The following is a 57,671-nucleotide window of genomic DNA, read 5'->3' on the forward strand; positions in this document are numbered from 1 at the left end:
TTTTCAGCTCATTCAATCTTGATTTTTTGCAAACCTGTTTTCTTTGAGTATAACACTTCAAAAACTTCGGCATACTGCGTTCCTATTTGTGTGCCCCTGGTTCTTGCCAAACTTCTGATAAAATCTTCTGATGCATAATAACGGCCCTTCTGAGAATTATATTTATCTAAAGCTTCAATTTTTTTTGCCATATGTTTTTCATCTAGTTTTATATAACATTGCGTAGCAAAATTAAAATTATTCCAGGGTATCTCATATGCAAGAATACTTGTCTTTTTAAAAGCCCTTAATCCTTCATAAGCAATAGTGCTGTGATCCTGGTGTAAATCATGAAGACAAGGCATGAATACAAGATCGGGGTTTATGGTTTTACTAAGTTGTACCAGATCTTCAAGTATCTCCTGTCGTTTATAAGCAAAGTGTCTGACCTTATATTTGTATATCAGTAAATTTGAAGGTTTAATACCTAAAACTTTTGTTGCTTCTTTCACTTCCGATTCCAGGATATTCCTGGGAAATATATCAGGAACCGATTCTTCAGATAGAGAAAAAGCGGCATAAAAAACATTTGATTTTCCTTCAAGCAACTTTGCAATGGAGCCACCGCAGCCAAATTCGCCATCGTCGGTATGCGGTGCAAGGATCAATATATTTTTAAAATTTAAATCCATTTTATCAGAATTTTTATTCCAATTATTTTATTTTTTTAAAACAGCAGCCAAAGTTAACCAGATAATTTTAATGTCAGTTAGAAATGAATGTTCATTAACATATTTAAGCTGCAATTTTTTTTTCCCGGGCCATATCAGTTCCATGTATGCTTTATCAGGGTCTTCGGCGCCTTCAAGGATTTTTCCTTCATCACTGTTCCATACCGAAGCCCAATCTGTAATTCCGGGTTTAACGCTCAATATCTTTTTTTCTTCTTCGGTAAATAAATCCGTAAAAGTTTTCACATCAGGACGAGGTCCTACAATACTCATGTTGCCTATAAATACATTTATAAATTGTGGGATTTCGTCGAGTTTTGTTTTTCTTAAAAAACGCCCGATACCTGTTATCCGTGAATCGGAAAGCGTGGTTGACGATGCCCCTATTTTATCGGCATTTACAACCATTGTTCTGAATTTATACATGCGAAATTCTTTACCATATTGACCAACTCTTTTGGCAGGATATAATACAGGACCCCTGTCATTAAAAAAAATACACAATGCAATAACAATATAGAAAGGCGAAAAAAGCAGAAGAACGATTATGCTTATTGATATATCGAAAAGTCTTTTCATTAATGTTTATATACCTTATTCAATTTTTTATTTTTCCTTAGTCGTTTTCTTATACATATTTATCATTGCCTGAACATTCTTACTCCAGTCATATGATTTGATCACGTGTTTTCTTCCGCTTTCCCCCATATCAATCCGAAGTTTTTCGCTGCTGATAAGCAATTCCAAAGCATTTACAATTTCATCAATATCTTTTACAGGAACAATCATGCCTGTTTTATTTTTTTCAACAACTTCAGGTAAACCACCGGTATCAGTAACTACAACAGGAAGCTCGCAAGCAGAAGCCTCTAATACAGATACACCAAAGCTTTCCCTTATTGATGAAACCACAAAGACATCAATATTGTTATAATATTTTACAATATCACAATGATCAACATAACCGGTAAAAATAACATCAGGCTTAATGCCCAGTTCTTTCACTAAATTTTTATATTCCTGTTCGCAACTACCACTACCCACTATTAAAAGCTTTAATGAAAGCCCTTTGTTTTTTTCTTTAAGCTTAGCAAAAGCTTTGATCAGGTAATCGATTCCATATACTTTTTCTAATGTTTTAATAGTCCCTATTACAATATCATTTTCATTAAATAATATTTTTTTAACGTTCTTAAAAAACTTTTCGGTATCAACACCAAAAGGAATAACATTTATTTTTTTTGAAGTATATTTTTTTGTTTCCTGTGCCAGGGCATTACTGGTAGCCATGATATGATCGGACTTTGACAAATTATATTTTAAAACTTTTTTAGCAAAAAAAGAACTACCCGGAAATTCAAAAACATCGCTGCCCCAGACAGAAATCACATAAGGATGAAAATTACATAATGCCCCAATAAGCCCATAACTGGAAGCATAGTAAGAATGAAGAATATCCGGTTTTTCAAAAGAAATAATTTTTTTAATCCGGTTAACAGCTGTTATATATTTCAGTTTATGAATTTTATTATCAATATAATTCAGATGATCTTTAAACCCAATTGTAAAACTTTTAAAGTTCGGTAAATTATCATAAAATGCAGAGTTCGATTTATGCAAACCAATCAATACGACTTCTATACCTGATTGGCAAAGTGAAGCAATCCATCTTTTAGTGTGGATACTGTTGGGATTGGCAAGAATAGCTACTTTCATTTTATTTTTTTGTTTTAATTTTTAACACAAAAATAAGAATTAACAAATAAGCCGACAGTTCAATAAACGGTAACTGGTTGTAATAAAAATCAAACCATCCTAAAGCCAGTGCAGAAGCAGAGAAAGCATAAAGAACAATGATCCAAAAGTTTTTTGAAATAGATGCTATAAAAAAAATAAAATATAAAATAATACTAAGTATAAAAGTATAAATAATCCCAATAACATATCCCCCATTAATCAATATTGTTCCAAAAAAAGTTTTAACATTTACATCAACCAATTCTTTCTTGTCAATAAATACGTGATAAGGACTTATAACACCCTCAAGACTTCCGCCACTAATAAAATGATATAAATTCATAAAAGGCATTATTAATGCTTTGGGATTCTGACCAACAGGCAACTGTTTATTCATATGCTCGCCAAATCCAAGGATACCGGCAAAAACATAACCCATAAAATGTTTTGCAAGTAAATAAATTTTAAAAAAGAAAGTTGCATCTTTCCTATCCTGCATAGCGAAAACATAAGTCAATCCGAATAACAGCAACACCGTTATTACAAATATCACGATATGTAATACTTTGATTTTTATTTTCTTTTTATCAAACCAGCGAAATAAAAGTCCACCGATAACAGGAATGTATAGCCATGTTTTTACCTGGTATAACAATGATAGAATAATGAAGAACAAAATAGTTATGAAGATCAGGTAATCTTTTCTTTTTGCAATCCCTATGAATATTATCAGGAACAGGATGGAAATTCCCATTAAATGCCCGGCAATTCCTGAACCTGCATATTCATAAATAAATTCATTGGTACCTATTGCATCGGTATCATCATATTTTAAAAAGGTAGAAATAAAAGAATATATCAAATAAGCAATAACAAACCAGGCAGCAATCAACAGTATTCTTTTAATTTTTTTTGATATTCCTACTGATTCATAAGAAACTTTATTCGTAATTTTTTCAATAATTTTTATGGGAATAATTTTTCCCCATAAAAAACTTCCTGACCAAAAAACTAATATTCCTGCAATAAATAATAACAACAAACTGCTGTTTACAGGCTTATAACCAAGTATGCCACCAAATGCCAATGTAATGGTAACGATGATCAAAAGCGGGTAGCTTAAAATAGTTACAGGTGAAAAATAATTTGCAAATATTTTCCTGTCGAAATTTGTTATTAAAACTATTTCGGCAAAAAGAATTAAATATAAAACCAAATTCAGCATTGCTACAATAATGTTTTTTCAGTACCCTGGCTTCGCCCTTTGACAAATAATAAAAAACTATAAAAGAAAGCAATAAATATAACTCCTGCAATGGTATTAAGCACGGCTTCAAACATAAAATTAATAATAATGATACCGATAAAAATCAAAATTAAAAATCGTTTACGGGTATAGTTTCTTCTAAGGAAAAAAGGATAAAATAACCATGTCATAAAAATTAAAAAGCCGATGACCCCAACAGCAATAAATGTTTCCAGGTATTGATTGTGAGTATTGTATTTATTTTCAACCAAAGAATGAAGTTCATATTTTTTATACTTACTCATTAAATTATCCGAAACATCGCCTGAACCTACTCCAAAAAGAAAATGCTCATTAATAATCTCTACCGATAGCATCCATATAGGAATACGGTCAACTCCGAACCGGTCAATGATGAACTGATATTCTTTTTTCTGAATCGCATCAACCAATTCGCCCTGGTTTTTAACTAATGAACTCACATAGTAAAAGCGTGAATTCTGTTTATATCCAATAATACCCAATATTATCAAAGCTACAACAACTATAGCGCCTATGAATTTTTTTTTATTCATAATTGCATAAACAATAAAATATATTACTGAAAATAAAATCAGTGTCCCATATGCTGCCTTCGACTTTAAAAGATAAATCATAATAATGAGGAAAGTTGTTGCTGTTGCATAAATAATGTTGCTCGTCCGTTGATTTTTTATAATCACTAACGAGTTGTTTACAAAATATACCATTATAAAAACACAAAGTATCAGGTACATTGAAAAATATGAAGGATGCTTAAATAACGATAAATTTGAATATGTGAAATAAGACGGGGCATCGGTATTAGTGTCGGCATAAACACCGGGAATATGGCTATTGAACATCCATTCGCTGTTTTCAAATGAAACGGAATTTAAAAAAGCATTTCCCAAACAATAAAATCCGGCAAATATATTTGCAATTACAAAAGCTAAAAGAACAAAATTAAAATACCTTTTATAAAAATTCCGTAATAAATAAATGATTGGCGGAAACAATATCAACGATAGTTTTAACTGTATATCGAAAAGTGCTGATGGAATATTTTCTGAATAAAAAACTCCGACAACAAAAACCAAATACAACAGTAGGTTGATAATTACTGCAAAATTGAATTTAAAAGTGATTCTTTTTTTTTCGTAGAAAAAGATAAGTACCAATGCGCTGACCAGCCACAGCATTATTGCATACGAAATCATTATCACTGCAAAAGGAATCAATGATATCAACAAACATGTAAGGAAAACATGAATTTTTGAAATATCCCATTTATCAGCAGCCAAAATCATTATACCGGTTTACTCGAAAAATCAAAGTTAATATATTTATCAAAAATGGCTTTGTCTACACCATTTAATTTTAATGAATCCGAAAGCAAACAAGAAAGAAATATGCGTATGGTTTTAAAAGAAAACTTATATCTGAATTTTAACAAATAAACAATATATAAAATGTACGAATGTCGCCACAATTGCCACTTCCATGAAGGCATAAAACTTTTCATATTTATAAACCGACTTAAATAATTTATAAATATTTTGCCGATGATTAGTTCAGATGTTTTTGAAATTGAAGAGTTAACTTTATGATATATCAGTGAATTTAACACACATGCTGCATTTATTTTATTCTTTTTCAGTCGCATTGAAAATTCAAAATCTTCTTCACCAAAAAAGAAATTTTCTGTCAGTTTACCTATTTTTTCAATAACTGATGTGCGCATTATTATTGAGCATCCGGTAATAAAGCTTATTTTAACGAAATTTTTATCCGGCAATTCGGTGTAATGTTTATCATCGAAAAAATATTTACGTGTTCCGTAATTGCTTAGCTTTCCACCACAATTCCAAATTATTTCCTGTTTATTAAAATATCGTATTTGCGGAGTTGCTACCGAATAATTTATGTTATTATTAAAGAATGTTATTAACTCACTCATGAAGTTTGGAGTAACAACAGTGTCATTATTCAAAAGCAGGATATAATCTGTTTTATTGTTTATCGCCGCCTGTATCCCAATATTATTTCCTTTAGCAAAACCATAATTCAAAGGACATTCAATAATCTGAATTTTTTTATATAACGTATCGGTAAGCCATTTTTTTATTTTCCCGACCGAGCCATCGGTTGAAGCATTATCTACAAGTATGATTTCAAAATTCTGATAATTGCTATTTGAAAGGCTCGACAGGCAGTCAATCGTATCTTTAAAACCATTCCAGTTCAATATTACTATTGCAACTTTTGGATTATTCACGATATTTGAATCACGCTTATTCACTAATTTTTCTAAGTTTAAAAACAGATGCAGTCAACATTGCAAAAAGTATTATTTCACTTATCAGCATTGAAGCTGACGCTCCCATATCGGCAAAAAAGTAAATTAAAAAGAAAAGGTTTACAATGCTTATAACACCAGTAATAGCAACATAAACCATGAATTTCTTTTTATATCCCATATTTACCAGGCCTAAAATTCCAAGAAAATAATTCATCCCTCCAAACAGGATAACAAAGCTCATAATCTGCATATCAGGAATGGAAGGAATAAATTTATCTCCAAGAAAAACGGTAACAACAGGTCGTGCAAACACAAGGAATAGCAGAGAAATCAGCACTAATATTACAAAATAATATTTTCCGAGTTTTATTAAAAAGTTTGCATTTTTGTTATTGCTTTCATTAAAGAACTTTTTACTCATGAACGGGAATAATGCATCGGATACCGGAGTTATTATGGACTGCATACCTTTAATCACTTTTTCGGCAGATGAATAATATCCCACAATTGTATAGTTTGAGAATAATCCTAAAAGTAGAACATTTGCATTCCGGTATAAATTCATGCTGAATGTTGAAACAAAAATCGGCCATGATTCTTTCATCTGAATTTTTATTTCAGAAATTTTTGGAAAAACAACATTCAGATTAAATGTTTTGTATGCAATTATAAAACTTAAGATTCCTGCTATCAAATACCCATATGTGTTGAATAACGGCACTATCAGGTAATCCGATTCATTACGTACAAAAACAAAAATCAAAAGTGTGAAAGTTAATTTTGAAATAAAATTTACAATTGTGATAAACTTCATTTTCTCCATTCCCTGGAAAAGCCACACTGGAACCAAAGCATCGCCAATAACAATTCCAAATGTGTAAATAAACAAAATATAATTGCTTCGAAACTGTTCAAACGAAACAATAAGGATCAATAATACCAATGCACACAAAAGGGAGATCATAAGTTTTACACTTATAACAGCGGAAAATATTTCCGAAACTTTTTGTTTATTATTTTGATTTATTGAAATCTGCTGCGTTGCAGAAAAAGCAAATCCAAAGCTTGTAAAAATTATAAAATATTGAATAACTACATTGGCAAACGAAACCAGTCCGAATGTTGAAGGACCTAAAACCCTTGTCAGATAAGGCACTGTGATAAGTGGAAACAAAAATGAAATTCCATTCAAAACCGATAATGAAACAAAATTTGAAAAAATTTGCTTTTTATCTTTATGAATTAATATTGATCTTGCTTTTTTCAGCATAACTTAACAATCATCACAAAAATAGTGATTAAGAATGAGCTTTTGGTTTTTATTTCAATAAGATATTAAGGGAGTAATTAACAGGAATCAACCCAAAGAAATCACATAATAATTTGTCGTAACAAAATAATTCCTGAAATATGGAATAGAGGTCAGTATCGACGATTGTTTCCTGACTTTAAGTTTGAATTTCACTTCATAATTTGGATTAATGAAATATAAAATCTTCTTATCAATTTTATAATTCGACTGTTTCAAAATTCTTTCAAATCGTTCAATTGTAATCCCAGTATCATGCACTTCCAAAAGGTTTTCAATTTTTCCCTGACCTTCGCCAAACATTTTTAAAATTGAACGATAAATACCTTTTGGTAAAATGTGAAAATACGGTAGTTTTGATAAAACTTTACTTTCACAAATCTGCTGATGTCCGCCAAACGGGCTTTGCCAAGAAGGAAATCCCATGAATATCTTTCCACCGGGTTTTAAAAATTTTTTTATAAAATCCATAAAGCGCTCCTGCCCATGAATATGTTCAAGAACATCGCGAGAAAAAATCAAATCGAAAGTTCCGATACTTTCAATATCATAAATATCAGCTGTAATGAATTTTATGTTTTCTTTATTCGGATGATTTTCATAAAATTTATTTGCATTCTCGATTTTTCCTCCTGCTAAATCAATTCCCACAATTCTTACACAACCCAAATCCAGAAATGGTTTCAGGTTACCACCCTCACCGCAGCCAATTTCAAGAACAGAAGTTTTTTCGTTTACATCAAAAACATCTTTTATAAAAGGCAGCACATGCCGGCTAACAGTATATTCCTGTTCTTTAAAATATTGTTCCCTGTTTGTATGTCGTTCCTGCATTTAAATTATTTTTAATAATTGCTCACCTGCTTCTTTCATGGATTTACCCAACGAAATAAATCCATGATTTTTCATGCAAAGGAAATCATGATTATCTAAAATATCAAGTACACTATTTACAAGTTCAATTGTTCCGTATGATTCCTCCTTTGCTGTTTCAGGAATACCAAGCGTTTTAACATTATCTAAAATTTCTTTTGAATGACCGTGAAAAATCGCATTCACTTCCGGTCTTGCTTTATAAATTGAATAATGCAACATGCTTTCCGACGAAGGATAACGCTTTCCTTCGGCATACACTATTCTATCTTCCATATCGCAATCCGTAACCTTTACAAAGCAATCATTCTTCAATTCATTTTTAAAACCAATACAGGTTCCGGTAATTATAAAATCATTTTCACCACTTTTTATCCTGAAGCTCAAATTTCCATATGAACCACCGGGGTATGGCGGTGCTAATTTTTTTTCATGAAAAATTTTACACCAATAGCTGAGCTCTTCAAGATGTGAATCCATAGGAGGTTCAGCATCTTTAAGAATTGTTTTAAATTTTATCCCGCTATATTCTTCTGCCATTATTCTAAAAGCGTTTTTATATCTTTCACAGTAGGTTTTACAATTCCTTTTTCAGTAATTATTCCTGTAATATATTTTGCAGGTGTAACGTCAAATGCAGGATTAAATGCTTTTGAATTTGGCGAACACACAAGCACTTCATGGAGTTTCCCTGTTTTATCAATTCCCGTTTGCCACAAAACTTCATTTTCATTTCGTTCTTCAATAATTATTTCCGAACCCGATTTACATTTCAAATCAAATGTAGAAGTCGGAGCCGCAACATAAACTGGAACTCCAAATTCTTTTGCTATTATTGCTTTTTCGAAAGTTCCTATTTTATTAGCCACATCACCATTGCGTGCAATCCTGTCTGCTCCCACAATTACCATATCAACTTTTTTCTGCGACATCAAAAATGCTCCGGCATTATCAGGCACAATAACATGAGGAACATTTTCATTATTCAGCTCCCATGCTGTAAGTCGCGCACCCTGACTGCGTGGGCGGGTTTCATCAACGTAAACAAAAATGTTTTTTCCTTCACGATGAGCTGTGTAAATGGGCGACAACGCTGTACCATAATCAACAAAAGCAAGCCATCCGGCATTGCAATGTGAAAGAATATTAAAATTATTTTTTATGATTTCATTCCCGTATTCACCAATTTTCCTGCTTGCATAAATATCCTGCTCGGCAATGAATTCGGCAGCAATAACGGCTCTTGCAGGCGAATGTTTTGCAGCAGCATAAACCAGTTCGGTAGCATAAAATAAATTTCTTGCAGTTGGACGCGTACCCTCAATTTCGTTTTTAGCAATTAAAATCTCTTCTTCGTAATTATTATTATCAGCGAGCAGAGCAGCCTGTGCCATTGCATAACCTGCAGCAGCACCAATAGCACCGGCACCACGTACAATCATTGTTTTAATTGCGTGACAGGTTGTTTTATAATCTTTCGATTCAAATATTTTAAACTCAAAAGGAAGAAGATTCTGTTCTATCATAAACACTGTTGAACCTTCGAGCCAAATGGTTTTGTATTCTTTACCGTTAACTTTCATTTCAAATTAATTACAACAAAAGTAATTTTAAAAATGCAGTTATACAAAAAGTAATATAATAATAAGGTATAAGGTAGAAAGGTATAGGGAAGTTAGAACTTAAAATTTGTATTTAAGATTTTGGATTGTAAATTAAATACAATACAGATAAAGCCCATATTACAAGTTACAAATATTAATAAAATAACCAATTTCCAACATCGAATTACCAATGATCAGCTTGGATATTGGAAATTGAGCGTTGATTATTTGAAATTTATTCTTTATCGTTAAAAAAGCCGGCTAACCAGGCCGGCAAAAAAGGTATGACGAATGTCATATGTTAGGAAAGTAAGCTTTTTAAAATATCGGAAACAACTTTATTATCGGCTTTTCCGGCAAGTTCTTTACTAGCAAGCCCCATAACTTTTCCCATATCTTTTATAGATGAAGCGCCGGTTGTTTCAATAATTTTTTTAATAATATTTTTAATTTCTTCTTCACCCATTTGCGCTGGCAGATATTGCTGTATGATATCAGCCTGAAAAATTTCAGGTTCAGCAAGATCCGATCTGTTTTGGGTTTTATAAATTTCAGCAGCTTCTCTGCGTTGCTTAACCAGCTTCTGTAATAATTTTATTTCGCTGTCGTCGGTAACCGGTTCACCGGAAGATTGTGCAAGCAACAACGCTGCTTTAATGCTTCTTAATGCTTCCAGTTTTTCTTTTTCTTTGGCAAGCATTGCCGATTTAATATCAGCATTGATGCGGTCAACTAAACTCATAATTTAATTTCTATAAATTAATCAACGTTATCGTGAAGAAAACTATTATTCTGCCGGAGTTCCACTTTTTTATCTTCACCTTCTGAAAGTGTGAATTTTGAAATATGTGATTCGCTAGAAGGAATAACATTCGATAACACTACATTTCTTCTCACGTATGCCGGTTCTTTTTCGAGTTCAGAAACACCTTGCTGTGTTTTAATTTTCATGCTGAGCTCTTTAAGTTTTTTTATTCTTTCCTGTGTATGAAGCGGAACATTTTCTTTTTCAGCAACAGGTTCCTGTACCGGTTCAACTTTATTCTCAAAAGCCGGTTCTTCTGTTTTAACCAGTATTATCGGCTCGTTCAAAGCATTAGGCTGAAGTTGAATATCCGGTTCATCATCAGCTGCTTGTTTTGTGTTTTCAAATAGAGTGAATTCATTAGTGATTTCAACCTGTTTTGATTCATTGATAATTTTTATTTCTTCAACCTTCTCAACATTTTTTGTTGTTAGTTTGATATCAAAAATATCAACGTCTTCTTTTTCGGTAACAGGATTATTTTTTTCTTCCTTCTCTGTTTTAATTTCTTCTTCAAGGGAAACAACATTACGTACAGGTTGCTTTGCCGGGATGTAATCAAATGTTTCTGTTGAATTGAAACCTGTAGCAATAAGAGTAACACCTATCATGTTGTCTAATGATTCGTCAACGCCATTACCCCAAATGATCTCAGCTGTTGAACCTGATTCACGCTGGATGTATTCAGTGATTTCAGAAACTTCATCCATGGTAATCTCAGCCTTACCTGAAGCGATATACAACAAAATGTTGCTTGCACCTTTAATCTGGTTATCGTTCAGTAATGGTGAAGATAAAGCCATTTCAACAGCTTCGAGAGCGCGGTTTTCACCTTCAGCAAATCCCGAACCCATTATAGCAACACCACTGTTTTTCATTACAGTCTTCACATCTTCAAAATCAACATTGATGTAACCGGGAACAGTGATTATTTCAGCAATACCTTTTGCTGCATTGGTAAGAATGTTATCCGCTTTTCCGAATGCTTCGGACAAACGCTGGTTTCCGTATAGTTCGCGTAATTTATCATTGCATATTACAAGCAGTGTATCTACATTTTTCCGAAGTTCTTTAATACCTTCTTCTGCCTGCAATTTTCTTTTTCTTCCTTCAAAAGAAAATGGAATGGTAACAATTGCAACAGTAAGTATTCCCATTTCTTTAGCAGTAGCAGCAATTACAGGAGCTGCTCCCGTACCTGTTCCGCCCCCCATACCTGCAGTAATAAAAAGCATTTTGGTATTCGTATCCAGCATACTTTTAATCTGGTCAATATTTTCTATGGCCGCATTTTTCCCGACAGCAGGAATAGAACCCGCTCCCCTTCCTTCAGTAAGACTCGCTCCTATCTGAACTTTAACAGGTATAGGACTAATTTCAAGAGCCTGGGAGTCGGTGTTGCATACAATAAAATCAACACCTTCAATGCCCTGTTTGAACATATGGTTTACAGCATTGCTGCCGCCACCGCCTACACCAATCACTTTTATGATTGATGATTTATTTTTTGGAAGGTCGAATTGTATCATTTCGGTCATAGATGTTTTTTCGGATGGTTAAAATTAGATATAAGATGCTATCGAAATTTTTTTTTGTTCAGATTTTATTAACATGAATTTTACAAAAAATGTTAATATTTTTTATTTGTTAATTTGTTCCACCGTCTTCAAAAAATTCTTTACCCTTTGCAAAAATTTTATCAAAGAATCCGCCTTTGGTTTTTTTAGAATGTGTCTGGACTTTTGTTTTTTCTTTCGCATTCCCTTTATTTTCCCTGGGTACCTTACTTTCCATTTTTTCGAGTCGTTCAAATCCTTTTATCACCAAGCCAACACCTGTTGCAAACATAGGACTTGCAATATCTTCGGAAACACTTTTTGCCAGGTGTTCATTTGGGTATCCGATACGTGTATCCATGCCGGTAATAAATTCAGTAAGCTGTGCCACATGTTTTAACTGAGCACCACCACCGGTAAGTACAATTCCTGCAATGAGTTTTTTCTCGTAACCGGAATTTTTTATTTCATAATAGATATGTTCAATGATCTCTTCCATTCTTGCCTGTATAATACTGGCAAGGTTTCTCAGCGAGATCTCTTTCGGGTCGCGTCCTCTTAATCCGGGAATGGAAACAATTTCTTCTTCCTTATTTTCACTTGCCAATGCTGAACCGAATTTTATTTTCAATGCTTCAGCCTGGCTGCGAATAATAGTGCATCCTTCTTTAATGTCTTCGGTAACAACATTTCCACCAAAAGGAATTACGGCAGTATGACGAATGATTCCATCCTGGAAAATAGCGATGTCTGTTGTACCCCCGCCAATATCAACTAAAACAACCCCGGCTTCTTTTTCGTCTTCGCTCAGCACGGCATCAGATGAAGCAAGCGGTTCAAGAATAAGTTCGGCAACTTCAAGTCCTGCTTTGCTTACACACTTATGAATATTTTTTGCTGCGGCAACTTGTCCGGTGATAATATGAAAATTCGCTTCAAGGCAAATGCCCGACATACCTATAGGATCTTTAATTCCCGGTTCTTTGTCAACGATATATTCCTGCGGAATAACATGAATGATTTCTTCGCCGGGCTGCATCACCAGCTTATACATATTTTCAACCAACACATCAATATCCTGCTGGCTGATTTCATCTTCAAGACTATTGCGCATAATGTTTCCACGATGCTGAATACTTTTTATATGCTGACCTGCAATTCCCACGTTCACCACCCTTATATTCACACCTGATTTTTGTTCCGCTTCTTCAATAGCAGCACGAATAGAATGAACTGTTTTTTCAATATTGGCAACCATACCACGTGTAACTCCAATCGATTCTGATTTCCCAATTCCCAGAATTTCAATTTTACCGAATTCGTTTCTTCTTCCAACGATTGCAGCAATCTTGGTAGTACCAATGTCTAATCCTACAATAATTTCTGATTCCATATTTTATGAATTAAGTTTTTGAACAAACCACCTGATTTTTATATTTTAAATTTATTTTTTTGTATTTACTCCACCCTATCTTATTCAAGCCTTTCTTATAAAAAACCAAAAGATTATTAAATTTTTCTTCCATATTATCTATGTTTCCAAAAATAACAACTGCATCGCCTATCTTGGTAAACAATTCCATTTCTCCTTTTGTATTCACGTATATCTCTTCTATCATGGCTTTCCAGAATTCATCCTTATCAATAAACTGTGCTATTCTGAAAACCTTATAAGCAGCCGTTTTCATAATATTCGAATCGGCACTCAGCGAATCATTAACATCTAATTTTATTTTAGGAGCATAATAATTATCAATATTTCCATTTGCTACAAGCAAGCGGGCAGAATATTTTTCACTACCGGGCATCAGGAAACCCTTATCATCAATGTAATAACTTTGATTGAATTTATTTATCACTTTTACTAACGGACGTCTTTGCTTTATTTTAATTTCAATATCACCCTCGATATTTGTACTTACATCTGCCTTTTCAACATAAGGTATTTCATTCAATGCACTTTCAATATCATTGGAATTTATTTCCGCAAGGCTATTATCTTTTAGCTTATAACCCTTGCCGGAAAGGTAATCCCAAATATCACTTTCTGTAATAAAATAATCATCGCTATCGTATTTTATCAGTACACTTTGGTTTTTACATATCACCGCATCCTGCTGTTTCTGTATAAAAGCAATAAGTACACCTACACCTGCAATTAAAATAACCCACATCAATATGATGATGATTCTTTTCATTAAAATTCTCTTTGAATTTTTAAAATATTTTTTAAACTTTTTTCAATAGGCAATACCAGTTGATCAATATCCCCTGCGCCAATAGTAACAAGCACTTCGAGCTTCCTTTTTACCAGTTCTTCGATTAGGTCATCCCTGGTGCATAATGATTTATTCTTAATTTTAATTTTCTCCAAAAGCATTTCTGAAGTAACTCCTTTGATAGGAAGTTCCCTTGCAGGATAAATGTCGAGCAATATACATTCATCAAGCATAGCAAGGCTTTCAGCAAACCCATCGGCAAAATCGCGTGTACGTGAAAACAAGTGAGGCTGGAAAACTCCTGTGATTTTTTTTGAAGGATATAATTCTCTTACTGCATTTAAACAGGCTTTTATTTCTTCGGGATGATGAGCATAATCATCAATAAAAACGAGTTCTTTTTCATTGATCCGGTAATCGAACCGGCGCATTACTCCCGAATAACTTTCCAATGCTTTTTTAATAACATTCACCTGAACGCCCATTTGATAAGCCACTGCAGCTGCTGCCACTGCATTTTCCACATTATGCATTCCGGGTACTCCGGCTTTAATTTCTGTTTTTTTATTTTCGGGAAAATTCAATGTAAAATAAAATGCGCCATCAGAAACTTTTATATCCGAAGCCATATATTCGCATTTCACTTTTGCAGAATAGCTCTGATATTTTATTTTATCATCAGTAAGCTTTAAACTTTTTTTAAGAAATAATTTTCCTTCATTTCTTATTTGTTTTGCAAAAAGTGTGAACGATTCAACCACATAATTTTTATCACCATAAATATCCAGGTGGTCGGCATCCATAGCCGAAATTACTGCAATATCAGGATGTAACTGAAGGAAGCTTCTGTCGTATTCATCCGCTTCGACAACGGCAATGGAATTTTTCCCTGATAAAATCAAATTTGATTTATAATTTTTTGCAATGCCCCCGATAAAAGCCATCACATCTTTTTTTGCACATTTCAGGATGTGCGCGATCATTGACGTAATGGTAGTTTTACCATGTGTACCTGCAACAGCTATAGTAAATGAATCATTAACAACCCCGGCTAATACTTCGGCTCTCTTTTTTAAACTGAATTTATTTTCTTTCAGATAAATAAATTCTTTGTGATCTTTTGGAACCGCAGGAGTATAAACTACAAGGTCAACATTTTCGGGTATTGCATTAATGTTTTCATCGAAATGAACATTAATTCCTTCTTTAATTAATTCACTTGTTAATGGTGTTGGTGTTTTATCATAACCGCTTACATTTGCTCCAAGCGATTTAAAATAACGCGCCAGGGCGCTCATACCAATGCCACCAATGCCAAGGAAATAAATATTTTTTATTTTATTAATTTCTTTCATTTAAAAATTTTTCCTGTTAATTTAATAACTTCTTTTGCAATTGTTATTGCAGCATCAGGCAAAGCAAGTCGTTTTATATTACAACTTAAATTTTTCATTTCTTCTTCGTTACCAAACATTTCGTTTATTACTTCGCTCAGTATTTGCCTGCATTCCGAATCTTTCACAAGCCTTGCTGCATTTTCTTTTACAAGCGCCATTGCATTTTTTGTCTGATGATCTTCGGCTACATTCGGCGAAGGAACAAGAATTGCCGGTTTACCAACACAACATAATTCCGAAACCGAAATTGCACCAGCCCGCGAAACTACTAAATCAGCTGCGGCATAAGCCAAATCCATCCTGTTAATGAAATCATAAACGGCAATTCCATTACCCGTATAATTTTTTACTTCAGCTTTTGCTGTTTCATAATAAGCTTTTCCTGTCTGCCATATCAATTGAATATTTTTTTCTTTCAATAAAGACAAAGACTTGCATATACTTTCGTTGATAGTCCTTGCTCCCAAGCTTCCGCCTACAGCAAAAATGATTTTATGATTTTCTTTTAAACCGAAAAATTTTAATGCTTCCTGTTTTTTATTTTCAATATCTATCACATCTTTTCTGACAGGATTACCGGTCAAAACAATTTTTTCAACCGGAAAATATTTTTTCATTTCAGGAAAAGCAACACAAATTTTATTTACTTTTTTTGACAGATTGATATTTGATTTTCCCGGGAAAGAATTTTGCTCCTGTATGAGTGTAGGGATTTTATTATAATTTGCAGCTTTTACAACTGCCCAGCTGGCATAGCCTCCAACACCAACCACCACATCGGGTTTAAAATTCTTAATGATGCTGCGCGATCTTATCAAACTGGAAATTATTTTAAACGGCACCAAAAAATTTTTATACGTCAATCTTCTTTGAATTCCGCTAATCCATAACCCTTCAATCTTATATCCGGCAGCCGGAACTTTTTCCATTTCCATCCTGCCTTTGGCGCCTACAAAAAGAATTTCCGAATCGGGTAAAATTTCTTTTATAGCATTTGCAATAGCAATTGCAGGGAAAATATGTCCCCCGGTACCTCCGCCACTTATGATCACTCTTATACTACTGCTCTTCATTTTTTTCCTGAATATTTTCTTCTGTGTTTTCTTTACCTGATTTTTTTTCTTTATCTGATTCTTTACTTACACTAAGAATTATCCCTATTGCAATACCGGTAAACCAAATGGATGTTCCTCCCATACTAACCATTGGAAGGGGCTGACCGGTAACCGGAAATAAATTCACCGCTACGGCCATATTTATGAATGCCTGGAATACCAAGCTAAAGCAGCAACCAAATGCCAGGAACGCACCAAATGTTCCCGGTGCGGTTGATGCAATTTTTACTCCCCTGAATAGTAAAATCAAATACATTAATATTACAACGATGGCTCCTATCAATCCATATTCTTCAACAATAATAGCATAAATAAAATCGGAATAAGGATGTGGCAGAAAATTACGTTGTGTACTGTTACCGGGAAATTTCCCTACTATCCCACCTGTTGCTATTGCTATTTTTCCCTGTTCTACCTGGTAATTTTCATCTTTATCAGGATTCTGAAAATTTTCAATCCTGTTCTTCCATGTCCCCAGCCTGCCCTGACTCTGTGAATTCATAAGGATGATAACAAATAAACTAAATAGAACTACAGCGATTCCAAACAAGGCAAAAATATATTTCATATTGATGCGCCCAATGAACATCATTGTCATACATGTTGCAAATAGTACAGCAGCTGTTGAAAAATTTGCAGGAAGTATCAACCCGCAAACAATTAAAATCGGCGCCATAATTGGAACAAAAGCCGATTTGAAATCTTTTATCTGCTCTTGTTTTTTTGATAATAAACGTGCTACATAAATTATGAGCGCAAGTTTTGCAAAATCGGAACTTTGAAAAGTAAGATTGATCACAGGCAATGTTAACCAACGACTGGCCTCATTTACATTGGTTCCTGTAAAAAGAGTAAACAATAACAAAGGAACGGCAATAAACATGGCAAGCTGTGAAATCCTTGAATAATAAGTGTATTTCACCAGGTGAGCAACATACATCAGCCCAAGACCGAATAACAGAATAATAAAATGTTTTATTAGATAATATTCTGTATTACCATGTTGATAGCGGTATGCAAGCGTTCCCGTAGAACTGTATACCGACAGCAATGAAAAAATAGTCAGTATAAAAATTACTAACCATACAATTTTATCACCCCTGATATTGTTAAGTATTTTTATCATTATTTTTTATTAAAAATCACGAACTGCTTCCTTGAATTTTTTTCCACGCTCTTCATAATTTTCGAAGAGGTCGAAACTGGCACATGCCGGTGATAACAAAACCACATCACCCTGTTTTCCGAAATGATATGCTGTTCTTACCGCATCAATTGCAGTATAGGTTTCCGCAATATTTTCAACGATCCCTTTAAAATTTTTTATGATTTTTTTATTGTCAAGACCAAGACAAACAATTGCCTTCACTTTACTCTTCACCATATCATTAAGTAAAGAATAATCGTTGCCTTTGTCTTTTCCGCCAACAATCCAAATCACAGGCTTGGTCATGCTTTCCAAAGCATACCATGCCGAATTCACATTCGTGGCTTTTGAATCGTTTATAAATTCAATACCATGAATATTGGCGACAAACTCCAGTCGGTGCTCAACACCTTGAAAATCGGAGAGGCTTTCTTTTATAACATCTTTTCTGATGTCAAGAATCCGCGCAGCGATTCCTGAAGCCAGCGAATTGTAAAGGTTGTGTTTACCTTGTAGTGCTAATTCTTGAAAGAGCATTCTAAATTGGGTTTGGTTTATATTTATTTTATATTCATTTTCATTAACAAATCCGCCTGTTTCAAGCTTGTGTTGAATAGAGAACGGAATTAATTTTTGTTTTAATTTTCTTTTATTGATTTCACTTTTTATCACTTCATCATCATCACAGTAAATAAAATAATCTTCTTCTTTTTGATTTCTTGTAATTCTGAATTTCGAATCTGCATACTTCTGAAAATCGTTATCGTAGCGGTCCAGGTGATCGGGTGTAATGTTTAACAACACCGCTATATCTGCACGAAACTCATACATTCCGTCAAGCTGAAAACTGCTTAATTCCAACACAAAATATTCATGATCGCTTTCAGCAAGTTGCCCGGCAAAACTTTTTCCAACATTACCTGCAAGACAAACATCCCATCCTGCTTTATTCAGAATATGATGTATAAGCGTTGAAGTTGTGGTTTTTCCGTTACTTCCGGTGATACATATTTTTTTTGAAGTACTGAATCTTGAAGCAAATTCTATTTCCGATATGACCGGAATATTTTTTGCTTTAATTTTTTTCAGCTCTTCTGTATCATCAGGAATACCGGGACTTTTAATCACTTCATCCGCTTTAAGCAAACGATTCAGCGTATGCTTTTCTTCTTCCCATTCAACACCAGCATTTGAAAGAACGTTTTTATATTTTTCTTTTATTTTACCTTTATCCGAAACAAAAACCTCAAAGCCTTTCTTTACAGCCAGTATTGCTGCTCCCACTCCACTTTCTCCTGCTCCGAGTATTATTATTTTTTTCACGGGCATTTTGTAAAAACATTTTTATCGAATCTTTAATGTTACTATCGTAATAATTGCCAGTATTATTCCTATAATCATGAAACGTAATGTAATCTTGGCTTCGTGATAACCTTTCTTCTGATAATGATGATGTAACGGCGCCATCAGGAAAACTCTGCGTCCTTCGCCATACTTGCGTTTCGTGTATTTGAAATAAAGTACCTGTATAGAAACCGAAAGACTCTGCACGAAAAATATTCCGCACAGTATAGGTATCAAAAGCTCTTTACGAATGATGATTGCAAAAACGGCAATGATTCCGCCTAAAGCCAAACTTCCTGTATCGCCCATAAACACTTGCGCAGGAAATGAATTGTACCATAGGAACCCGATACATGCACCAACAAAAGAACCTACATAAATGGTCAGCTCACCCAAATTCGGGATGTACATAATATTTAGATAATTTGCAAAAATGATGTTACCCGAAACATATGCAAGCACACCCAGCGTAGTTCCAATAATTGCTGAGGTTCCCGATGCAAGCCCGTCAATTCCGTCCGTCAGGTTTGCCCCGTTTGAAACCGCTACGATTATAAAAATCACTATCGGGATAAAAATAAGAAATGCAAATTTCCTGTAATCACCACCAAGCCATGAAAGCAAATCGGCATAATCAAATTCATTATTCTTAAAAAATGGAATGGTTGTTTTAGTTGATTTTACAGTTTCTTTAGAAAAACTTAATTGTGCCTCATTGAAGTTATCCATTTTAAACATGGTCTGTGAATCAACATAACTGGCATGCCTTTCAGCTTTTTGTTTTATCACAACATTATTACTGAAATAAAGTGTACATCCTACAATAAGCCCCAATCCTACTTGTCCAAGTATTTTAAATTTTCCAGCCAGGCCTTTTTTATTTTTTTTGAATACCTTAATATAATCATCAATAAAACCAATTGCACCTAACCAAACTGTAGCAATAAGCATCAGTATTATATAAATATTATGCAGCTTTGCAAACAGAAGCGTAGGTATTACTATTGATAAAAGAATTATCAAACCACCCATAGTTGGTGTACCTTTTTTCTGAATCTGACCTTCCAGGCCTAAATCGCGGATATCTTCACCCACTTGTTTTTTTCGCAAATAATTGATCAATCTTTTACCAACGAATAAGGATAAAAGCAGCGAAGTGATTATCGCAGCAGTAGCACGAAAGCTGATATACTGGAATAGCCCGGCTCCCGGAAAATCATACTGCTTATCTAAAAAATCGAATAAGTAATACAGCATATGATTTTATTTTAATTGTTCAAAAATTTCATTTACTACTTTTAAATCATCAAAAGGATGTTTCACTCCTTTAATATCCTGGTACTTCTCATGCCCTTTACCGGCAATCAGAATTATGTCATGAGGTGAAGTAAGATGACAAGCTGTGCGTATAGCTTCTCTTCTGTCAGCAACAACAACGACTTTTCTTCTATCAGTAATATCAACCCCTGCAAGCATATCTTCAATAATTTTTTCAGGATCTTCCGATCTTGGATTATCGGATGTTATAATAACTTTATCACTTAATTTACATGCAATGTTTGCCATTACCGGGCGTTTGGTCTTATCCCTATCGCCGCCACAACCAACTACTGTTATCACATTACTATCGTCATCTTTAACAGCTGCAATGGTTTTAAGAACATTTTCCAGTGCATCGGGAGTGTGTGCATAATCAACAATTGCAACGGTTTTATCTTTTGCGAATACCGTTTCGAATCGTCCTTCCACAGCAGTTAAACGGCTTAACACTGTCAGGACTTCCGATTTATCGAGGCCAAGCAAACATGCTGTTGCATATATTCCTAAAAGATTGTATGCATTGAAACTTCCCACAAGCTTGAACCAGACATCTATTCCATCAATGTTTAATTGAAGACCGGTAAAACGATTTTCAATAATTTTAGCTTTATAATCAGCTACATTCTTTAACGCATAAGTATAATTAGCAGCTTTGGAATTTTGTAACATCACTTTTCCATTTTTATCATCGGTATTGCTTAAAGCAAATGCTTTGCTGCCCAATGTATCAAAGAATGTTTTTTTTGCATGAAGATATTCTTCAAATGTTTTATGAAAATCCAGGTGATCATGAGTGATATTTGTAAACACACCGCCTGCAAAATCAATTCCTGTTATGCGATGCTGCACTATTGCATGTGAACTGACTTCCATAAAACAATAGGTACAACCTTTATCAGCCATATCTTTCAGTATCGACTGAATTTGAATTGCATCAGGAGTAGTATGTGTAGCAGGTAAAACTGTATCGTTAATTTTTAAACAAACTGTAGAAAACAAACCAGCTTTATATCCGAGTTCTATAAAAAGTTGATGCAATAATGTTGCAGTTGTGGTTTTTCCATTCGTCCCCGTTATACCAATAACATTAAGCTTCTCCGAAGGGTTATCATAGTAATTTGCAGCAATCCATCCCAAAGCATAACTGCTGTCGGCAACTTTTATATAAGTAATTTCATCAGAAATTTTTTCAGGAAATTTTTCGCATACAATCGCTACAGCACCCGATTTTTCAGTTTGCTCAATAAATTCATGTCCATCGGCTTTCGTACCTTTTACGGCAACAAACAGGCTCCCCTTTTCAACTTTTCTTGAATCGAAAGCAATACCGGATATTTCTCTTTCGGTATTTCCAAGCGTTTCTATAATGCCTGTTTTATATAATATGTCTTTAAGCAATTTCATTAATTACTTGTTTTCGGTTTTTCTGTTGTTTTATTTGATGTACTTTTTGTTGTTTTATTTTCTGTTGACTTGACTGTTTTGGTCGCCGGTTTTGCTACAGATTTTGTAGTAGTCTTTGTAGTAGGTTTCGCGGCAGGTTTTGTAACAGGTTTCTTAGCAGGCTTATCAATAATTTTATTAGTTTCTGTTTTTATTTTTTTATCTGTTATTGTTTTATTCTTTAAATCTGTTTTAATATTTTTTTCTGATTTGGATTCTTTTTTATTCTCAACTTTTACAGAATCTTTTTTGGGAACTTCAAGTAGTGCAAGCGGCGCTTCAGCAATTGTCGCCTGGTATGATAAAACAATATTTATGTGATTTCCTTTTTTCACGTTGGTTCCGGCAGTAATGGATTGTGACACAACTTTACCTTTACCCGAAACATTTACTTTTAACCCGGTGCTTTCAAGTAAATACAAAGCATCACGTAAGCCCATTCCAATAACATCGGGCACATTGCCGTATTTAAAAGGTTTATCCCTGAATGTAATGGTCTTCTCATCAGAAGCTACGGAAACCCATAATGCATTTGGAGATTGGGTAAGTGTAGCAAAATCAAGCTGCTTATATATGGTATACAGATCTTTTTGATTTCCTGCTTTTACAAATGGGATATTCGTATTGGCATATACTGAATCTTCTTTCTGCTGATGAATCTCAAGTTGTGTTGCAAATACCCTGTCGGCAATCTGTTTGAAAACAGGAGCAGCCACAGAACCGCCATAATACGCACCTTTTGAAGGATTGTTTATTACTACGATACATGAATATTTAGGATTATCGGCAGGGAAATATCCAACAAAAGATGCCTTATAGCTAATGCTTCCTTTATCTTTATAACCCTTGCTGTTTTGTGCAACCTGTGCTGTTCCTGTTTTTCCGGCAATTCTATATACAGAATTTTTCAGATGCTTTGCTGTACCACTATCAACAACTCCTTCTAAAAGTTTTTGTACCTGCAGAACTGTTTTTTTAGAACAAATAGAATCTTTAAGCACAACTGTTTTTTTTGTTTCAACAACTTTTCCGGTTTTCCTGATCTCCTGAACAAACATGGGTTTTACCATTTTCCCGTCATTTGCAACGGTGTTATAAAATGAAAGTATTTGCAATGGAGTAAGTGCCACTTCATAACCTATCGACATCCATGGCAGCGTAACCCGCGACCAGCTTTTATTTTTTGTATTCTTAACAACAGGCATTGCTTCACCACCAATATCAATACCTAAAGGCAGATTGATACGCATGCTGTATAGCTTGTCAATAAAGCGCTGCGGATTATCTTTATATGCTTTAAAAATAGCTTTTGAAATTCCCACGTTCGATGATATTTCAAAAGCACGACGCACAGGAACCGGACCGTAACCATTGATATGAGAATCTTTCATTTCCCTGTCGAAATAGGTTGTCTTTCCTATAGGAACCATATCTCCAAGGGTTATCTTACCATCATCCAATGCGGCAACAACAGAAAATAATTTGAATGTAGAACCGGGTTCGGTACTTTCACCAATGGCATAATTATATTTTTCTTCGTATTCGCCTTCAGATGTTCTCGATAGATTTGTAATTGCTTTAATATGCCCGGTTTCAACTTCCATCAATATTGCACATCCATGATCGGCATCATTGGCTATAAGCGTTTTCCGTAAAGCATTTTCAGCTACATCCTGAATATCAATATTGATCGTAGTAATTACATCGCTGCCGTTCTGGGGTTCAATTTCATTTTCATTCAAAGGCATCCAAACACCTCCAGCAATTTTCTTTCTTAATCTTATTCCGCTTACACCTTCCAGTTGCTTGCTATAAGCACCTTCCAATCCAACAAAGATTCCTTCACGTTCAAAACCAATTGTCCGTTTTGCCAGCGACTGGTATGGAGTTACACGCTTTTCCTTTTGATCAACAACAAGTCCGCCCCTGTTTTTTCCTAACCTGAATATTGGAAATGTTTTTAATATCTTTAATTGTTCATATGTTACCTGTGTGCTTTCATCTGTCAGCAATGATTTATGAATAAGAACATATTCTTTCTTTTCTTTACGTGCAGCCGTAAGTAGTTTTCTGAATTGTTGCCTGGTTTTATCTTTGAAAATTTGAGCAAGACAACAGGAAAGTGAATCTACATTCTTATCAAATATTTCATCTGTTATTACCTGTGAATCCCAGTAAATATCAAATATAGGGATTGAGGTTGCAAGCAAACTGCCATCTTCAGCACATATATTACCCCTGATGGCTTCAACCATCATGGTGTCTATTGTTTGCTGCCTTGAACGCTCGCGCCAATGATCACCTTCAACAAACTGTATATGGCAGATCTGTCCTATGATAAAGAAAGAGAAGACAAGGACTACTACGTAGACCAAATAAACACGCCATAGTATGTCTTTCTTAACTTCTTTCATTTATTAATCATTATTTTCCGTTGCCTTAACGGTAGTATCCGATTCAATAAAAATTTTATAAGGAGGAGTTACAGATTCCTTTATTCCGTATGGTTCTATTCGTTTTATCACTTCCGATTGACGACTGTAAAACATCAGTCTCGATTTGGATGTGATATTTTCCGAACGCAATTCTTTATTTTCTTTCTTTACTTTTTCTATTTCAATAATTTTCTTTTCAGCATAGAATGAATTGGCTATATAAAGCACCACTAATAAAACGATGTACAATACAAACGGAATGTTTTCCATTACCGATTTTCTTGCAAGTATGGTTCCATCAAGCACGCTCTGAATACCTTTAACAACAGGATTCACCTTGCGTTTTTTCACAGGTTTCACGGGCTCTTTTTCTTCGGGCTCGATTATTTCCGGTTCTTTATATGAGTTTTCTCCCATCAGTTCTTTTCAGCAATTCTCATTTTTGCACTTCGTGCTCTTTTATTTTTTTCAATTTCTTCATCACAGGGAACAACAGGCTTCCTTGTAATTATTTTCATAAATATTTCTTTATTACCAAAAAAATCTTTTGATTCTGTTCCTTCAAAATTCCCACTCCTGAAAAAATTTTTAACCAGCCTGTCCTCCAGCGAATGATATGATATTACAACAAACCTTCCTCCCGGATTCAATACTTCTTCACCGCTTACCAATAGCTCTTTCAGTGATTCCAGTTCCTGATTTATTTCTATTCGTAATGCCTGTAATATTTTTGCAAAGAATTTATTTTCCTTTCCTCTTTCTGCAAAGCCGCCAATTGCTTCTTCCAGGTTACTAATGGTTTTAATTTTTTTGTCCTCTCTGTATTGAACAATTTTATGAGCAATTTTTTTTGCTTCTTTTAATTCAGCATACTCATATAATAAATTACTCAATTGTTCCAGGCTGTATGTTGCCAATATTTCCTGTGCATTCAATTCATTATTTTTATTCATACGCAAATCAATTTCTGCATTGCCGCGTATGGTAAATCCTCTTTCCGGCTGATCGATCTGATAGGATGAAATACCAAGGTCGGCAATAATACCATCAACTGATTTTATATTATGATACTTCAGAAAATTTTTCAGATACCTGAAATTTCCATGAATCATGATTAGCCTTTTATCATCAATCACATTTTGAAAAGCATCAGCATCCTGGTCAAAAGCAACCAGGTTACCGTTTTCAATTTGTTTTAAAATTTCTTTAGAATGTCCGCCGCCGCCAAATGTCGCATCTACGTAGATGCCGCCGGGCTTTATCGCAAGCCCTTCAATGCTTTCGCGCAGCAGAACAGTTTCATGGTAAATCATTCCCGGTCTTCTCCTTGTTTTCTTTATTCCCCATTACCTCTTCTGCCAATGTTGAAAAATCCTCAGGTTCATTAGTAAGCAGGTTTTCATAAACTCCTTTTGACCAAATTTCAACACGATTGGAAAATGCGGAAAGCACAAGCTCTTTGTCAATTCCTGCATATATTGAAAGTTGTTTTGGCAATAAAAGTCTGCTTGCAGAATCAAGTACTAACTCGGTAGCTCCGCGGTAAAAATATCTGACAAAATCACGGTTTTTCTTATTGTAAAGATTCAGCTGATTTATTTCATCACTGATAACCTTCCACACGTTTCGGGGATATAAAACAAGGCACTTTTCAAAACCTCTGTTTACTACAAACCTTTCCTGTTCCTCTGTAGGTAATTGTTTTTTCAAACCTGAGGGCAGCATAAAACGCCCTTTAACATCTATGCGGCACTCGAATTCTCCAATTAGGTTTGTCATTTTACACTTGGTTTGTTGAAGTTGCTAAATTATAAAAATATTTACCACTTTTTACCACTTTTTACCACTTTGTTCATAACTTTTGACACTTAATTTTTAAGTTTTTAATAATTTGTTGTTTATCTGAATATTATACGACCTTAAAAATGCTATTGTGAATAAACTTTGTGAATATCTTGATGAAAAAAAGAATAAAAAATCATTTATCAGAAGCATTATTGCCTTTAAAATCAATAATGTTTAATTTTGTCGTTTAAGAAATATAAAATGAGCAAACGAAAACCATACGATAAAACACTTGTTCCGTTAAATAAACAAATTGATATTGAAAATGTTATCAGAAGTAAAAGCCCTAAGCTTTTAAAGTATTTACCCCGTTTTATATTAAAATATCTGAAGCGTATCCTTCATGAAGATGAGGTGAATATTGCTCTTGAAACCTATAAAGATGCTGAAGGTATTGATTTTGTTGACGGTATCATTAAGGAATTCGGAGCAAAAATCAATGTTATAAATCCTCAGAATTTACCCGGTACAGGGCGTTATCTGATTGCCTCTAATCATCCTCTTGGAGGATTGGACGGGATGGCTCTTATGCATGTTGTAGGAAAAGTAAGAAGGGATATTCTCTTTCCTGTAAATGATATTTTATTGTTTTTAAAAAACTTAAAACCACTTTTCATTCCAATAAATAAGCATGGTAAAAACACCGATAATATAAAATCTATTGATAATACATTTGCTTCCGATACGATGATATTATATTTCCCTGCAGGGCTTTGTTCGCGAAAACAAAAAGGAAAAATTTGCGACCTCGAATGGAAAAATACTTTTATAAAAAAATCTGTTCAATACCAGCGCGATATTATTCCTGTTCATATAGAAGGAAAGAATTCAAATTTTTTTTATAACTTAGCAAACTTCAGGAAACGCTTAGGAATTAAAGCAAACATCGAAATGCTTTATCTTGTTGATGAAATGTTCAAACAATATGAGGAAAACATAAACATCACATTTGGCAAGCCTATTTCATATAAAGTTTTTGAAAATATTTACAAATCGAAAGAGTGGGCAGAGAAAGTTAAAAAGCATGTTTATGAACTTGGAAAAAATCCTGATGCTGAATTTAAAGTTTAACAAAAAGAAGAAAAATCATGTTTAAAGATATCATACCTCCGGTTGAAAAAAATCTTCTTGAAAAAGAATTATCAAAAGATAAATTCATAAGGAATACAAACAACAAAAGCAACGAGATTTATGTTGTTACTTACGACGATTCTCCTAATGTTATAAAAGAGATAGGTCGACTACGAGAAGTTACTTTCCGCAGGGCCGGCGGAGGTACAGGAAAAGAAATTGACCTGGATGAATTTGATACCGGTCCATCACAATATTTTCAGCTTATTGTTTGGGATCCTAAAGAAAAAGAAATTGTAGGTGGTTACAGGTACATCCGTTGCGGTGATGCGAAAAAAAATGCAGATGGCGAATACCAGCTTGCAACAGCTCACCTATTCAGGTTTTCCGATATTTTTGAAAAATATTATATGCCTTATACCATTGAACTCGGACGTTCATTTGTTCAGCCTTTGTACCAGCCTGCCAACGACCCGAGAAAAGGATTATATGCACTGGACAATATTTGGGATGGATTAGGTGCTGTAATTGTTGACAACCCTGACATCCGGTATTTCTACGGAAAAGTTACCATGTATCTTAATTTTAACCAGGAAGCAAGAGATATGATATTATATTTCATGCACCGTTATTTTCCTGATCGTGAAAATCTGGTAACTCCAAAATTTCCCAGGGGGCTTCAAATTGACATCCGCACACTCAACGCAATTTTTAATGGTGAAACATACCAGGAAAATTATAAAATACTTGTTCAGAATGTAAGAAGATTAAAAGAAAATATTCCACCTCTTGTAAATGCCTATATGAATATTTCTCCTTCAATGCTTACTTTCGGAACTGCTTTAAACGATACCTTTGGTGATGTTGAAGAAACAGGGATACTTGTTACCATTTCTGATATTTACGATGTAAAAAAAGAACGTCACCTGCATTCATATAAAAACAAATAAATGTTGATCTCCTCTGCACAATTCATTAAAAGCAGTAAGGTGTATACCGAATGTCCAAAACCCAACCTGCCTGAATATGCATTTATAGGGCGTTCCAACGTTGGCAAATCATCATTGATTAATATGATTTGCAGTCAAAAAAAACTTGCCAAAACATCCAGTACACCAGGGAAAACACAACTTATTAATCATTTTATAATTAACGAAAACTGGTATATTGCCGACCTTCCCGGATATGGTTTTGCAAAAATTTCAAAAGACACACGCGCACGCTGGGAAAAAATGATTATGAATTATCTATTGAACAGAAATAATCTTATGAATACTTTTGTTCTTGTCGATTCGCGATTAGAGCCTCAAGCCATCGATATGGAATTCATAAACTGGCTCGGTCTAAAACAAATTCCCTTTTCAATCGTGTTCACAAAAACCGATAAATTAAAAGAAAGAGAAATTATTAAGAATACAGAAACTTTTAAAAAAGCCTTACTCGAAGAATGGGATGAGCTGCCTCCTGCTTTTATTACAAGTTCTGAAACAAAAAAAGGAAAAGAAGAAATACTCCGCTTTATAGAAGAAACAAATACTTTGTTTACAAGTTAATAAGTCGACAAGGCATAAGCTGATAAGCATGATTTATTTATAATTCAATAATAGAAAGGAAAAAAATTATGTGTTTTTCGGCTGAAGCAAGTTTTGCAGGAGGTGTTATTATATCAACTATTGGAATTGCTACAGTAACTAAAATTCATAAACCTTCCCAACTGGTATTTGCCTGCATTCCCTTATTTTTCGGGTTTCAGCAATTTGCTGAAGGATTATTGTGGTTAACTTTACCTTATTACGAATATGTCTATTTACAAAAAATTGGTACCTACATATTTTTAATTATGGCTGAAGTCTTCTGGCCGGTAATGGTTCCTCTTTCCGTTCTCTTAATGGAAGAAAATAAAAAAAGAAAAAGACTATTGTTAATTCTCCTGACAATGGGAATCTCCCTTGGATTGTATTATTCCTATTGTTTTTTATCATTTGAAGTTACGCCTAAAATTATTAATTATCATATTCAGTATGACAATGAATTCCCAAAATCAATGGTCGTGCTGACTAACATAATTTACTTAATAACAACAATTGTCCCTCTTTTTATTTCAAGCATTAAAAGAACCCGGTTGTTAGGTGTGTTAATATTTTTGTCATGCTTAATAACTGCAATATTTTTCACACAAACGCTTACATCAGTATGGTGCTTTTTTGCAGCATTGATAAGTGGTGTTATTTTTTGGATACTCAGAGATTCGAAAAGAAAATTCAACTTTGAAAATTGAATTTATTAAGAATAAAATAAATATGTTTGACACGAAAACACTATCTGCTAAGGCAGACACAAAAGTATCACTAAAAAATATATTTCTTTAGATCTTAAACAGGCTCTGAATATATAAAAATTCTAAACCAAATTTTCCAGCAAACTATCTTCAACCAAATTCGGAACGGTAACTTTTAGCATAGGTTCTTTTTCCATTGCACGTTTAATAGCGAAAACGGCACCATCGTTGCGAGCCCACGAACGACGGGATATTCCGTTGTTTACATCCCAGAACAACATCAACTTCAAACGACGTTGTGCATCTCGTGAACCATCGAGCAACATTCCGAAACCACCATTAATAACTTCGCCCCAGCCAACTCCACCACCATTATGAATTGATACCCATGTTGCGCCACGGAATGAATCGCCTATTACATTTTGTATTGCCATATCAGCAGTGAAACGTGAGCCATCGTAAATGTTGGAAGTTTCGCGATAAGGAGAATCGGTTCCTGAAACATCGTGATGATCGCGGCCAAGCACAACAGGTGCAGAAATGATTCCTTTTTTAATCGCTTTGTTGAATGCATCAGCAATCTGAATTCTTCCTTCAGCATCGGCATAAAGTATGCGTGCCTGCGAACCAACAACCAATTTATTTTCTTTCGCTTCTTTAATCCAGCGGATGTTATCTTTCATCTGTTGCTGAATTTCAGGAGGAGCTGTCTTTGCAATTTTCTTCAATACTTTCATTGCAATCAAATCGGTTTGTTCAAGGTCTTCGGGTTTTGACGAAGTGCACACCCAACGGAAAGGACCGAAGCCGTAGTCGAAACACATGGGACCCATGATGTCCTGAACATAAGAAGGATATTTGAAATCGCCATTAGGCTTCATAATATCAGCACCGGCGCGGCTTGCTTCAAGTAAGAAAGCATTGCCATAATCGAAGAAGTACATTCCTTTTGCAGTAAGTTCATTGATTGCAGCAACATGCCTGCGTAATGATTCCTGAACTTTCTGTTTGAAGAGTTCAGGATTTTTTGACATCATTTCTTTAGCTTCTTCAAAAGGAACGCCAACAGGATAATAGCCACCGGCCCACGGATTATGAAGTGAAGTCTGGTCGGAGCCAAGCTCAACAAAAATATTTTCTTTCACAAATTTTTCCCACAGGTCAACAATATTTCCCTGGTATGCCAGCGATACCGCTTCTTTCTTAGCTTTAGCTTTTTCAATACGTTTAATCAATTCATCGAGGTCGGTAAATACTTCATCAACCCAACCCTGCGAATGACGCGTTTGTACAGCTTTCGGATTCACTTCAGCAATCACACCTATAGCTCCTGCAATTACAGCTGCTTTGGGCTGTGCACCCGACATACCGCCAAGCCCGGATGTTACAAATAATTTTCCGGCAAGGCCTTCTTTATTTTTTTCAATTTTTCTTCCTGCATTCAAAACCGTTATTGTTGTTCCGTGAACAATTCCCTGCGGACCAATGTACATGAATGAACCGGCTGTCATTTGTCCGTATTGCGAAACACCCAGTGCATTGAAGCGTTCCCAATCATCGGGTTTAGAATAATTCGGTATCACCATTCCATTAGTTACCACAACACGTGGCGCATCTTTATGCGAAGGATACAATCCCATCGGATGTCCTGAATACATTGCCAGTGTTTGCTCATCGGTCATCGTAGCAAGATATTTCATGGTAAGCAGGTATTGTGCCCAGTTCATGAATACTGCGCCATTGCCGCCATACGTGATCAGTTCATGCGGATGTTGAGCAACAGCATAATCCAGGTTATTTGAAAGCATCAGCATAATAGCCGCTGCCTGCTTTGATTTATGAGGAAAATCTTCTATGCTTCTTGCATATATTTTATAATCGGGACGGAAACGATACATGTATATACGACCGTAATCTTTCAACTCCTGAGCAAATTCTTTTGCAAGAACAGCATGATGTTTCTGAGGAAAATAACGAAGTGCATTTCTTATTGCAAGTTTCTTTTCTTCAGCAGTAAGTATATCTTTACGCCTGGGTGCATGATTCAAACTTGCATCGTATGGTTTTGGTGCAGGTAATTCATCAGGAATACCTTGCAGAATAGCATTTTGAAAATCAGTTAAACTCATTTTATTTTTATTTTATTTCTATGCAAAATTAACGGAAAGTGTATAATTAGCAAATAATTAATTTCATGATAAATAAAAAATATTTTCTGCTATACAAATGAGTTATACCGATACGGAAATGATTTATTCATAACTTATTTTATACCGATTGTATAGATGTAATAGTCCAATAAATTGTACTATAACATCTATGTCATCGGCATAACCATTGTAAAATTTAAAATATCCTTTGGACTATTTTAAATTAACAATTGGTATTATTTTAAAGGTATTCATGAGCTCACAAGTTCGGTTGCAATAAATTCCTATCCGCGACAAGTCGGGATAAATCGGTATAACAGAATCTAAGCACATTTTGTTTTACAAATTTGCTAAGATTCTGTATAAATACCATTATCTTTGGTATAATAATTATGTTTAGGATTAATTAATATTTAGTTCCATAAAAACCAATGAAAAATAGATTGCTGTTGAATTTTTGTTTTTTAATACTTACTTGTTCTTTATCCGCGCAACAGGCATCAGGATTCCATTCTCTTACAAATAAAACTATTGTTGTTCCTTTTAAATTCATCAATAACCTTATATTTATTAATGTAGAAGTCAATGGTGTAATGCTAACATTCATGCTCGATTCGGGTGTAGGCGAAACGTTACTTTTTAGTTTAGACAATAAAGAAGTATCTTTTAATAATGTTGAAACAATAAAACTTGCCGGATTAGGTAGCGCAAATGAAATTGATGGGTATATCTCAAAATCAAATAAAGTTGTTATCAATAAAAACCTTATTGACACTACTCATCAAATCATCATTATTTTGAACGAGGATTTTAATTTTTCATCGCGTGTTGGTATTCCTATAAATGGCATCATAGGCTATCACTTTTTTGAAAACTTCCCCGTGCTTATAGATTACGATAAGGAAAGAATAATTATCTATCCCGAAAAGAAAAAATTCAAAAGAATAATTAAAAGGCAGAAAGCAATAGACTTAAGCATAGAAAAGAATAAGCCATATTTTAATACGGATATTGAATTGGAAAATAAAAAAATTAATTCAAAGTTATTAGTTGACCTGGGCAACAGCGATGGCATTTGGTTGTTCGCAAAAGAAATTGAAGGTTTTAAAACTCCTGAACCTAATTTTGATGATTATTTAGGTCGTGGTTTTAATGGCAATATTTATGGAAAACGCAGCAAGATAAAAGGAATCTATATGAATGAGCATTACCTGCAGAACCCTTTGGTTGCTATACCTGATGATTCATCAATTGTATCATTAAGTTTAGTGGAAGGACGAAAAGGCTCAGTAGGCAATGAGATTTTAAAAAGATTTAACCTTATACTGGATTATCCTGATAAAAAAATGTTCATTGAAAAAAATATTTTATTTAATGATAAATTCACATACAACATGGCGGGTATGGATATAAAATATGATGATATGCAATGGGCTGAAGAATTATTAATAGCGATGGAACTTCAGATCAATAAAACAAAAGAGAAAAAAGATACAATTAGTGAAGTTGCGGTTAATCACCTCAAATATAAATTCAATTTAAAACCTTTATATTCTATTGCTGAAGTAAGAGCTAATTCACCGGCTTCGAAAGCCGATTTCAAAGAAGGTGATGTTTTGCAAAAGGTCAATGGCAAACCGGCAAATCATTTTAGCCTGAAGGAATTAAATAATTTGTTCTTTTCTAAAAAAGGACGGGTAATAAAATTTGAAATAAAAAGAGGAACTGAAATTTTAAAAAAGACTATCACCCTGGAAGACCCTATAAATCCTTAGATATAATTTTAATTGTTATAGGTTGTTGGGTTGAGCAACTAGTCATGTCAAGAGTTATATGTTAAAGGTTAATTTATTTTGTCTTTCCACCATCACCTTTACCCGTCGCAATAACTTTATACTTTAAACAAAATTTTTCTTTCGTACCATATTTCGACAAGCTCAATATGACCAAACGCGCAGTCAGGTTGAGTTCATCGAAACCTGATGATAGTATAAAATAAACATTTTTCTTTTCACTTTCTACAATCAACCTAACCAGTTGCTCAACCTAATAACTTTTGACAAGTTATCTTTTATAAATACAAAACTTAATTATAATTTTGCCGGATATATGGCAGCACTATTCCGAAAAAATAATAATGAACACGATCCATATGCTGCTTTGCGCATAAAGAATTTCAGGTATTTTTTACTTGCAAGGTTTTCCATTACTGTAGCATTACAAATGCAATCAATAATTGTAGGGTGGCAGGTTTATGAAATTACCAAAGACCCATTCTCACTTGGGTTGATTGGTTTGGCTGAAGCCATTCCTTATATTTTCACTTCGTTGTTCAGTGGATATTTTGCCGACAGGTACAACCGAAAAAATATCATTCTTATTACCACCACAGTTTTTATTATCAGTGCAACGCTGCTTTATCTTTTTACAGCAAATCTTTCTAATGTTCTTTTTCTGTATGGTGTAGTTCCTATTTATTTGGTTGTGGCTTTTTCAGGATTTGCGCGTTCCTTTATTTATGCTGCTCAAACAGCATTAATGGCACAACTGGTTCCACGCGAACTGTACGCTAACTCATCTACATGGAACAGTACAAACTGGCATATTGCAGCGGTATCTGGTCCTGCTATTGGCGGACTAATTTATGGATTTTATGGAATAAGCAATGCATACCTTACGGTTATCATATTTGTCATTTTAGGATTTTACTGTTTCATAAATATCAACACGAAAAAAATCACAACAATTAACTATAATTCCGAATCCGTTATTGCAAGTCTTACTGAAGGCATTCGCTTTGTTTTCAAAAACCAGATCATATTAGGAGCATTATCACTCGATATGCTGGCTGTATTGTTTGGCGGCGCTGTTGCCATGCTTCCGGTGTTTGCCGCCGAAGTACTTCATGTTGGTCCGCAGGGTTTGGGATTCCTGAGAGCTGCACCGGCAGCGGGCGCTGTTATCATGTCGTTTTTCCTTGCATATAACCCGCCTGTAAGAAACTCCGGGAAAAAACTTTTTATCAGTGTTGCCGGATTCGGTTTATGTATAATATTTTTCGCCATCTCGAAAAATTTTTACCTTTCGCTGTTATTGCTTGCCATGAGCGGAATGTTCGACAATGTAAGCGTTATCATCCGCCATACCATTATGCAATTATACACTCCCAATAATATGCGTGGACGCGTAGCAGCAGTGAACAGCATTTTTATTGGTTCATCGAATGAAATAGGCTCGTTCGAAAGTGGGCTTGCAGCAAGGATTATGGGACTGATACCTTCAGTAATATTTGGCGGAAGCATGACACTTATAATTACTGCCACCGCTGCTAAAGTAGCGCCATTGTTGAGAAAACTGCATTTAAAAGAATAAAGAATAGACTTTCCAAGTTTTGAAAACTTGTAAAGTCTATTACTCCTTATTAAACTATTTTGTATATTTTGCCAAACCACCTTCGGCTGTTTCGCGGTAAATACTAAGCAAATCGTGGCCGGTATGCTTCTTGGCTCTTACCACAACTTCAAAAATTATACGATGTCTTTCATAAATAAATCTAAAAAAGATAAAACAAAGTTGTCAATTTGATAACTTTTTTATTATCTTTGTAAAAAATAATCAGCATGAGAGTTTTTAATAAAAGCACTTTGAGGAATTTTTATGAAAAACATGAAGACAGCAAAGAGCAGCTTTTAACCTGGTATAAAGTAACAACCAAAGCAGGCTGGAAAAGTTTTAACGATGTAAAAAAATATTTTAATTCCGTTGATTGTATTAAAGACAATTTATTTGTTTTTAATATAAAAGGCAATAAATACAGGCTGGTCGTTGATTTTAATTTCAGGTTGCAGTGGGCTTTTATAACATATATAGGCACTCATTCCGATTATGATAAAAGAAAATTTATTTAAACCGTTTGGATTATGAAAGCATATTTGAAAGTAATAGAAACAAAAAAAGATTATGAAATTGCATTAAAAAAGTTCCAGGAACTGTTTCATGCAAAAGCTGGAAGCGAAGCGGAAAAAGAAGCAAAACTCTTAGCTCTTTTAATTGAAGATTATGAAAACAAACATTTTCATATTCCCGAACCCGACCCTATCGAAGCCATAAAATATATGATGGAGCAAAGTCAAATGAATCAAAAAGATTTGGCGGAAATACTCGGGAACAAAGGCAATGTTTCAAAAGTGCTTAACAGGAAAAGAAAACTATCAATTGAAATGATTAGAACATTAAGTAAATGCTTACATATTCCTGCTGATATTCTTATTAAAGATTATCCTTTGGCTGTGTAATAATCATTTTTCTTTTAATACCAAGCTTTATTCCTTATTATAATACTTAGTATATTTTGCCAAACCACCTTCGGCTGTTTCGCGGTATATACTTGGTAAATCGTGACCTGTATGTTTCATGGCTTTTACCACAACATCAAAATTCACCCTGTGTCGTCCATCGGATAAAAGCGAATATGCTGATGCATCAAGCGCTCTGGCTGCTGCAAATGCATTGCGTTCAATACACGGAATTTGTACAAGTCCCGCAACCGGATCGCAGGTAAGTCCCAGGTGATGCTCTATTCCCATACTTGCAGCATATTCAACTTGAAATACTGTACCGCCAAATAATTGCGCGGCAGCGCCGGAAGCCATGGCACATGCGGTTCCTACTTCGCCCTGGCATCCTACTTCAGCACCGGAAATAGATGCATTCTTTTTTACTAAATTTCCAATTAATCCTGCCGTTGCAAGCGCTTTAATGATTTTAGCATCGGTTGCTTCGTAATCTTTCGAGAGATGATATAAAACTGAAGGCAATACTCCGCATGAGCCGCAAGTGGGCGCCGTTACAATTATTCCGCTACCCGAAGCATTCTCTTCGGAAACAGCAAGCGCATATGAAAACACTACTGCTTTTCTTTTAAGTGTGCCGGTAAATCCCTGCGAGCGGGTATAATATGCTGAAGCTTTGCGTTGTAAATTTAAAACACCGGGCAACACTCCTTCATTTTCCAATCCACGCTTAACTGCTTCCTGCATGGTTTTCCACACTTCTGCAAGGTAATCCCAAATTTCTTTTCCTTCACACTCTTCTATATATTCCCAAAAACTTTTTCCTGCTTTATTCAAATAGGAAAGAATATCACTCATTTTATTCAACGAATATATTTTAGGAATTTTTTGTGTATCGGGTTCGTACAAAGCTCCGCCACCTAAGCTGTATGTTATCCACTCATCAATGGTTTTCGCATTATCATCAAGCGCTTCGAATTTCATACCGTTAGGATGAACAGGCAATACTTCCTCAGGTTTCCAAATAATTTCAACAGTTGCAGGTTCCAACATTTTTGTAATGGCAACATCAGTCATGTGGCCCTTACCGGTAGCAGCAAGGCTTCCGTAAAGCGTAACCTTAAAAGAAACAGCATTTGGATTTTTTATTTTAAAAATTTCGGATGCTCTGCTTGGTGCCATCGTATGGCTGCTCGAAGGACCAAAACCTATGTGGTAAATTTTTTTTATCGATTCCACAATTATAATTTCGTTTTCTATTCTTTTTAATTCAATGGGCAAAAGTATAAATTATACCGATTGTTAATTTAAAATAGTCCAAAGGATATTTTAAATTTTACAATGGTTATGCCGATGACATAGATGTTATAGTACAATTTATTGGACTATTACATATATACAATCGGTATTATACCGATAGCACATTCATAATAGTCCTGTTTCGATATTGCCTTAATACCAATTGATATTATCTATATTTATTTTTAAATGAAATATCGCGCTACTAAGATGTTTATTGATCCATCATATCACATCTTTATGCTCTGTACGTTTGATAATTTCATTTTGCAAATCTACACCAAGATCGTTGAAATAATCGCTGTAACCGGCAACACGCACTATCAGATCGCGATGTTTCTCCGGATGCTTCTGCGCATCTTTTAATATTTCGGCATTTACAACATTAAACTGAATATGATGACCATTTAATTTAAAATAACTTCTTACCAAACTGCCAAGCTTAGCAATGCTTTCGTCATTATTAAAAAACTGCGGAGAAAATTTCTGGTTAAGCAATGTTCCACCTGTTCTTGTATGATCAATTTTTGATGCTGATTTTATTACTGATGTTGGTCCGTTCTTATCAGCACCCTGAACCGGTGAAATACCTTCCGATAAAGGTTCTTTAGCTTTTCTTCCATCTGGCATCGCATTGATTTTACTTCCGAAATAAACATGACTGGTAGTTGGCAATAAATTTATTCTGAACACACCTCCGCGTGCTGTGGGTTTTCCGTCAACAGCTTCGAAAAACAATTCGAAAATTCTTTTCGAATTGGCATCGGCATAATCATCATCATTACCGTATTTCGGAGTATTATAAATTAATTCATAACGCAACTTATCATGCTCCTCAAAATTATTATCAATAGCTTCAAGCATTTCTTTCATGGTGAATGATTTCTTATCAAACACATGATATTTAAGCGATGTAAGGCAATCTGACAATGAACCCAAACCTACTCCTTGTATATAACTCGTGTTGTACCTTGCCCCGCCTGCGTTATAGTCTTTTGCGTTTGCTATGCAATCATCAATTAATATTGAAAGAAAAGGCGCCGGAAGATATGTAGCAAAAAGTTTTTCAATAATCTTATTTCCTTCGATTTTTATTTCAATAAAATGATTCAATTGTTTTTTATATGCATTGAGCAAATCGTCGAATGATTTGAAATCACAGGGATTTCCGGTTTTTATTCCGAGTTGTTTCCTGGTTAGCGGGTCAACTCCATTATGCAATACAAGTTCCAATATTTTTTCCAGGTTAAAATAACCTGTAAGGATGTAGCTTTCTGTACCAAATGCACCACTTTCAACACAACCGCTGGCACCGCCATTGCGGGCATCTTCAACTTTTTTTCCCTGACGAACCAGTTCCTGAACTATCTCATCAGTATTAAAAATAGAAGGTTGACCAAAACCTGTTTTAACAATTTTCAATGCTCGTTGTAAAAATTTTTCAGGGTTGTCTTTACTTATCTGGATCATTGAACTTGGCTGTAACAGGCGCATTTCCTCAATCACATCGAGAATTAAAAAAGATAATTCGTTAACTGCATCGGAACCATTTTCAGTAAGCCCTCCTAAATTTATCAATGAAAAATCGGTATAGGTGTTGCTCTCCTGCGCAGTAACACCTACTTTTGGCGGAGAAGGCTGGTTATTGAATTTTATCCAGAACGCCTGCAATAGCTCACATACACGTTCTTTGGTTAAAGTTCCCGCCTCAATTTCTTTTTTATAAAAAGGATAAAGGTGTTGGTCTAAACGCCCGGGGTTAAAGGAATCCCAGGGATTCAATTCAGTAATCACTCCTAAATGTACAAACCAGTAATATTGCAAAGCCTCGTGGAATGTTCGTGGTTTGTTAGCAGGAACATGCCTGCAAACCTTTGCCATTTCTTCTAGTTCTATTTTGCGTTCTTTATTTTTTTCTTTCTTTGCCAACTCATCCAATTTCTCTGCATGACGTTTTGCAAAATTTATAATTGCATCTGCAACTATATTCATTGCATCGAGTTCTTCATGTTTCTCGAAAGCCTTTTTATCATTATTAAAATCAAGATTATTTAAACTTATTGAAATATCTTTTTTAATATCGAGCATTCCTTTTTCATAAATCTTTTTTCCCAGAACGGTATGCCCGGGCGCCCGCTGCTCCTGAAATTCAGTAAACATTCCGGCGCTATAAGCTTCTTTCCATTCATCTGATAAAACCAAAAACATCCTGTCGCGATGACTTTTTCCTTTCCAGAAAGGAATTATTATTTCTTTATAAGCTTTTTTTGTTTCATCATCAACTTTGAAAAACACTTTTTCTCTACTGTCAAGTATTCGTAAATCTTCTAATGAATGAACATTTATTTCAGGATATGTTGGGGTTGCTTTTGGCGCAGGTCCACGTTCGCCAACAATAAGTTCACCATCATTAATACAAATGAATTTATTTTCCAAAATATGCTTTAAACAATATGCTCTTTCAACCGGATAAGATAATCCGTGCACCAAATCATTTTTATAAAATTCGGTAACAAGCAAAGCTCTTTCAGCTGATATTTTGTTTACCGCATTCAGACTTTGTTCTCTTAATTTTTTTATTCTTTGGTTCATTTTATATTCAATTTATTAACCACCTGTCTTTACAATAAATCCGGCACTTTCAAAACTTTTTTTAATCTTAATCAACTCCTCATTCTCTAATGATTTCAAGTGGCTTAGTTTATTATTAATCTTAAATAATTCATACTTATGAATTGCTGTATTATGAAAAGGCAGCAGGTGAACTTCATTAAGGTTTTCATTTTTCAATTCAAGAAGAAAGTCTTTCATTTTTTCAATATTCGCTGCGCCATCAGTAATACCGGGAACAACAGGAATTCTTATAATAACTTTCTTTTTTTGTATCGAAAGAGTTTTTAAGTTTTTCAAAATATTTTCATTCGATACACCAGTATATTTTTTATGCTCCTTATTGTTTATTAATTTTAAATCATATAAAAACAAATCTGGCTTCCGAACTATTTCGCCAAAAACATCAGCTTCAGCATAACCGCTTGTATCAAGGGTTATATGAATATTTTCTTTTTTACATGCATCAATAAGTTCAATAAGAAAATCTATTTGAAACAAAGGTTCGCCACCTGAAAAGGTAACACCACCACCCGATTCTTCATGAAAAACATTCTCTTTTTTAATTTCATTCATCACAGCCTCTACAGTCATGTATTTCCCAAATATTTCCTTTTGATGATATTCTTTTCCATCAAGTTTATTTATCCTGGTAATCTCTTCCTGATTGAATTTCATTCCTTCAGGATTGTGGCACCACCAGCAACTCAACGGGCAACCTTTAAAAAAGACTGTTGTTCTTATTCCCGGACCATCATTAATTGAGTAACGTTTAATATCGAATATCAAACCTTCCGATTTCATAGAAAAATAATAAAATGAAAAATGAAAATTTTAATGAATAATAAATAAGGCGATAAAATCTAACAAATCCAGCATTCAAAAAGGCATTTACCGAATTTATGATAAAGGTTTCTATAGAATCTTTGTTTATTCAATCAAAATGTATTTAGAACTACAAAATTACACAATCACATCATAAAAGTCAATACAATAAAGATTCATGAATGCATTTATTAATTTGGTACCAAATATAATCTATTTCTTTTCTAAGAAAAATATTTTTCTTTATTTGTATTTTTTTAATAAAACTGCTTACATTTGCAACGACAAATGAAAAATTCAATGAAACAATTTCAAAATATATTTTTTTACTTTTATTTTAAACACTACCGGGACGAGTAGCATGTAATGCTTTTATTATATACAAAAGTCCCTGAAAACAGGGACTTTTTTTTATTTTATATAAAAACAAAAACAATGACAGAAAACAAAACATATAACATCTCGAAAACAAAAATGAATTCATTTTTCTTTTTTGGTTTTACTTTTTATTTCTGCTTTTATTATTTCAAAATGCAGCCGGGTTAGTTATGTAAAAACTTATATGCATCAAAGATCCCGGCCAACCACCGGGATTTTTTTTAATCAATAATTTAAAAAATATGAAAGAACAAAAAATCTGTAAAGTTGCAATGCTTGGTGTTTACGGCACTTTTCATGAAATTGCTGCAAAAGAATATTTCGGAAGAAGAAATATTTCGCTCCTTCCCTGCAATACATTCAAAGATGTTTTCAGCGCATTGAATAAACATACTGCTGATTACGGTATTATGGCCATTGAGAATTCTGTTGCAGGAAGCCTTCTTCCAAATTACACATTGCTGCGCGATTCTAACATGCTTGTTTGCGGTGAAATTTATTTGCGCATTAAGCAAAACCTTATGGCCTTGCCCGGGCAAAGCATTGATGATATTCACGAAGTGCATTCGCATCCGATGGCTATTCAGCAATGCGAAAAATTCTTTCTTCAATATCCGCATATAAAACTTATTGCATCTTCCGATACTGCATTAAGTGCAAAAATGATAAGTGAAAAAAAAATGAAAAAGACAGGTGCCATTGCAAGTTCGCTTGCTGCCGAAAGGTACAGGTTAAAAATAATTGAGGAAGGTATTGAAACCAATAAAAGAAACTATACCCGGTTCCTGGTTATTTCGAAAAAAAATTTACAATCTTCTAAAGAAAATAACAAATCATCGCTTTGTTTTTCGCTCACACATAAAAAAGGAAGCCTTTCAAATGTATTGTCAGTACTGGCTTTTTACAATATTAATCTTACAAAGATTCAATCTATGCCTATTATCGGAAAAGAATGGGAATATATGTTTTACATCGACCTGATGTTTGATAATTATAAAAGATACAAGCAATCCATCAACGCAATTATGCCACTTGCAAAAAAACTGAAAATACTTGGAGAGTATAGGAAAGGCAAAAAAATAAATAAAGAATTCATTCAATAAAAAATATGAAAACAACAATTATCGGATTAGGATTAATCGGCGGCTCGATAGCGATTGACCTACGTAAGCGGGGATTTACAAATTATATTATCGGCGTAGATAACAATATTGAACATGGTCGGCTTGCTTTGCAACATAAACTGGTAGATGAAATTTTACCACTTGAAAATGCAATTGAATGTTCAGAGTTGATTATTATTGCTACGCCTGTTGATGCAATACTCACGCTATTACCTAAAATTCTTTATAAAGTAAAAAATCAGGTTGTCACTGACATTGGCTCAACTAAAGAAAAAATTGTTGAACTGATTCGTCATCACCCCAACCGAAAAAATTTTGTTGCAGGTCATCCTATGGCTGGCACTGAAAAATCCGGACCACTATCAGCAATATCAGGGTTATTCGATAACAAATGCATGATTTTATGCGACATTGAAGACAGCGATGCAAAAGCTGTAGCAACAGTAAAAAAAATGTATGATGTGTTAAAAATGAATATTCTTATACTTCCGGCAAGAACTCATGATATACATGCTGCATATGTGTCGCATATTTCTCATGTTAGTTCGTATGCACTTGCACTTACAGTAATGGATATTGAAAAAGACGAAAAGAAAATATTCAATCTTGCCAGCGGAGGTTTTGAATCAACCGTAAGGCTTGCTAAAAGCCCTGCCAGTATGTGGACACCAATATTTCTTCAGAATAACGAAAATGTAATTACCGCATTAAACAACTATATCGACAAACTAAATGAGTTAAAAATATTCATCAAAGAGAAAAGAGACAAAGAACTTTTTGAAATGATAAATAAATCGAACCAGATAAAAAAAACATTAGAAAAACCCTTATAAAACAAGCACTATGGAAACACAACTCAACATTTCTCCTTTAAAAAACTGGATGCTTAGCGAGCAACAACCTCTTATCATTGCAGGCCCATGCAGTGCCGAAACGCAGGAACAGGTTATAAAAACAGCACGTGAGCTTGCAGCACAAAACATTAAAGTGTTCCGTGCAGGAATATGGAAACCGCGCACACGTCCCGATAACTTTGAAGGAGTAGGCACACAGGGGCTTGAATGGCTTCAACAGGTAAAAAGAGATACGGGAATGCTTACCTGTACCGAAGTGGTTAATGTTAAACATGTTTACGAAGCACTTAAATATGGAATCGATATTTTGTGGATTGGGGCACGTACAACTGTTAACCCTTTTGTAGTCCAGGAAATTGCTGATGCTATAAAAGGTGTTGATATTCCTATATTAATTAAAAATCCCATTAATACGGATTTAAATCTTTGGCTTGGAGCAATCGAACGTTTCAACAAAACCGGAATAACTAAGATTGGTGCTGTTCACAGGGGTTTTACAAGTTATGAAAAAAGCATTTACAGAAATCCTCCTAAATGGAACCTGGTTATAGAATTAAAAAGAAAGATTCCCGATTTGCCCGTCATTTGCGACCCCAGTCATATGGGAGGGGAAAAATCATTGCTTCAGGAATTGATGCAGAAAGCCATCGACCTTAATTATGACGGACTGATGATTGAATCACATATTCATCCTGAAAATGCTTTAAGTGATTCGTCTCAGCAACTTACACCCGATGAATTGAATTATCTTTTACAAAAGATCATTCTTCGGTCAACAACTTCAGCAAACCCGGTATTCCTTGAAATACTTGAGGAACTTCGTATGCAGATTGATAAACTGGATAATGAATTAGTTGAAATTCTTGAAAGAAGAATGCATGTAGCCGACACAATTGGCGAATACAAACGAAGAAACAACATTACCATTTTACAAAGCAAACGATGGGATGAAATTTTTAAAAAGCATATAGAATCAGGAATTCAAAAAGGGTTTAGTGCAGAATTTATGCAGAAACTTCTGAATGCTATTCACCAGGAATCAATTGATCATCAGGCACGGGTTATGAATTTTGTTCCTGCAACAGAAATATCAGAAGCCGTTTTTAAATGGTAATGTAACAGAAATGCCTTTTTCAAACAAAAAGTACAAGAAAAAAAATAAATAAATAAGAAAAAGTAATCTTACTTTTTAAAGACATTTTTTTTTGGATGGTCTACATTTTTTATAAAATTTTGAATATCCTTTTATCTGGTATTTGATAATTATCATATTCCTTCGTATATTTGATATTGAAATTTGACAGGCAGTCTAAGAGTAAATATTTAATTTATTTTTTCAATAATGCAGATATGGTCTGTTGTAAATTCGTTTTTCTATTTAAAATGTTTTTTGAAATTAATTTATTAACAAATTTATAATTAAAAATAAAAATAAAGGACAGGAATCATGATTGAAAAAGAAAAAATTATGAGCGTAGCAAAAAGCCTTATGCAATTTGAAGGCTCTTTATTAGACACCAAATACGCTGAATCACATCACAAAGTAGCTATCAAATACAAAGAACATTTGATTGAAATAAGCGGTGATGATGATAACAAATACATCAAATATGTGGATGAAAAAATTCCTATCAGTTCAAGCGAGTACAAACAACTTTACAGTTCTTTTTGCGAAGAACTTAATAAACGGAAAGCCAGAACTACAGAAAGATTTAACGAATTGGAAAAACTTGTTAAAAACGGAAAGGGTTCACATTAGATATGCCAAATCTTTACACTTTAAAAGCCCTGTCTTTCAACAGGGCTTTTATATTTAATGATATTTATACTGAATCTTTACGAATTTGCAAAGTCAAAGTCGTTTAGATTCAGTAATACTGAGCGAATGAATTTGCATTATTTTGCAAATTCGTTCAGCCGAAGTATACTTTTGATTTATTAAAACTTCACCCCATCATCGTTCAACATGGAAAGATAATTCTTATAACGACCCGGATCAATATACCCTTCATCCAATGCTTTTTTAACCGCACAATCCGGTTCATGCACATGGGTACAATTATAAAACCTGCACTTGGGAAGTAGTTCGCGCATTTCCGGAAAATAACCACCTAATTCCTCCGGGTTAACCCATATCATACCAAACTCTTTTATTCCCGGAGTATCAATTATAAATCCTCCAAACGACAATGGAAACATTTCAGTGAAAGTAGTCGTGTGTTTTCCTTTTTCGTGATAATCAGAAATCCTTCCTTCTTTCAAATTCAGTGAAGGTTCAATGACATTAACCAATGCAGATTTTCCAACACCCGAATGTCCAATTAGCAAACTGGTTTTATCTTTTAAAAGTGCCTTGAAATCTTCAGTATGAATGTTATCAATAACCGAAGTTACCAGGCATTTATATCCTATATGCTTATATAATGTACATAAATAATCAACATCGTCTTTCATTACTTCATCATGCAAATCGCATTTATTAAAAACTATTGCAGCAGGGATATGATACAACTCGGTAACGGCAAGAAAGCGATCAATAAATCCTGTTGAAGTACGCGGATATGCAAGCGTAACAATACATACAGCCTGTTCAATATTTGCAGCAATGACATGTTGCTGCTTTGAAAGTTTTGTAGATTTACGAATAATATAATTTTTTCTATCTTCCAGGAAATGAATCAACCCCATTTTCTGTTCTTCAATATAATCAAACTGAACATTATCGCCAACAGAAAGTGGGTTGGTGCTGCGAATACCTTTTATCCTGAAACTTCCTTTCAGTTTGCATTCGTAACGCTTACCATCACCGGTCATTACAACATATATGCTGCCTGTTGTTTTTGTTACTATTCCGTTCATGCCAGTTGATATATTTTTCCGGGAAGGCAACGTATGACTCCCATGAACTCCAGGTTTAACAATACTGCCGCAGTTTTACTTGCAGGAAGATTTAATTTTAAACTAAGCATGTCTACAGAAACCGATTCCGAAGTATTTAAAAAATCGACAATCAATTTTTCTTCATTTGAAAGTTCAACAAACAATTGCTTCTGAATATTCTGATTTTTCTTTTCTTTCTTTTCTTCCCATCCCATAATATAAACCAGGTCTTTTGCTGATTGTATCAGAGCAGCTCTATTGGTTTTAATAAAGTTATTGCATCCTTCGGAATATTGGTCGCCTACCCTGCCCGGGAAAGCGAACACATCACGGTTATAACTATTAGCAATATCGGCGGTAATAAGCGCCCCGCCTTCTTTTGCTGCCTCAACTATAATTACTGCATCACTTAACCCTGCAACAATACGATTACGTTTAGGAAAATTCTCAGGAATGAATTTTGAATCGCTGGAAAAATCAGTTAACAGCCCACCATTCTTCATCATCTTTTCGGCAGTAGCTTTATGGGTTTGCGGATAAAGCATATTCAATCCATGACCAAGAACACCCACTGTAGGAAGCCCCATTTCCAAAGCGGCACGATGAGCGTGAATATCTATGCCATACGCAAGCCCGCTTACAACCATCACATTTAATGATGCCAATCCTTCCACTAAGCTATGGCATATTTTTTTCCCGTATTCGGTTGCTTTGCGTGTACCTACAATTGCCACAATTCTTGGAATATTAAAATCAGCTTCTCCATTAAAATAAAGCATTACAGGACTGTCTTCACAATGTTTCAAACGTTCAGGATAACCTTCATCCAGATAGAATAATGGTTTGATATTATTTTTCTGAATATATTTAATTTCTTTTTCCGCTCTTGATAAAACATCATTTCTTGCTATGGTTTCAGCCAATGTTTGCCCAATCCCGGGAACTTTCATCAGTCCTTTTAACTTTTCCCTGAATACCGCTTCAACACCTCCGCAATAAGCAACCAATTTTTTTGCAGTAATGTCGCCAATGCCCGGTATCATTGTGATTCCTATCTTATATAACAGTTGTTGCTCCATAATTTGTTCTGCTAAAATAATTATTTCTTTACAAACTCGTTTCAAATTAATCCGCTTGTTTGCATTTGTTTTTATATTTTTGCTCAATTAATCATGAATTTGAAAAAGCTCGACATATATATCATACGAAAATTCCTGGGCACCTTTTTTTATGCCATTTCATTGTTAATTATTATAATTATCATTTTTGACATTTCGGAAAAAATGGATGATTTTCTTCGAACGAATCCTTCGCTTTATAAAATTATCTTTAACTATTATTTAAATTTCATTCCATATTTTGTTAACATGTTTAGCCCGTTATTTACATTCATAGCTGTAATATACTTCACTTCCCGCCTGGCCGCGAATACTGAGATTGTTGCCATACTTAACAGTGGTATCAGCTTCCGCAGGCTACTTAGTCCGTACTTAATATCAGCTATTTTTATAGCCCTTTGTTCATTCGCTTTATCAAATTTCCTGATCCCTTATACAAATAAGAACATGATTGAATTTGAAATGATGTATATTAAAAACAAGCATTATTCACAGGAAACGAATATGCATATGCAGATCAACCCGGGTATTTTCGCATATGCAGAACATTATAACAGCGATGCCAATATTGCATATCATTTTTGTATTGAAAAAATTAATGAAAAAGGATTATATTATAAACTTACAAGTGACAACGCTCAGTATGACACTACAGAAGGCACATGGCATATTCAGAATTATTACATCCGTACGATTGACGGCACTAAAGAAACAATAAAGAACGGAGCATCCATTGATACCACATTAAATTTGAAACCTTCTGATTTTATTGAAAACCTTCATGATATAGAAACCATGAATCTCATGGAACTAAATTCGTTCATTGCTGATGAAGCATTAAAAGGTTCGGATCGTATAAATTATTATTTGGTAGAAAAACACAAACGTATTGCATTTCCTTTTGCTACAGTAGTTCTAACATTAATAGGTGTTTCATTATCGAGCCAGAAAAGACGTGGCGGCACAGGAATAAATTTAGGATTAGGATTAATACTAAGTTTTGCATTTATTCTTTTTATGCAAATCTCTACAACATTTGCCACTAACGGGAATTTACCTCCCCAAATTGCAGTATGGATACCAAATATTATTTTCGGGGCATTAGGAATATATTTGTTAAGAATGGCACCGAAATAAAATTATTCTAAAGTAAATTTTATTGGTAAAGTAAAAAATATTCTAACGGGGACACCATTTAGCTCTGCGGGTTTCCATTTGGGCATGGTTTTTATAACACGAACAGCTTCTGCACCACATCCTCCTTCAATATTTTTTAAAACATGAACATTTGTAATTTCCCCATCACTTTCAACTACATATGTAACTATTACAGTACCGGATATACCTTTTTCCTTTGCTTCCTGCGGATAACGAATATTTTCACCTAACCACTTATACATATTTTCTTCACCTCCAGGAAATTTTGGCATTTCTTCTACTATAGTTAAAATAGGTCCATTATACTTTTTTTCTTTTATTATCTTCTCAATATAAAGATTTTCATTATCTGTTCCTAACTCAGTTGTATCAAGCAATAACTTATACTCACATGAATCATAAGAGAAATTTTTTGATATTACATTTATAATACGTCCCTTTTGAATTAGAGATGTATTATATTTTAAAATAGTATCATTATCTATCATTTTTATAAAAATATAATTTCTACTGTCATCACATTTTGATAATTCAATAGTATTTATCCTTGTAATACCATCTTTAAATAAATCAGGAATCATAATTGTTTTATATTTATAGCAATCTTTATGTAATAAAATCAAACTTCCATTTTCACCCATTTCCCATGCAATTTTCAGATTTTTGCAATATCCGCATGTATCATATTCATTAAGTTTAGTTAAGGCTAAATTATAATAAGCCTGTATATTTTTTGATTCATTTAAAGATAGATTGAATAATGAATCTGCTTTATGAAAGTTTTTCAAATTAAAATATTTTACTCCTTCATTATTATATTTTGTACTCATATCACAATAAAAAAAATATAATCTCTGTGCTTGAGTATCTCCAAGTTTTGAAGCTTTTTTTAAATAATTACAACAAGAAACTGTATCACCTAATTGAACTTTCACCATTGCAAGATTATAATAAGCATCGATATAATTTGTATCATTTTTAACAGATAATAAAAAAAACGAATCTGCTTTGATATAATCTTTTTCATTAAAATACTTTATACCCTTATCGAAATATTTTAAAGCTTTACTCGACTGAGAATACACAGAAAACTGAATTAGTATTGAAACAAAGAATAATATTGATTTTTTCATAAACAACTTTTCTACAAATGAAAATAAAATCGTCCGAATATAAAAAGTTGTTTTTATATTCGGACAATTTTACTATTTAAATGGTAGGGTTGGATTTATTGTTGGTGAAATTTTTATTTTAAAACTTCTTCCATTTTTTCTTCTATCACTTTTTCATCATTGCCTTTTGCAATAATTTTTCCATCTTTATCAATCAGCACCATAAAAGGGATTTCTTGTATATTGTAAAGTTTCACAATAGGTGACGACCAATATTTTAAATCGCTTACCTGTGTCCATGTTAGTTTATCTTTTGCAATAGCTTTTGTCCATGCATCTTTTTCACGATCCAGCGAAACTCCAAGTATGGTAAAATCTTTTCCTTTATATTTTTTAAATAAGGCTACAAGTTTAGGATTGTTAGCGCGACATGGAGAACACCATGATGCCCAGAAATCAACAAGGACATATTTCCCTTTGAATGATGATAGCGAAACAGAAGTGCCTTCCGGTGTTTCCTGCGAAAACTCAGGTGCTGTTTTACCAACAGCCACTTTTTTTTCAGCAAGTTCTGCTTCAACCTTTACACGCTTGATTTCTGATATACGTTTATGTAATTCATCAGTATGCATATTCCCCGGATATGCTGTCATTAAGGATTTATCAAGATTTTCGTAATAAATAAAATCCGCCGAATCTTTTTCAAAAAAAAGTGATTCTCTTCCAAATTGTTCATAAATTGCAATAAGGGAAGCCAGCGAGTTGATGTTTTTATCAATAAATTTTTTATTAAAATTTTTTTCTTCATAGAAAATCATCCTGTATGCAGAATCTAACTTCTTCTTGGACTCAGCATAATCAGGCTTTCCAAGTGATTCCTTATAAATTAATCCCAAAGAATCAACTTTTGCTAAGTTTTCTTTTTTATGTTTGTTCAATTCCCAAATCAATTCCGAACCTTTGGATCCGCTAACTTTATATGATTGCAATAGCTGTCTTGCATCACCAGTAATTTCAACTGTTTCACCTTTATCAATCAGAAGCGTAATAAAATTATTTTTATTTAACATCAATACATAAAACCCGATTTCTTTAGGTTGCACATTGAAATAAAAATCCCCGTCTTCGCTTACTACAGCAGAGTCGACAGTATTCATTGTAGATACAGTTAGCTCTTTAAGATAAATGGAATCTTTTTTTGCATTGCTTAAATTCCCTTTAACCACAAAACTTTTTTCATCAGCTTTATTGCCACCACAACCGGCAAAAATCAATACAACAATAACAGGAATCAGGTTCAGAATTTTTTTCATATCAATAAAATTATTTATTAGTCATATTAAAGCCATTTCTTCCTTTTAAAATAAATTATCATCATTCCTACACAAGCCAGGCACAACAACCAAAAGAAAGCATAGCCTGCTCCCCAACCCAGCTCAGGAATATTTTTGAAATTCATTCCATAAACTCCTGCAAAGAATGTTATCGGAATAAAAATGGTGGCAATTATTGTAAGAACTTTCATCACGCTATTCATGCGGTTACTGATGTTCGATAAATATATATCCATCAAGCCTGCAAGAATATCGCGCTGTGTTTCTATCGAATCAATTATATGAATTGCATGATCATAAATATTACTAAAGAAAATATATGAACCTTCGTGAATTATAGGATTTTCGCGGCGCTGCATCTTTCCTATCGCTTCACGCAAAGGAAAAACCGACTTCATAAGAACTACTAATCCACGCCTTGTTTTCTGAATCTTTGCCAACGATTTTCCTGTTGTATCCAGCAAAACATCGTCTTCAAGTATTTCAATATTTTCTTCAATAACTTCTGTAATTTCAAAATAATTATCAACTGTTGCATCAATCAAAAGGTACATCAGGTAATCGGTGCCCTTGCCCAGCGCTTTGCTCACGCCACTTAACATTCGTTCTGTTATCGAATTGAAAAGTGTTGATTCGTTTTCCTGAAACGACAATACAAATTTTTCACCAAAAACAAAACTGATTTGCTCGTATTTAATTTCTTCTTCTGCCTTATTATATTCAAGCCCTTTCATCGTGAAGAAAATATAATTATCAAATTCTTCAAATCGCGGGCGAAGCTCAGTGTTAGGGATATCTTCAAGAACGAGAGGATGCAGGTTAAATATTTTTCCAATACCTTCAATAATATTTATGTTATGAATCCCATCAACATTTAACCAGACTTTTCCTTCTTTGCCAATAAAATTATTACACTCTTCTACCGATTTCAAAATATGCATTTCTGCAAATTCGTTAGTATAATAAATCAAAGTCAATTTTACATCGGATTTATTTTCGGCGCCAACATGAACAATGCTTCCCGGCGGCATTCCTGCCTTCTGTGAAAATCTTATTTTTTGAATAGTTTTCCTTGTCGGTTTATGTTTTTTATGTTTCATTTTTCAGCCGTAAAAATTTCCAATGTTTCTATTGAGATTAAATTGAAGAGATCAATTCTTTCATCAGTCGGGTCATTTTCTTTTCAGCTTCATTCGCAACTTTTATAACTTCTTCGTGCGATACTTCAACAATTTTTCCGGGCACACCCAAATCGGTAATTATTGAAATGGCAAAACACGGAATCGACATATGCCTTGCAACAATAACTTCGGGAACCGTTGACATACCAACTGCATCAGCCCCGGTATTACGCATGCGCATATACTCCGCAGGAGTTTCAAAGCAAGGACCAGAAACCGATGCATAAACTCCGGTTTGATAATTTATCTTATGTTTTTTTGCAATTTCAATTGCTTTTTGAATCATAGATTTATCGTAAGCTTCGCTCATATCAGGGAATCGTGGACCAAGCTCATTATAATTTTTCCCCATCAAAGGGTTATCGGGAAGCAAATTAATATGGTCGGTAATGATCATCAAATCGCCAATCTCAAAATCAGGATTAACACCACCGCTGGCATTGCTAACAAATAATTTTTTTATTCCTAAAAATTTCATTACACGTACAGGGAATGTAAGTTCTTTCATTGTATAACCTTCGTAATAATGAAAGCGTCCCTGCATAGCAACAACTTTTTTTCCGCCAAGAATTCCAAAGATTAATTTTCCCGAATGCCCTTCAACTGTTGACACAGGAAAATTTGGAATGGTTTCATAAGCAAGGGTGTGTTGAATTTCAATTTCGTTAACTAACCCACCCAAACCTGTTCCGAGAATGATTCCTGTTTCAGGTTCAAATTTTATTTTTTGCTGAATGTAGGAAGAAGTTTCTTTAATTTTTTCAATCATGTTTTGCATAATCTGTCAATATTTTGTTAAACGTTTCTTTATCCGTTGTTGAAAAATCAGTTTCAATTGGCGCAATGTATACCGGAAGTTTTTTTACAACCTCAACAATACCGGGCTTTTCCAATCGCATTGCATCTTTTTCTGTTGTTACAATAATTTTTTTAAGGGTTGCAAATTTATTAAAAGTTTCATGAATACGCATAAGGTCATTAACAGAATATTCATGATGGTCGTTAAAACGTATTAAATGCACTTCTTCAAAATCTTTTTTCAAATGTTTGATAAGCGGTGAAGGGCTTGCTATTCCTGCGAAAAGCAAAACTAAAGTTTTGCTTTTCGCATCATTAAATTCTGTTCCATCATTCAGGCTTTTCAACTCTGAATATTTTATGAAGCTGAAGAGAATTTTACAACTTTTATTTCTTGATGAAATTTTTTTCGAGATTTTTTTTCTTTCATTCTCGTTTAAATCAGAAGGACATTTCGTAACCACAATAACATCTGCTCTTGCCGCACCAACAGCCGACTCCCGCAACGTCCCCGAAGGAAATAAAAAATCGCGGGTAAATATTTTTTTATAATCGGTTAGCAAAACATTCAAGCCGGCTTTGACTTTCCGGTGTTGATAAGCATCATCAAGAATTATGATTTCAGTTTCTTTTTTCTTTTCAACAATTTTATTTATCCCGGTTTTCCTGTCTTCGCAAACCGTTACAAACACATCAGGAAATTTATTTTTGAATTGTTTTGGTTCATCACCACATTCTTCAAACGATGAATTGACAAGTACTTCAGCAAAACCCTTTGTTTTCCTTTTATATCCCCGACTTAAAGTTGCAACATGAAAATTATTTTTTAAAAATTTTATGATGTATTCTGTCATTGGGCTTTTACCAGTTCCACCAAGACTTAAATTTCCAACACAAATAGTTTTTAAAGGGGGAGCATATGATGCTTTCCAGCGCCAGTCGTACATTTTATTCCTGCACAAAGTAACGAGCCAATACAAAAAAGTAAATGGGAATAATATTACTGTTCTAAAATTCATACGATAAAAGTACAAAAAGCTTTTATAACAAATTAAGAATTCATGAATAACTGTTTGTTTAACTTTTATTTTAATTATTTTTGAAAAAAGTTTTATATGAAAATTCACAAAATCACATCATTCCTCGAAAGCATAGCACCGCTTGCATTGCAGGAATCGTATGATAATTCAGGTTTGATAATTGGCAACCCTAATGACGAAGTTTCGAAAGCCCTGATTACGCTTGATGTTACCGAAGAAATCATTGATGAAGCCATTTCAAAAAAATGTCAGTTAATTATTTCGCATCATCCTTTGATTTTCGGAAATATCAGCAAAATTCGCCCCGATAACTATACCGGCAAATGTATCATAAAAGCAATAAAAAATAATATCTCAATTTATGCCATACACACAAATTTCGACAATATTGACAATGGCGTAAATGCTGCGCTTTGCAACAAAATAGGACTAATCAATTGCAGAATCTTAAAACCTAAGAAAAATATTCTTAAAAAATTAGTCACATTTTGCCCGACAAAACATGCTGATAAAGTTCGGAAAGCCTTATTTGATAACGGAACCGGACACATAGGCAATTACGATTCGTGCAGCTATAATATCGAAGGTTTTGGAACTTTCCGCGCCCTCGGAAACACGAATCCCTTTGTTGGCGAAGCATTCAAACTTCATAAAGAAAATGAAATACGTATTGAAACCATTTTTCCCGCTTATCTTGAAAGAAATATTTTAAAAGCTTTATTTGCTTCACATCCTTACGAAGAAGTGGCTTACGATATTTATCCCCTTGAAAATTCTTTCAATAAAGCAGGAGAAGGAATGATTGGAGAACTAGAGAAATCTATGACTTCAAATGATTTTTTCAAAAAAATAAAATCAGACCTAAAAATTCCTGTTATCAGGCATAATAATAAATTAAATAAAAAAATCAAAAAAGTTGCAGTATGCGGAGGTTCCGGAAGTTTTCTTGTTAAAGACGCTATTTTTGCCGGTGCCGATGCTTTTCTTACATCTGATATAAAATATCATAACTTTTTCGATGGCGATAACTCTTTGATAATAGCTGATATCGGGCATTACGAGAGCGAACAGTTTATGAAAGAAATTTTATATGAGCAACTTAATAAAAAATTTCCTACATTTGCAGTCCTAATTTCAAAGTTGAATACAAATCCTGTAAAATATTATTAAGATTAACAGTATGAGTAAAGTAACAAAAAGCGCAATGGACCCAGCATTAAATGCTGAATTAAATACTAAAGAAATCGGAAGTAATAAAGCCGATTTAGATGAAAAAAACGAAGCTTCTGTTGAAAAGAAACTAAGGGCATTATTTAATTTACAAATTATCGATTCACAGATTGATAAAATTCGCAGCATCCGTGGAGAATTACCTTTGGAAGTTCAGGACCTTGAAGATGATATAGCAGGTATTCAAACACGTATCGATAATTATACAAGCGAAGTTAATACACTCGAAGAATCCATAAATGAGAAGAAAAACGCAATTAAGCAATGTCAGGTTCTCATAAAAAAATACGAAGCACAGCAATCAAACGTAAGAAACAATAGGGAATACGATTCTTTATCAAAAGAAATTGAATTCCAGAATCTCGAGATACAGTTATGCGAAAAACGCATTAAAGAATTTAAAACTAATCTGGAAGCCAAAAAAGAAGTTATTGAAAAATCAACAAAACAACTGGAAGAAAAGCTTAGTGAAGTTGATATTAAAAAAAGTGAGTTAGCTGACATTGTAGTTGAAACAGAGAAAGAAGAAGTAACATTACTCACCCGTTCCCAGGAAAATGCACGTATTATTGAAGAAAGACTTTTACAAGCCTATAAAAAAATCCGGAAAAATGCACGCAATGGCTTAGCCGTTGTTATTGTTGAGCGTGATGCTTGCGGTGGTTGTTTCAATAAAATCCCACCTCAACGTCAGCTTGATATACGTATTCATAAAAAAATTATCGTTTGTGAATATTGCGGACGTATCCTTGTCGACCCCGAAATAGCAAAATCATAAAACTATTAAAAGAAGAGTGAATACTCTTCTTTTTTTTCATTAGTCATGAAAAAAAACTTTATCATCTTTTTGCTGTTTGTTCTATTCAGTAATTTTTCGTTTGCATCATTCAACTTTAATAAAAATTGTAAAAATGCTTATGAAAAAATAATAAGCCTCCGATTTGATGAAGGAAAATTATTACTTGATTCTGAAAAAATAGTTAATCCCTCTAATAAAATCGTTATTTATCTTGAAGATTATATTGATTTTCTAAAACTTGTCATTTCAGAAAACACTACACTCTACAATAAATTAAAGGAAAATATAGATATACGGATTGATAAAATTGAAGAACAGGAAGAAGAATCACCTTATTACAAATATTGCCTTGCCGAAATAAACCTGCATTGGGCTTTTGTGCGTATGAAATTTCAGGATTATATTACATCTGCAGGAGAAATAAGAAGGGCATATAAACTACTTGTAGAAAATCAGGAGGATTATCCAAGTTTTGTTCCTAATTATAAAGGATTAGGGTTATTGCATTCTTTAATCGGAACTATTCCAGATGAATTCAGTTGGGCAACTAACTTGATAGGGATCTCGGGAACTATAACTCAAGGTGTTAATGAACTTACAGCAGTATTATCAACAGCAATCAAAAATCCAGAATATAAATACCTGAAAACTGAAAGTATTTTCTTACTAACATTTATTCAACTTAATCTTCAAAGTGATAAAGATGCCGCTTTAAAATTAGGTAAATATCTTGATGATTCAGAATATAAAGATCTGGCAAAAACAAATCCTTTATTATGTTATGCTGCTGCAAGTGTTGCTTTAAAAACAGGCTCCAATGATAAAGCTATTGAAATTTTACTTTCCCGGCCAACAAGCAAGGAATATTATCCTTTCTATTACCTTGATTACATTACAGGAGTTGCAAAACTAAACAGACTTGATTTTGACGCATATAAATATTTGTACAGTTACCTGATGAATTTTAAAGGGCTTAATTATATAAAAGCAGCTTACCAAAAACTGGCATGGTACTACCTTGTAAATAACAACACTTCTAAATATCAGGAAAAAATAGCTTTTGCAGTTACATTGGGTTCTTCAATTGTTGACGAAGACAAACAAGCACTTGCTGAAGGGAAAAACAAAACGGTTCCTAACATAAGACTTTTGAAAGCGCGTTTACTATTCGACGGGAGCTATTATCAAAAAGCTTTAGATATGCTTCAGGAAAAACTCCCAAGCAATTATTGCACTACAACAAAAGATTTCCTTGAATATACTTATCGCACTGGTCGCATTTATGATGAATGGGGATATGATTTAAAAGCAATACCTTTTTATGACCTAACAGTCAAAAACGGAAAATCATCCACTTACTATTTTGCAGCAAATTCAGCTTTACATTTAGGAATGATTTATGAAAATCAAAACAATAAGAAAAAAGCTTTATATTATTACGAACTTTGCAACCAAATGAAAAATACCGAATATAAAAACAGTATCAATCAAAAGGCAAAAGCAGGTATTAATAGGCTGAAGTAATAAGAATTATGTTCGAACTTTATATAAAATAAAAAAAGCCGGGAAGCATTTCACCGGCTATTAATTAACTAACACCAAAAAGCACTAAAACCTAAACCCTAAAGTCATTAAAAAATTATGTGAAGTTTTTTCTAAACTTGCAGGATTAAGAACATCATAATTATATAAATAATAATCTTCATTTGAAATAG

At 33.9% G+C, this 57,671-nt stretch carries 53 protein-coding genes (1 of these 53 running past the window's edge); 16 read left to right on the forward strand and 37 right to left on the reverse strand.

Translation table 11 applies throughout. The features are described 5' to 3' along the window. Nucleotides 1–8: 8 nt before the first annotated feature. The 24 genes from PKK00_02670 to mraZ form a co-directional block, all read right to left on the reverse strand. Complete coding sequence (locus tag PKK00_02670) at nt 9–671, reverse strand: PIG-L family deacetylase (protein ID HNW97298.1); 663 nt, start codon at nt 669–671, stop codon at nt 9–11. 27 nt (nt 672–698) lie between these two features. Next, entirely contained in the window at nt 699–1,289 is a 591-nt protein-coding gene (locus PKK00_02675) for a sugar transferase (GenBank protein ID HNW97299.1), read from the reverse strand. Nucleotides 1,290–1,316: 27 nt separating this feature from the next. Then, nucleotides 1,317–2,426, reverse strand: coding sequence for a glycosyltransferase (locus PKK00_02680; protein ID HNW97300.1), 1,110 nt, complete (start codon nt 2,424–2,426; stop codon nt 1,317–1,319). 1 nt (nt 2,427) lies between these two features. Then, complete coding sequence (locus tag PKK00_02685) at nt 2,428–3,672, reverse strand: DUF6337 family protein (GenBank protein ID HNW97301.1); 1,245 nt, start codon at nt 3,670–3,672, stop codon at nt 2,428–2,430. Nucleotides 3,673–3,674: 2 nt separating this feature from the next. Beyond that, nucleotides 3,675–5,021: an O-antigen ligase family protein gene (locus PKK00_02690; GenBank protein HNW97302.1), complete on the reverse strand. Its 1,347-nt coding sequence runs from the start codon at nt 5,019–5,021 to the stop codon at nt 3,675–3,677. Continuing rightward, nucleotides 5,021–6,013: a glycosyltransferase family 2 protein gene (locus PKK00_02695; GenBank protein ID HNW97303.1), complete on the reverse strand. Its 993-nt coding sequence runs from the start codon at nt 6,011–6,013 to the stop codon at nt 5,021–5,023. Before PKK00_02695 ends, PKK00_02690 begins: the two co-directional genes overlap by 1 nt. After that, complete coding sequence (locus PKK00_02700) at nt 6,006–7,283, reverse strand: flippase (GenBank protein ID HNW97304.1); 1,278 nt, start codon at nt 7,281–7,283, stop codon at nt 6,006–6,008. The genes PKK00_02695 and PKK00_02700 overlap by 8 nt, the downstream gene beginning before the upstream one ends. An 87-nt stretch (nt 7,284–7,370) precedes the next feature. Next, nucleotides 7,371–8,156, reverse strand: a complete 786-nt coding sequence (locus PKK00_02705) for a class I SAM-dependent methyltransferase (GenBank protein HNW97305.1) — start codon at nt 8,154–8,156, stop codon at nt 7,371–7,373. After that, entirely contained in the window at nt 8,157–8,735 is a 579-nt protein-coding gene (locus tag PKK00_02710; GenBank protein HNW97306.1) for a class II aldolase/adducin family protein, read from the reverse strand. It abuts the gene before it with no gap. Further along, nucleotides 8,735–9,778 (reverse strand): S-methyl-5-thioribose-1-phosphate isomerase, encoded by a 1,044-nt coding sequence (gene mtnA, locus PKK00_02715; GenBank protein ID HNW97307.1) that lies wholly within the window; start codon nt 9,776–9,778, stop codon nt 8,735–8,737. The genes PKK00_02710 and mtnA overlap by 1 nt, the downstream gene beginning before the upstream one ends. Nucleotides 9,779–10,100: 322 nt before the next feature. Then, nucleotides 10,101–10,541 (reverse strand): GatB/YqeY domain-containing protein, encoded by a 441-nt coding sequence (locus tag PKK00_02720; protein HNW97308.1) that lies wholly within the window; start codon nt 10,539–10,541, stop codon nt 10,101–10,103. Between the two features lie 17 nt (nt 10,542–10,558). Next, nucleotides 10,559–12,142 (reverse strand): cell division protein FtsZ, encoded by a 1,584-nt coding sequence (gene ftsZ, locus PKK00_02725; GenBank protein HNW97309.1) that lies wholly within the window; start codon nt 12,140–12,142, stop codon nt 10,559–10,561. 109 nt (nt 12,143–12,251) lie between these two features. Then, on the reverse strand, nt 12,252–13,553 hold the full coding sequence (gene ftsA, locus PKK00_02730) for a cell division protein FtsA (protein HNW97310.1): 1,302 nt from the start codon (nt 13,551–13,553) through the stop codon (nt 12,252–12,254). Between the two features lie 10 nt (nt 13,554–13,563). Then, on the reverse strand, nt 13,564–14,358 hold the full coding sequence (locus PKK00_02735; protein ID HNW97311.1) for a hypothetical protein: 795 nt from the start codon (nt 14,356–14,358) through the stop codon (nt 13,564–13,566). Then, a complete protein-coding gene (gene murC / locus PKK00_02740) occupies nt 14,358–15,734 on the reverse strand; it encodes a UDP-N-acetylmuramate--L-alanine ligase (GenBank protein HNW97312.1) in 1,377 nt (458 codons plus the stop codon). The genes PKK00_02735 and murC overlap by 1 nt, the downstream gene beginning before the upstream one ends. Continuing rightward, entirely contained in the window at nt 15,731–16,849 is a 1,119-nt protein-coding gene (gene murG / locus PKK00_02745; GenBank protein HNW97313.1) for an undecaprenyldiphospho-muramoylpentapeptide beta-N-acetylglucosaminyltransferase, read from the reverse strand. The genes murC and murG overlap by 4 nt, the downstream gene beginning before the upstream one ends. Then, the gene (locus PKK00_02750; protein ID HNW97314.1) at nt 16,836–18,017 is read right to left on the reverse strand and encodes a putative peptidoglycan glycosyltransferase FtsW; all 1,182 of its coding nucleotides are present in this window, start codon (nt 18,015–18,017) and stop codon (nt 16,836–16,838) included. The genes murG and PKK00_02750 overlap by 14 nt, the downstream gene beginning before the upstream one ends. A gap of 9 nt (nt 18,018–18,026) precedes the next feature. Beyond that, on the reverse strand, nt 18,027–19,361 hold the full coding sequence (murD, locus tag PKK00_02755; protein ID HNW97315.1) for a UDP-N-acetylmuramoyl-L-alanine--D-glutamate ligase: 1,335 nt from the start codon (nt 19,359–19,361) through the stop codon (nt 18,027–18,029). Between the two features lie 21 nt (nt 19,362–19,382). Then, the gene (gene mraY, locus PKK00_02760) at nt 19,383–20,639 is read right to left on the reverse strand and encodes a phospho-N-acetylmuramoyl-pentapeptide-transferase (protein ID HNW97316.1); all 1,257 of its coding nucleotides are present in this window, start codon (nt 20,637–20,639) and stop codon (nt 19,383–19,385) included. A 6-nt stretch (nt 20,640–20,645) separates the two neighbouring features. After that, nucleotides 20,646–22,106 (reverse strand): UDP-N-acetylmuramoyl-L-alanyl-D-glutamate--2,6-diaminopimelate ligase, encoded by a 1,461-nt coding sequence (locus PKK00_02765; GenBank protein ID HNW97317.1) that lies wholly within the window; start codon nt 22,104–22,106, stop codon nt 20,646–20,648. Then, on the reverse strand, nt 22,106–24,559 hold the full coding sequence (locus PKK00_02770; protein ID HNW97318.1) for a penicillin-binding transpeptidase domain-containing protein: 2,454 nt from the start codon (nt 24,557–24,559) through the stop codon (nt 22,106–22,108). The genes PKK00_02765 and PKK00_02770 overlap by 1 nt, the downstream gene beginning before the upstream one ends. Before the next feature lie 3 nt (nt 24,560–24,562). Further along, on the reverse strand, nt 24,563–24,997 hold the full coding sequence (locus PKK00_02775; GenBank protein ID HNW97319.1) for an FtsL-like putative cell division protein: 435 nt from the start codon (nt 24,995–24,997) through the stop codon (nt 24,563–24,565). Then, complete coding sequence (rsmH, locus tag PKK00_02780; protein ID HNW97320.1) at nt 24,997–25,893, reverse strand: 16S rRNA (cytosine(1402)-N(4))-methyltransferase RsmH; 897 nt, start codon at nt 25,891–25,893, stop codon at nt 24,997–24,999. The genes PKK00_02775 and rsmH overlap by 1 nt, the downstream gene beginning before the upstream one ends. Beyond that, a complete protein-coding gene (mraZ, locus tag PKK00_02785) occupies nt 25,880–26,359 on the reverse strand; it encodes a division/cell wall cluster transcriptional repressor MraZ (protein HNW97321.1) in 480 nt (159 codons plus the stop codon). Before mraZ ends, rsmH begins: the two co-directional genes overlap by 14 nt. Nucleotides 26,360–26,626: 267 nt before the next feature. Here mraZ and PKK00_02790 point away from each other — a divergent pair, with 267 nt between their 5' ends. From PKK00_02790 to PKK00_02805, 4 genes are all read left to right on the forward strand, one after another. Continuing rightward, complete coding sequence (locus PKK00_02790; GenBank protein HNW97322.1) at nt 26,627–27,496, forward strand: 1-acyl-sn-glycerol-3-phosphate acyltransferase; 870 nt, start codon at nt 26,627–26,629, stop codon at nt 27,494–27,496. A gap of 17 nt (nt 27,497–27,513) precedes the next feature. Then, the gene (locus tag PKK00_02795) at nt 27,514–28,446 is read left to right on the forward strand and encodes a GNAT family N-acetyltransferase (protein HNW97323.1); all 933 of its coding nucleotides are present in this window, start codon (nt 27,514–27,516) and stop codon (nt 28,444–28,446) included. Continuing rightward, complete coding sequence (gene yihA / locus PKK00_02800; GenBank protein HNW97324.1) at nt 28,447–29,049, forward strand: ribosome biogenesis GTP-binding protein YihA/YsxC; 603 nt, start codon at nt 28,447–28,449, stop codon at nt 29,047–29,049. Nucleotides 29,050–29,117: 68 nt separating this feature from the next. After that, nucleotides 29,118–29,774: a hypothetical protein gene (locus PKK00_02805; GenBank protein ID HNW97325.1), complete on the forward strand. Its 657-nt coding sequence runs from the start codon at nt 29,118–29,120 to the stop codon at nt 29,772–29,774. A 122-nt stretch (nt 29,775–29,896) separates the two neighbouring features. On the opposite strand, the gene PKK00_02810 is transcribed toward PKK00_02805, so the two are convergent. Then, nucleotides 29,897–31,903: a urocanate hydratase gene (locus tag PKK00_02810; GenBank protein ID HNW97326.1), complete on the reverse strand. Its 2,007-nt coding sequence runs from the start codon at nt 31,901–31,903 to the stop codon at nt 29,897–29,899. Between the two features lie 452 nt (nt 31,904–32,355). Between PKK00_02810 and PKK00_02815 the strand changes: the two genes are divergently transcribed. Continuing rightward, entirely contained in the window at nt 32,356–33,699 is a 1,344-nt protein-coding gene (locus PKK00_02815) for a PDZ domain-containing protein (GenBank protein HNW97327.1), read from the forward strand. A gap of 73 nt (nt 33,700–33,772) precedes the next feature. Here PKK00_02815 and PKK00_02820 read toward each other — a convergent pair whose 3' ends face one another. Continuing rightward, complete coding sequence (locus PKK00_02820) at nt 33,773–33,952, reverse strand: hypothetical protein (protein HNW97328.1); 180 nt, start codon at nt 33,950–33,952, stop codon at nt 33,773–33,775. Nucleotides 33,953–34,033: 81 nt separating this feature from the next. Between PKK00_02820 and PKK00_02825 the strand changes: the two genes are divergently transcribed. The 3 genes from PKK00_02825 to PKK00_02835 all read left to right on the forward strand — a co-directional run bounded on the left by PKK00_02825 (nt 34,034) and on the right by PKK00_02835 (nt 36,219). Then, entirely contained in the window at nt 34,034–35,296 is a 1,263-nt protein-coding gene (locus PKK00_02825; protein ID HNW97329.1) for an MFS transporter, read from the forward strand. Nucleotides 35,297–35,544: 248 nt separating this feature from the next. After that, the gene (locus tag PKK00_02830; GenBank protein ID HNW97330.1) at nt 35,545–35,832 is read left to right on the forward strand and encodes a type II toxin-antitoxin system HigB family toxin; all 288 of its coding nucleotides are present in this window, start codon (nt 35,545–35,547) and stop codon (nt 35,830–35,832) included. A 12-nt stretch (nt 35,833–35,844) separates the two neighbouring features. Continuing rightward, complete coding sequence (locus PKK00_02835; protein ID HNW97331.1) at nt 35,845–36,219, forward strand: helix-turn-helix domain-containing protein; 375 nt, start codon at nt 35,845–35,847, stop codon at nt 36,217–36,219. A gap of 27 nt (nt 36,220–36,246) precedes the next feature. Here PKK00_02835 and PKK00_02840 read toward each other — a convergent pair whose 3' ends face one another. The 3 genes from PKK00_02840 to PKK00_02850 form a co-directional block, all read right to left on the reverse strand. After that, nucleotides 36,247–37,455 carry an L-serine ammonia-lyase, iron-sulfur-dependent, subunit alpha gene (locus tag PKK00_02840; GenBank protein HNW97332.1) on the reverse strand — a complete coding sequence of 403 codons (1,209 nt, stop codon included), beginning with the start codon at nt 37,453–37,455 and terminating at the stop codon, nt 36,247–36,249. 285 nt (nt 37,456–37,740) lie between these two features. Beyond that, a complete protein-coding gene (locus PKK00_02845; protein HNW97333.1) occupies nt 37,741–40,107 on the reverse strand; it encodes a glycyl radical protein in 2,367 nt (788 codons plus the stop codon). 15 nt (nt 40,108–40,122) lie between these two features. Continuing rightward, nucleotides 40,123–40,929: a glycyl-radical enzyme activating protein gene (locus PKK00_02850; protein HNW97334.1), complete on the reverse strand. Its 807-nt coding sequence runs from the start codon at nt 40,927–40,929 to the stop codon at nt 40,123–40,125. 641 nt (nt 40,930–41,570) lie between these two features. Here PKK00_02850 and PKK00_02855 point away from each other — a divergent pair. From PKK00_02855 to PKK00_02870, 4 genes are all read left to right on the forward strand, one after another. Then, a complete protein-coding gene (locus PKK00_02855; GenBank protein ID HNW97335.1) occupies nt 41,571–42,431 on the forward strand; it encodes a prephenate dehydratase in 861 nt (286 codons plus the stop codon). Between the two features lie 5 nt (nt 42,432–42,436). Then, nucleotides 42,437–43,285 carry a prephenate dehydrogenase gene (locus PKK00_02860; GenBank protein HNW97336.1) on the forward strand — a complete coding sequence of 283 codons (849 nt, stop codon included), beginning with the start codon at nt 42,437–42,439 and terminating at the stop codon, nt 43,283–43,285. A gap of 10 nt (nt 43,286–43,295) precedes the next feature. After that, a complete protein-coding gene (locus PKK00_02865) occupies nt 43,296–44,420 on the forward strand; it encodes a bifunctional 3-deoxy-7-phosphoheptulonate synthase/chorismate mutase type II (GenBank protein HNW97337.1) in 1,125 nt (374 codons plus the stop codon). A 354-nt stretch (nt 44,421–44,774) separates the two neighbouring features. After that, a complete protein-coding gene (locus PKK00_02870; GenBank protein HNW97338.1) occupies nt 44,775–45,065 on the forward strand; it encodes a hypothetical protein in 291 nt (96 codons plus the stop codon). A 179-nt stretch (nt 45,066–45,244) separates the two neighbouring features. On the opposite strand, the gene rsgA is transcribed toward PKK00_02870, so the two are convergent. Then, a complete protein-coding gene (rsgA, locus tag PKK00_02875) occupies nt 45,245–46,165 on the reverse strand; it encodes a ribosome small subunit-dependent GTPase A (protein HNW97339.1) in 921 nt (306 codons plus the stop codon). Continuing rightward, nucleotides 46,162–47,310 carry a DNA-processing protein DprA gene (gene dprA / locus PKK00_02880; GenBank protein ID HNW97340.1) on the reverse strand — a complete coding sequence of 383 codons (1,149 nt, stop codon included), beginning with the start codon at nt 47,308–47,310 and terminating at the stop codon, nt 46,162–46,164. Before dprA ends, rsgA begins: the two co-directional genes overlap by 4 nt. Nucleotides 47,311–47,358: 48 nt before the next feature. Here dprA and PKK00_02885 point away from each other — a divergent pair, with 48 nt between their 5' ends. Further along, nucleotides 47,359–48,441 carry an LptF/LptG family permease gene (locus tag PKK00_02885; protein HNW97341.1) on the forward strand — a complete coding sequence of 361 codons (1,083 nt, stop codon included), beginning with the start codon at nt 47,359–47,361 and terminating at the stop codon, nt 48,439–48,441. 2 nt (nt 48,442–48,443) lie between these two features. On the opposite strand, the gene PKK00_02890 is transcribed toward PKK00_02885, so the two are convergent. The 5 genes from PKK00_02890 to lpxK form a co-directional block, all read right to left on the reverse strand. After that, complete coding sequence (locus PKK00_02890; GenBank protein ID HNW97342.1) at nt 48,444–49,595, reverse strand: energy transducer TonB; 1,152 nt, start codon at nt 49,593–49,595, stop codon at nt 48,444–48,446. A 113-nt stretch (nt 49,596–49,708) separates the two neighbouring features. Then, on the reverse strand, nt 49,709–50,887 hold the full coding sequence (locus tag PKK00_02895; GenBank protein ID HNW97343.1) for a TlpA disulfide reductase family protein: 1,179 nt from the start codon (nt 50,885–50,887) through the stop codon (nt 49,709–49,711). Nucleotides 50,888–50,913: 26 nt separating this feature from the next. Further along, nucleotides 50,914–52,008, reverse strand: a complete 1,095-nt coding sequence (gene corA / locus PKK00_02900; GenBank protein HNW97344.1) for a magnesium/cobalt transporter CorA — start codon at nt 52,006–52,008, stop codon at nt 50,914–50,916. A gap of 37 nt (nt 52,009–52,045) precedes the next feature. Beyond that, a complete protein-coding gene (locus PKK00_02905) occupies nt 52,046–52,858 on the reverse strand; it encodes a purine-nucleoside phosphorylase (GenBank protein HNW97345.1) in 813 nt (270 codons plus the stop codon). After that, on the reverse strand, nt 52,851–53,906 hold the full coding sequence (gene lpxK, locus PKK00_02910; protein HNW97346.1) for a tetraacyldisaccharide 4'-kinase: 1,056 nt from the start codon (nt 53,904–53,906) through the stop codon (nt 52,851–52,853). The genes PKK00_02905 and lpxK overlap by 8 nt, the downstream gene beginning before the upstream one ends. A 96-nt stretch (nt 53,907–54,002) precedes the next feature. Here lpxK and PKK00_02915 point away from each other — a divergent pair, with 96 nt between their 5' ends. From PKK00_02915 to PKK00_02925, 3 genes are read left to right on the forward strand one after another with little or no spacing between them, the layout of a single operon-like run. Continuing rightward, nucleotides 54,003–55,097, forward strand: coding sequence for a Nif3-like dinuclear metal center hexameric protein (locus tag PKK00_02915; GenBank protein HNW97347.1), 1,095 nt, complete (start codon nt 54,003–54,005; stop codon nt 55,095–55,097). Between the two features lie 10 nt (nt 55,098–55,107). Then, entirely contained in the window at nt 55,108–55,935 is an 828-nt protein-coding gene (locus tag PKK00_02920; protein ID HNW97348.1) for a C4-type zinc ribbon domain-containing protein, read from the forward strand. Between the two features lie 45 nt (nt 55,936–55,980). After that, entirely contained in the window at nt 55,981–57,480 is a 1,500-nt protein-coding gene (locus PKK00_02925) for a hypothetical protein (protein HNW97349.1), read from the forward strand. An 84-nt stretch (nt 57,481–57,564) separates the two neighbouring features. On the opposite strand, the gene PKK00_02930 is transcribed toward PKK00_02925, so the two are convergent. Next, nucleotides 57,565–57,671 carry the 3' end of a hypothetical protein gene (locus PKK00_02930; GenBank protein HNW97350.1) on the reverse strand. Its footprint extends 1,339 nt past the window's final position, so only the last 107 of its 1,446 coding nucleotides appear in the window; the start codon falls outside the window, past its right edge; its stop codon occupies nt 57,565–57,567.

Source organism: Bacteroidales bacterium (genome assembly GCA_035353855.1).
GTDB lineage: Bacteria > Bacteroidota > Bacteroidia > Bacteroidales > CG2-30-32-10 > DAOQAK01.

What these genes read in the sequence shown, in the direction of transcription:
- PKK00_02670 (HNW97298.1), bottom strand. Translation starts at nt 671, where the DNA reads ATGGATTTAAATTTTAAAAATATATTGATCCTTGCACCGCATACCGAC.
- PKK00_02675 (HNW97299.1), bottom strand. Translation starts at nt 1,289, where the DNA reads ATGAAAAGACTTTTCGATATATCAATAAGCATAATCGTTCTTCTGCTT.
- PKK00_02680 (HNW97300.1), bottom strand. Translation starts at nt 2,426, where the DNA reads ATGAAAGTAGCTATTCTTGCCAATCCCAACAGTATCCACACTAAAAGA.
- PKK00_02685 (HNW97301.1), bottom strand. Translation starts at nt 3,672, where the DNA reads ATGCTGAATTTGGTTTTATATTTAATTCTTTTTGCCGAAATAGTTTTA.
- PKK00_02690 (HNW97302.1), bottom strand. Translation starts at nt 5,021, where the DNA reads ATGATTTTGGCTGCTGATAAATGGGATATTTCAAAAATTCATGTTTTC.
- PKK00_02700 (HNW97304.1), bottom strand. Translation starts at nt 7,283, where the DNA reads ATGCTGAAAAAAGCAAGATCAATATTAATTCATAAAGATAAAAAGCAA.
- PKK00_02705 (HNW97305.1), bottom strand. Translation starts at nt 8,156, where the DNA reads ATGCAGGAACGACATACAAACAGGGAACAATATTTTAAAGAACAGGAA.
- PKK00_02710 (HNW97306.1), bottom strand. Translation starts at nt 8,735, where the DNA reads ATGGCAGAAGAATATAGCGGGATAAAATTTAAAACAATTCTTAAAGAT.
- mtnA (HNW97307.1), bottom strand. Translation starts at nt 9,778, where the DNA reads ATGAAAGTTAACGGTAAAGAATACAAAACCATTTGGCTCGAAGGTTCA.
- PKK00_02720 (HNW97308.1), bottom strand. Translation starts at nt 10,541, where the DNA reads ATGAGTTTAGTTGACCGCATCAATGCTGATATTAAATCGGCAATGCTT.
- ftsZ (HNW97309.1), bottom strand. Translation starts at nt 12,142, where the DNA reads ATGACCGAAATGATACAATTCGACCTTCCAAAAAATAAATCATCAATC.
- ftsA (HNW97310.1), bottom strand. Translation starts at nt 13,553, where the DNA reads ATGGAATCAGAAATTATTGTAGGATTAGACATTGGTACTACCAAGATT.
- PKK00_02735 (HNW97311.1), bottom strand. Translation starts at nt 14,358, where the DNA reads ATGAAAAGAATCATCATCATATTGATGTGGGTTATTTTAATTGCAGGT.
- murC (HNW97312.1), bottom strand. Translation starts at nt 15,734, where the DNA reads ATGAAAGAAATTAATAAAATAAAAAATATTTATTTCCTTGGCATTGGT.
- murG (HNW97313.1), bottom strand. Translation starts at nt 16,849, where the DNA reads ATGAAGAGCAGTAGTATAAGAGTGATCATAAGTGGCGGAGGTACCGGG.
- PKK00_02750 (HNW97314.1), bottom strand. Translation starts at nt 18,017, where the DNA reads ATGATAAAAATACTTAACAATATCAGGGGTGATAAAATTGTATGGTTA.
- mraY (HNW97316.1), bottom strand. Translation starts at nt 20,639, where the DNA reads ATGCTGTATTACTTATTCGATTTTTTAGATAAGCAGTATGATTTTCCG.
- PKK00_02765 (HNW97317.1), bottom strand. Translation starts at nt 22,106, where the DNA reads ATGAAATTGCTTAAAGACATATTATATAAAACAGGCATTATAGAAACG.
- PKK00_02770 (HNW97318.1), bottom strand. Translation starts at nt 24,559, where the DNA reads ATGAAAGAAGTTAAGAAAGACATACTATGGCGTGTTTATTTGGTCTAC.
- PKK00_02775 (HNW97319.1), bottom strand. Translation starts at nt 24,997, where the DNA reads ATGGGAGAAAACTCATATAAAGAACCGGAAATAATCGAGCCCGAAGAA.
- rsmH (HNW97320.1), bottom strand. Translation starts at nt 25,893, where the DNA reads ATGATTTACCATGAAACTGTTCTGCTGCGCGAAAGCATTGAAGGGCTT.
- mraZ (HNW97321.1), bottom strand. Translation starts at nt 26,359, where the DNA reads ATGACAAACCTAATTGGAGAATTCGAGTGCCGCATAGATGTTAAAGGG.
- PKK00_02790 (HNW97322.1), top strand. Translation starts at nt 26,627, where the DNA reads ATGAGCAAACGAAAACCATACGATAAAACACTTGTTCCGTTAAATAAA.
- PKK00_02795 (HNW97323.1), top strand. Translation starts at nt 27,514, where the DNA reads ATGTTTAAAGATATCATACCTCCGGTTGAAAAAAATCTTCTTGAAAAA.
- yihA (HNW97324.1), top strand. Translation starts at nt 28,447, where the DNA reads ATGTTGATCTCCTCTGCACAATTCATTAAAAGCAGTAAGGTGTATACC.
- PKK00_02805 (HNW97325.1), top strand. Translation starts at nt 29,118, where the DNA reads ATGTGTTTTTCGGCTGAAGCAAGTTTTGCAGGAGGTGTTATTATATCA.
- PKK00_02810 (HNW97326.1), bottom strand. Translation starts at nt 31,903, where the DNA reads ATGAGTTTAACTGATTTTCAAAATGCTATTCTGCAAGGTATTCCTGAT.
- PKK00_02815 (HNW97327.1), top strand. Translation starts at nt 32,356, where the DNA reads ATGAAAAATAGATTGCTGTTGAATTTTTGTTTTTTAATACTTACTTGT.
- PKK00_02825 (HNW97329.1), top strand. Translation starts at nt 34,034, where the DNA reads ATGGCAGCACTATTCCGAAAAAATAATAATGAACACGATCCATATGCT.
- PKK00_02830 (HNW97330.1), top strand. Translation starts at nt 35,545, where the DNA reads ATGAGAGTTTTTAATAAAAGCACTTTGAGGAATTTTTATGAAAAACAT.
- PKK00_02835 (HNW97331.1), top strand. Translation starts at nt 35,845, where the DNA reads ATGAAAGCATATTTGAAAGTAATAGAAACAAAAAAAGATTATGAAATT.
- PKK00_02845 (HNW97333.1), bottom strand. Translation starts at nt 40,107, where the DNA reads ATGAACCAAAGAATAAAAAAATTAAGAGAACAAAGTCTGAATGCGGTA.
- PKK00_02850 (HNW97334.1), bottom strand. Translation starts at nt 40,929, where the DNA reads ATGAAATCGGAAGGTTTGATATTCGATATTAAACGTTACTCAATTAAT.
- PKK00_02855 (HNW97335.1), top strand. Translation starts at nt 41,571, where the DNA reads ATGAAAGAACAAAAAATCTGTAAAGTTGCAATGCTTGGTGTTTACGGC.
- PKK00_02860 (HNW97336.1), top strand. Translation starts at nt 42,437, where the DNA reads ATGAAAACAACAATTATCGGATTAGGATTAATCGGCGGCTCGATAGCG.
- PKK00_02865 (HNW97337.1), top strand. Translation starts at nt 43,296, where the DNA reads ATGGAAACACAACTCAACATTTCTCCTTTAAAAAACTGGATGCTTAGC.
- PKK00_02870 (HNW97338.1), top strand. Translation starts at nt 44,775, where the DNA reads ATGAGCGTAGCAAAAAGCCTTATGCAATTTGAAGGCTCTTTATTAGAC.
- rsgA (HNW97339.1), bottom strand. Translation starts at nt 46,165, where the DNA reads ATGAACGGAATAGTAACAAAAACAACAGGCAGCATATATGTTGTAATG.
- PKK00_02885 (HNW97341.1), top strand. Translation starts at nt 47,359, where the DNA reads ATGAATTTGAAAAAGCTCGACATATATATCATACGAAAATTCCTGGGC.
- PKK00_02890 (HNW97342.1), bottom strand. Translation starts at nt 49,595, where the DNA reads ATGAAAAAATCAATATTATTCTTTGTTTCAATACTAATTCAGTTTTCT.
- PKK00_02895 (HNW97343.1), bottom strand. Translation starts at nt 50,887, where the DNA reads ATGAAAAAAATTCTGAACCTGATTCCTGTTATTGTTGTATTGATTTTT.
- corA (HNW97344.1), bottom strand. Translation starts at nt 52,008, where the DNA reads ATGAAACATAAAAAACATAAACCGACAAGGAAAACTATTCAAAAAATA.
- PKK00_02905 (HNW97345.1), bottom strand. Translation starts at nt 52,858, where the DNA reads ATGATTGAAAAAATTAAAGAAACTTCTTCCTACATTCAGCAAAAAATA.
- lpxK (HNW97346.1), bottom strand. Translation starts at nt 53,906, where the DNA reads ATGAATTTTAGAACAGTAATATTATTCCCATTTACTTTTTTGTATTGG.
- PKK00_02915 (HNW97347.1), top strand. Translation starts at nt 54,003, where the DNA reads ATGAAAATTCACAAAATCACATCATTCCTCGAAAGCATAGCACCGCTT.
- PKK00_02920 (HNW97348.1), top strand. Translation starts at nt 55,108, where the DNA reads ATGAGTAAAGTAACAAAAAGCGCAATGGACCCAGCATTAAATGCTGAA.
- PKK00_02925 (HNW97349.1), top strand. Translation starts at nt 55,981, where the DNA reads ATGAAAAAAAACTTTATCATCTTTTTGCTGTTTGTTCTATTCAGTAAT.